The following is a 57,671-nucleotide window of genomic DNA, read 5'->3' on the forward strand; positions in this document are numbered from 1 at the left end:
GCCGACAAGCGGGGCTGTCATTACGACATCTTCTTGGGTGATTTCCATGCGAATCGAATTTGTTTGAAAATCATATTGGAACAGCGGCACCATCACAAAAGTTAAGATACCCACTAAAAAGATGACAAGAATTCCGCCACCGATTTTCGCGGCAGGTTTTGCCATGTTCATGGTAATATTCATACCAACACGATCCGGTAGCATCAGACGCTTATCATTGGGATTGTAATAAATACCATAGCGCCAATATTGGTCGTCACCGCTGTAGCGTTGTTCGCCGGTTTGCGCCATTAGTTGATCTTGTTTTTTCCGCAGTTTAAATAAAAGAGCAATCGTAGCACCGCAGCCGATAAAGAGCACTAAGAAGTAGGCTACCGAAATGACCGTCACAATTGTTGGGTTAAAAGTCAACAGACCATAAGGCAATAAAATCAAAGGAACAAACAGATAGCTCAAGATAATGGTAATCAGTGACCAGTAAAATTTTGTCAGATCATTGTATTGCTGGTTGAGCTCAGTCTTTTGCGACCAAGCCTTCACTGGAAAGCGGCGGATGTAATAATACATCGCCAGACAAAGCAGCCATAAAATTCCTGCTGTCACAATCATCACGAGGTTCATTGTGAAGCTATTTAGCTGAAGGATTGAGATGGCTGCTGCGACAATCGTCAGCAGCAGACTGCCTAGCAACCATTTGAATGACAGCATTTTGCGATTTTTTAATTGAATCGCTTGGGTATCAATCAGAATCGGTTGTGCTTGTAACAGCCAGCCCATTTTAGCTTGCAGATCGTGAAGTTTATGAATGTAATGGACTTGGTAGAGATACATCGTACCTAGAAAACCAAAGATCCCTAGCATAAAGCCAGTCAATAAAATAGAATCATAAGGCAAAAAAATCAGTGGAATTGTTGTCAAACTAAAGATTATTGTGATAATTAAAAGTCCTTTGCGGTAGTCTTTGATTAAAGCTTTCACGACAGGAGCGTTTAACTTATCCATTGGTAACGTATTTTCTAAAATAATATTGGCGTGGGGCCGGCTGGGAATGATGCCCATCAAGCCCATTAAAATAAATAATGCAATTTCAATCAGAATCATAAAAGACATGTAAATCACTCCTCAAAAAAATCTGTTAGTATTTGTTGGACACTTTTTTCTATTTGCTCGGTGTTGACGGCGTGCAAACGAATTTCTGCTAAAATCAAGGTCAGTTGGAAAAATAAATCCGGCGGCAGGGGACCAGGCTGCGGTTTTAATGGGGCGACTTTGGTTCCCAGTCTTCGGTCGGTAATTAAAAATCCCTCATCCTTCAATTGATTGTAAGCTTTAGAAATTGTCATATTGTTCACGCCAATTTCATCTGCTAGCTGACGAACAGAGGGCAGCTGCTCATCTGGTTTTAACTGGCCTTTGGCAATGCCGATAATAATTTGGTCCCGCACTTGTTTATAAATGGGAATATCTGATGTTGTGGAGATTTCAAAAAGCATTGTGTCACCTGCTTTCTTTTTTTGTATTGTTTGTATTATATATTATAATACAAAAAACTTGTTTCAACAAGTGACAGGTCAACAGGATTTTTCAAAATTTTTACTGGCAACAGAGATTTATTAAGATGACAATTGTCTTTTGAAACTGTATATTTAATGAAGAAGTTTTAGCAAATTTTTTTGAAGGTAGGAAAAAATGCATGGGAAAAATTCGTATAAATAATTTAAAATATTTTACAAAAAATGGTGTCTTGAAGGAAGAACGCGTGCTGGGACAGCAAATCGAAATTGATGTTGAACTAAGACTAGATTTGACTGCTGCGGGCAAGAGTGATGATGTGGCAGATACCGTTAGCTATGCAGAAATTAATGATTTGATTGCCAAGCGAGTAGCAAAGAGTTCGTACAACTTAATGGAAGGCTTGGCTGCGGCAATTTTAGATGATATTCAAAAGGATTTTGACAGCCGTTTAACCAGTGTACTGCTGCGAATTCGTAAATACAGCGTACCGATGCCCGGACTGTTTGACAATATTGAAATCGAAATGGAAAGAGCCTTCAAATGATAACTTATCTAGCCTTAGGCAGTAACATGGGAGAGCGTTTAGAGTTATTGAAGGCCGCCAGAGAAAAATTGGCAGCTGATCCTCAAATCGAAGTCTTGGCCTCCTCAAAATTATATGAGACTGATCCATACGGTTACACGCAACAGGAAGATTTTTTAAATGCTGTCATTAAAATCGACACGAGTTATCAACCGGCAGACTTATTAAAAAAAATTCACCAAATAGAAGCGGCCTTGGATCGCAAACGCTTGGTTCATTGGGGACCACGCACCATCGACATTGATATTTTATTGATGGGTGATTTGAACATCACCACTGAGGAATTAATTATTCCTCATAAAGAAATAACAAAGCGCTCCTTTGTCTTAATTCCTTTAAAGGATGTCTATCGTGGAGAGCTTTTCAAAAAAAGTTTAGTGGCTTGGATTGAAGCCAGTGGAAATCAGCAAGAAGTAAGATTAGCAAAAGAGGTATGGTAAATGAATCCAGAACAGATTGCTCAAATTGAAGCTGCCGTGACTCAGATTTTAACGGCAGTCGGCGAAGACCCACAACGGGCCGGCTTAGTCGAAACGCCCCAACGGGTTGCCCGCATGTATCAAGAAATTTTTAGCGGCTTAACGACAGACTTTGATGATTTTAAATTATTTGATGCCGGTAGTGCCGGTGAAATGGTGGTCGTCAAAGATATTCATTTTTATTCGATGTGTGAACACCATTTGTTGCCATTTTTCGGCAAGGTGCACATCGCCTATATTCCCTCTGAAAATAAAGTCTTGGGACTAAGCAAGTTGCCCCGACTTGTTGAATACTGTGCAAAAAGGCCTAGCGTTCAGGAAAACTTAACGCGGCAAATTGCTGAAATGATTGCCGAGCATGTTCCGGTTTCAGGCGTGGCGGTTTCAATTGAGGCTAAGCATTTATGCATGGAAATGCGGGGGGTGCGTTCTCCCGACAGTAAAACGAAAACATTCTTTTATCTCGGTGCCTTCAAAGAGGATCAGGAGTGGAAGCGCGATTTTTTAGCGGCGATTAATCATGACTAGCTTGATTGTTGCAACAAAAAATTTAGGTAAATTGCAGGAGATGCAAAAGGCCTTTGGGGAGCAAATTCAGTTAATTGGTCTCCATGAATTAGCACCAGACCTGAAGAGTCCTGTTGAAAACGGTACAAGTTATCTGGAAAATGCGCGGCTGAAAGCCAAGTATTATGCAGAAGCATTGCAGCAGCCGGTTTTAGCCGATGACGGCGGATTAGAATTAGCAGCTTTTCCGCAGCTGTTAGGAGTGCAGACTCATCAGTTTTTTCAGACTGAGACTGCCCCAGAACAAAATCAAGAAATTTTAAATTTATATCAAAAAAATCCGCAACAAAATCGCGCGTTTGTGCTCCATGCAGCTTTGGTTTATTGGGGAAAAACAGAATTTCAGGTGGAAAAAACGCTGACCGGTGAGATTGTTGCTCCCCGAGGTCAGCTGGGTTACGGATTTGATTCTATTTTATGGCTGCCCGCTTACCAGAAAACTTTGGCTGAGCTGCCGTTAGCCCAGCGTAACGCTTTAAGCCCTAGAATACAGGCGCTAAAAATAATTTTGCCGCAAATTTTAGCCAGCTTAAGCGTTCATTAAGAAAAAAGCCAAAGAAAATTTACTTTTAAAGACTAGACTGACAAAAAGGAGGCAGGCCAATGTTTGATTTTACAAAAAAACAGCAAATCATGGGAATTTTAAATGTCACTCCGGACTCTTTTTCTGATGGTGGGCACTACACTGATATCGAAGCGGCTGTCGAGCAAGCCGAAGCTTTGGCGCTAGCCGGCGCCGATGTGATTGATATCGGCGGCCAATCGACACGGCCAGGCTATCAAGAGATAACACCAGCAGAAGAATTAGCCAGAATTTTACCAGTTGTGGAAGCAGTCAAACAAAGAATTTCTGTGTCGCTATCGGTGGATACTTATTTTCCTGAAGTCGCCCAAGCGGTGATTAGCGCTGGTGTGGAAATTATCAATGATATAAAAGGTCTCGATCAACCGGGAATGGCGGAGCTGTTGGCGGCTAATCCTGAAGTTGCGGTGGTCATTATGCATTCCCGCAAACGCCGAGAAGTTTCATTGATAACCGACCTGCAGGAATTTTATCAAGAAAAAGTAGCTCAATGTCAACAACACGGCATCTCATTAGAGCGAATCGCCTTTGACCCAGGTGTCGGCTTTCATAAATCTGTCGCAGAAAACTTAGCGATTATGGCCCAGCCACAAAATTTTCGCTTTGAGAAACTGCCGCTGTTGTATGGTGTCTCCCGCAAGCGCACGATTGGCACGGTGACGGGAGAAACGAATCCCCTTGAAAGAGATTATGCTTCAGTTACAGCTTCGCTTTTTGCCCTTGAACAGGGAGTTGAAATGGTGCGGGTCCACAATGTTGCCGGCATGAAGCAGGCTTTAACCATGTGGTCGGCTTTAAAAAATTTAAACTAATCTGAAAAAGGAGTTGTGAAGATGACAATTGAGGAACTAAAATTCCTGCAGGAAAATTTTTCTGAGGAAAAAGTTTATCTCACTGATGGTTATTATCGTTTCAATCAATTAGCAGCGGAGGAATATGAAATCATGTTTGCCTTGGCGGGCAATTGCGGCACCAGTGAGTATCATCCCCGCATCCGTTTTGCGGTTGAAGCCGGACAGATTGTACCGATTTCTTTGATGGATGTTGTGACAACGCCTGTTCAACTGATTGACTATTCACCAGAAACAGCAGCAGAATTAACATTAGCCTTAGAAAAATTAAAAGATAAATTTTTTGCCGCCAAAGCTTAGCAATAACTTAATAAAGAATACAGCCAACTGAGGGATTTAAACAATCAGACAGTGACTATTCGTTAGCTCTTTTAAGTTAACGAATAATCACTGTGGAATCAGTCTGGCTTTTTTGTTAGCATATATTTGGTCTTGTGATAAAAAACACAAAGGGGTGTGTATATGGAAAAAATTTTTATTAGTCCGGCCCGTTATGTTCAGGGCAGGGGCGTTTTGAAAAGTGGTATTTCTCATATTAAAAAAATTGGCAAAAAATCGTTATTACTTTGCGATGATTTTGTCTGGCAACTTTGCGGTGAAGCATTTGCTGAGAATTTAAAAATAGAGGGACTCACCGTTTTACACCTGTCCTTTGATGGTGATTCTTCTGAAAAAACTATTCAAGCAATTTTGACAAAAGCCAGCGGTGCGGATGTGGATGTTGTTTTAGGTTTGGGAGGCGGAAAGACAATCGACAGCGCCAAAGGAATTGCTGATTGCTTATCTTTACCGGTGGTTATTTTACCAACAACAGCCTCCACTGATGCACCGACATCGGCGATTTCGGTAATGTATTCAAAAGACGGTATTTTTGAAAAATATCAGTACTATCAAAAAAGTCCAGAGCTCGTCTTAGTTGACACCGAAATCATCGTCCAAGGGCCAGTTCGTTTATTGGCCTCAGGAATTGCCGATGCTTTGGCAACTTGGGTTGAGGTGCGGGCTGTGCTGCAAAGTCGTGGCAAAAATTTATTAGGCGGCGGTGTGACTTTAGCGGCGCAGGCGATTGCTGAAAAATGCCAAGCTGTCTTGTTTGAATTTGGCAAACAAGCACTAGCGGCAAATCAAGCAAAAGTTGTGACAGAAGCCTTTGAGCAAGTCGTCGAAGCCAATACGTTATTGAGTGGTATCGGTTTTGAGAGCGGCGGTTTGGCGGCTGCCCATGCTATCCACAATGGCTTTTTGAAATTAACAGGAGAGATTCAGCAGCTGACCCACGGAGAAAAAGTGGCTTACGGAACACTGACACAACTCTTTTTAGAAAATCGTCCTAAAGTGGAGCTAGATTGTTTTATTGATTTTTATCAAGAATTAAACTTGCCGACGACCCTAGCTGAGTTACATTTAGAAACGAATTATTCACAACTGTTGGAGGTAGGGCGACAGGCGACAATTCCTCAGGAAACGATGAGCCGGATGCCTTTTAAAGTTGAAGCGGCTGATGTAGCAGATTGCCTTTTGGCAGTTGATAGTTACGTGAAAAGTTTAAAAAATGAAGGTAAGTAAGTTGCAGCTAACCAAGTAAGCTCTTAAATAGAAAGAATATTTGCAACGTCCAATTTTTTGTGGAAAGTGCAATTATTATCATATTCTGAAAAAATATGGCATATTTAACGTAGTGTAGCTTTTAAAGGATTTAGTGAAAGCAGATTTCGAGTTGAAACAGACAAGATACTTTTTATTTTGATTGAACAAATGACGAAGGTGAGCTAGTTGAGAAAAAAATGGTGGATTTTAAGCAGCGCTTTACTGATAATTGGTTTAATTGGGTTGGTCAGTTGGCGTTTGCTGGAAGCAACTCCAAGTGTCAGCGGCCAAACAGCGACGGAAACCACAACGGAAACCACAACCGCTAGTGAAGTCATCTTAGACGAACCAATCCAAGCCAATAATTTAGATGGTTCAGCCGCAACAAAGGAAAAAATTAATCAAATTTTATCGGAGGACCGCTTCGCTGGTGTCGCCTTAATTGTTCAAAATGGGCAATTGTTTAGCAACCAAGGCTATGGTTATGCGGATGCAGCAAACGCTCAGACAAATGAAGCAGCGACCGCTTTTCCTGTGGCCTCCATTCAAAAAACTTTGACGGGCATTTTAATTGCCCAACTAGTTACGGCTGGTGAGCTGTCCTATGACCAAAGCCTCGCCGATTTTTATCCGCAGGTTGAAAATAGTTCTGCCATTACGGTGCGCATGCTTTTGAACCAGACTTCGGGCATTCAAATGGACGAGATTGCTCCGGCAGAGGTTTTGACAACGCAAGCGGAGCAGTTGGATTATGTCTTAGAAAGTTTAAATTCGACAAACGATTTTGATTTTTATTATACCAATGCCAACTATACTTTATTGGCGGGAATTATTTCTCAGATTAGTGGCGTTGACTATGAAACGTATTTAACGGAAAAAATAATTCAGCCTTTAAATCTTCAAGGAACTTATTTTTGGGATACTCTGCCTGAAAATGTGGCAGTTCCCAATCCTTATTATTACGATCTTGAAACGAACACGGAATATCTTGATTACGGTCCAGAACTAGTTCGTGACCGGCCGTTATTTTCCAGCCTTTTAGGTGCCGGTAATCTATTGATGACTGCGGAAGATTTATTAAAAGTCCAAGAGGCGTTGCGGGAGCAAACACTAATTAGCAGCCAGGCTTTTTTTGAACTTTTAGAAACTGACAGCGGCTATAGTGCTGGCTACTGGCAGGGAGAGCAGTTGGAAAGCGCCGGTGTTTTAGGTGCTTATACCTCCATCATCTACACCGACTGGCAATTTCAAAATATTGTGATTTTATTGGAAAATCAAGTTGGCTTAAGCGACGTTGCGACACTGGCGGAGGATATTTATTCTTTGACAGCCATTTAATAACACAACCTGAGTATTTTGACCATTTCAATGATATTCAGATTTTAATTTTTTTGTAAGAGGAAAGCCTATGACCATTAAGCGCAAGTTATTTATCTCCCATATTATTATGATTGTCGTGCCAGTATTATTGAGTTTATTAGTGCTGACTGGTGCCTTAGTTTTTGTTTACGAATATTTTTGGGGCGGCTATCAAAATGCCTCTGATGAAAATTACCAGTTTCGGGAGCAGTATGCCCAAGTGGAAAAGCTGGTTAATTCTTGGGAGGGAGCAGACACCGACACACAGCAAATCATTGAAGATGTCGAGGATTTTTATCAAGATTATTTTTCCACCAGCATCGCTCTTTTAGTTTATCAAAACGGTGAGTTAATCGATTCAATTGGAGAGGTGCCGGATAGTAATTTACTGGCGGTCGCTTTAAATGAAGACGGTGACCACACCTATATTGTCGATCAGCTTTTTGTCGCCAGTTTTGAAACGACTCAATACGATGTGATTTTATTTAATACAAATTACACCAATGATTTGTATTATGAAAATCCAATTTGGGATAAAGATTACGACGTTGCTATGTCGAATATTTTAATTCTGATTTTAATTGCCGTATTGCTGGTGATTTATCTGATGAATCGCTTTTTAACGAAGCGCTTGACTAACAGTATCACTCAGCCGCTGGAGGAACTGGCTTTTGGCTTCCAGCAGATTAAAGCGGGGGACTTACATTATCAAATTGACTATCAAAAAGATGACGAGTTTGCTCCTATCATGACCGACTTCAATCAGATGGCCCAGCGATTGGAACTGGTTATTAATGAACGAGATCAAAATGAAAATAGTCGTCGGGAATTAGTCGCTGGCATTTCCCACGACCTGCGGACGCCGCTCACCTCGATTGAAGCCTATCTTGAAGGTTTGGAAAAAGGCGTGGCGGCCACACCGGCGATGCGGGATAAATATTTTGCAACCATCAAGCGGAAAACCAAAGATATGGAGCATATCATCAATCAGCTCTTTCTTTTTTCAAAACTGGACACTGGCGAGTTTCCTTTTAATTTTGAAGTGGTCAATGCCAGCGATTTTTTACAGGAGTATCTACAAGTGGTGCAGCCGGAATATCAAAACCGTGGCTTGCAGGTCAGTTTAACTGGACCTTTTGAAGAGCGTTTGCCAATTAAAATTGATGTAGCTCAATTACGGAGTGTCTTAACGAATTTATTGGAAAATACTCTTAAATATTCTGATAAACAGCTGACGACTAGTCATATCAGCTATCAGAGAAAAGCTGACTATTTAGAAATTCAGCTGTTAGATAATGGTCCCGGCGTTGCTGCAGATAATTTATCGCAGCTCTTTCAACTTTTTTATCGCAGTGACCAAGCCCGCAGCAATCCCAGTGATGGCAGCGGCTTAGGCTTAGCAATTGCCCGCAAGACAATCGAAGGCTTCGGCGGAGAGATTAGCGCCTTCCTGCCGGAAGAAGGCGGCTTCGGTGTCGTGATTAAAGTGCCGTTGTTTAAGGAGGACAAAAGATGAGCAAGAAAATTTTGGTAGTAGAAGATGATGCAGACATTGCTAGCATTGAAGTTGATTTTTTAGAAATCGAAGGCTATCAGGTAACCGCTTTGGCAGACGGCCTGGAAGGGTATCAAGCCGCTTTAAGCAATCAATTTCAATTAATTTTACTGGATTTAATGCTGCCGGGAATGAGCGGTTTTGAAATCTGCAAACAAATCCGCGATAAGGTGGACGTCCCGATTATTATGGTGACCGCCAAGACTGAAGAAATTGACAAGCTCAGGGGCTTAGGTTTAGGAGCAGATGATTATATTGCCAAACCTTTTTCGCCAACAGAGTTAGTTGCTCGGGTCAAAGCAAACTTGGCCCAATACGACCGAATCAAGGCCCATGTTGAAGGTCCAGCTGTCACTGAAAGTCAAGATACCATTAAAAAAGGGCCCATCACAATCAATCCTAAAACCCATCGCGTTTTTGTAAACGAACAAGAGGTTGGTTTAAAGCATCGAGAATACGAGCTGCTATTATTCTTGATGGAAAATGCCGAAATGGTCTTTAGTAAAGAAGAACTCTACGAAAAAATCTGGGGCTTTGATGCCATCGGTGATTTGCGAACGGTGGCGGTTCACATCAATCGTTTGCGGGAAAAAATTGAAAAAGATCCCAGTAATCCGCAGCACTTGCAAACTGTCTGGGGTGCCGGCTATCGCTTTGCTCCCTGAAAATTCCAGCTGGTTTCATAACGAAACTAGAAAAATTTTGCTACACCGATAAGAAAAAGTATCTACTAAAATAGCTTCAAAAATTATTTTGGCCGCTGTGCCTATGAAAAATAATTTTTGAGGCTATTTTATTTGGCTCAATATCTTGGCGAACCCTTCTCGCTGTTGATAAAAAGCATCAAAAATTTTTCGATATTTGGGAGCTAAGGCTTTTTGCTGGGCAGTATATCCGGTGGAGCCATTCTATAAGCGTATTTCTTAGAAAACTTTAATTCGCGGGAGCTTTTAGTCTTCTCTTAACTGGTCATTCCATAAGCTCATTCCGTCAAAAACATTGGTTGCACCGATAGCTCTCTTGGCTTTTTGGATATCAGGGAGGGCGGGTTCAAAGACGGCCAGTCCTCAGTAATCTTTTTGATTTCCAAAAAAGTTTATCTTTTGTTTAACACTTCATGATGTCTTGTTTATTTTCCTTTGCTAAACTGGCTTCAATAAAATGAGCGGAGGTGATCAAGTGGCAGCAATCGAATTTAAAGACGTCTCGGTTATTACAGACGATCCGTATGAGTCTTTTAGGGATTTCAATTTGTCAGTTGCCTCAGGAGCTTTTTTTGTGTTGACTGGATTAACTAGTGCCACTGAAAAAAAATTGGTCCAGCTATTGCTAGGGTTAAAAAAACCTGCAACCGGTCAGATTTTCCTTGATCATTTTGATATTAGCCAAGAAGCACAGCGCAGGCAGGCGTTTCAAAAAATCGGTGTTATGAGTCAAGATATTTTGCAAGAAAGATTGACAGTTCAAGAAAATATCGCCGCTATTGGCCGGTTTCAAAAAAATTATTCAAAGGTACGACAGGAGTATTTATTAAAAAAATTAGCTCTAGCAGAAGTCAGAAAGCAGCGAGCTGATGCTGTAACCAGCTTTCAACGACAAAAGTTAGCTTTGGCTCTTGCTTTGTTACATAATCCAGAAATTTTAATTATTGAAGAGCCTTTCGAAGGTTTAAATGACAACGAAATACAACAATTGATAGCGTTATTTTCAGCAGAAGCTGGTCAGCAGAAAACGATTTTTCTACTTGCTGAAAAGTTGGTTCCGCCTTTAGAGGCAGCCTCGGAGATTGCCGTTATCCATCAGGGCCATTTGACAGTTACCAGTAGCCAAGCAGACATCCAAAAAACCTTCAGCACACTAGCTGAATTTTATGATTTTTACACGGGAGGGGAGGTTATGCGATGAGCTTTTTGATTCCTTTTGAGCTGGATTTTAATCGTTTACGAAGCTCAAGTTGGTTCAAACGAACCTTGCTAATCATCTGTTTGACAATTATCAGCGGTTTTTTTATTGTCAGAGCTTTTTCTCCTCGACTGCAAAGTCATGGTGGTGCCTATCCTTTTTTTGTTTTGCATTGTCTGGAGCTTGTGATAATTCCTTTGATTATCTTTTTTTGCAGCAATCAATTGATTGGTAAAGCCTTGAAAAATCAGGAAATTCGCCTGTGGTTTTTACAATCCGCCTCTAAAAGTAGTATTTTTTTAGGGAAAATGCTGGCTACCTTAGGGATTATTTCATTAGTTTACGGAGTGAGCTTCATTGTAAGCTTAATAGTGACCTTAAGCTTTAGCGGCTTGACAGCTGTTTCGGTTATTAAAGTGCTGTTTGTCTATACCAGTAGTTTTTTAGGATTTTTACCAATCATTCCGTTAGCTTTTCTAGTCGTGTTACTTGTTAAACAGGCTGGCGTTGCTTTTTTGATTAACATGGTTGTGTATTATAGCTTGCTCGTTTTGGAAAAAATTGAGCTGACAGTTTTTAAGGAAAAGGAATTGCGGATTTTAGCTCCCAGTACGTTTTATTCCGGACATATTTTTACAATCGGCCAGTTTTTTTTGATTTTTGGGCTAACAATTTTGGCTTCAATCGTGGTTTATCGGCTAGCTTTAAGACGATTTAAGCAGGTTGAATTGTAAATGACGAGAAAATTTCATGATAATTAATCAGTAGTTTAACAATTGTTTATCTTTTGGCGGTTGGGTATTTAACTTTAGCTTTTATACTAACAATGTACTCAGATCAAGAGTTTTTTTACAGGAGGGCGCATATGAAATTAATTAAAAATTGGTGGTCCAATGAAGCCGTTAATTATTGGCTGAAATTTGTCGGAAAAACCATATTTTTCTTCGCAGTCGTCGTGATGCTCGTCTATTTATATCATTATAAAAATATTCAAGGCGGCACATTTATTTACAATGAATTTTAGGAGGTGGCAAGATGCTGACCAATATTGTAACAACCATTGATAGCTATGGCGTAACTGATCCACAGCGGATTGCTTATCGCGATGAAACCAGCCAGTTTACCTTTGGACAATTAAAAAAATATTCAGATCAAGTCGCTGTTTTTTTAACGAGCAAAATAAAGGCAGCCGGCCCAATCGTCGTCTATGGTGAATTGGAATTTGAAATGCTGGCCGCTTTTCTGGGGACTTCCAAAACCGGGCGGGCTTATATCCCGATTGAAAGCAATACCCCTCAAGAACGAGTGGAGCTGATTTTACAAGTTGCCAAACCAGCGGCCATTTTAGCAGTAGCGGACTGGGCGGGTCCCGCAATCAATGCAATTCCAATTATTTCACCTTTGGAATTACAAGCCATTTTTGAAAATGAGGCTGAGGTAAAAGATTTTTCAATCGTTAAGCCAGAGGACACGTATTATATTATTTTCACCTCAGGAACTACAGGTGTGCCAAAAGGCGTACAGATATCCCACAAAAATTTATTGAGCTTTGTCAATTGGGAACTGACTGACTTTGACTTGCCAGAAGGTGCTAGCTTTTTGTCACAGGCACCTTACTCCTTTGATTTATCCGTGATGGGAATTTATCCAGCTTTGACTTCAGGCGGGTCATTGGTACCGATGAAAAAAGAAACCATCAATGATTTTCGCCGGTTGTTTAGCGCATTGCCAAAACTTGATATCAATGTGTGGATTTCAACGCCGTCCTTTATGAAAATTTGTTTGATGGAGCCGACATTTGATGGCCAGCATGTTCCTAGTTTGCAGACTTTTCTATTTTGTGGAGAAGAGTTGCCGAAATCAACAGCTTTGGAATTATTGATTCGCTTTCCTCAAGCTAAAATTTTCAATACTTATGGACCGACTGAAGCAACTGTGGCTGTTTCAGGAGTTGAAATCACCAGCGAGCTTTTAGAAAATTATGATCGAGTTCCGATTGGTTATGTTAAAGAGGATACGCAAATTTTATTTATGGAAGAGGGCAGGGTGTTGGAAAATGGCTCTATTGGAGAGATTGTCATTGTCGGTCCCAGCGTCTCAAAGGGTTATTTAAATAACCCTGAAAAAACAACTGCCGCCTTTTTTGAATATGGCGGAGAGCCGGCTTATCATACCGGCGACAGTGGCTCGATGACCAAAGAGGGCCTGTTACTCTACGAAGGCCGCATCGATTTTCAAGTGAAATTTCACGGCTACCGGATTGAGCTAGAAGATATTGATCATCATCTAGATGATGTCAGCTTAGTCAAACAAGCCGCCGTCGTACCCAAATATGTGGAAAATAAAGTGGAACAATTAATCGCCTATGTCGTACCCGAGGCAAATGATTTTGAAAAAGAATTCAAATTGACCAAAGCGATTAAAGAGGAATTAGCTAGTTTAGTGATGGACTACATGGTTCCACAAAAATTTATTTACGTGGAGGAATTGCCATTGACCGCCAATGGCAAGGTCGATCGTAAAGGCTTGATTGCTGAGGCAAACCGCTGATGAGTTGGCCTCATGTGATTCCTTATGCGAATCCCATATACTTTCTTTGGTTAGCCGTTGCGCTGTTGCCAATGATTTTCATTTTACTAATCAAGGGCAAGCGCTGGGGTTGGTACCAAAGTTTAATTACTTTAATTTTTCTTTACATTAGTTTTGGCGGCAAATACTGGCAGCAGGGCCTCGCTTTAATTGGCTATGTGATTTTTCAAACCCTGCTAGTCTGGTGTTATCATCATTATCGGCAGCAAAAAAATGCCTCAGGAATTTTTTATTTGGCGGTTGCTTTGGCAATCCTGCCGCTGACCTTAGTCAAAGTAATTCCCTTTGTCGATGGCGGGGCAGCAGCGATTTTTGGCTTTTTAGGTATTTCCTATTTAACCTTTAAGTCAGTTCAAATGATTATGGAAATGCGGGATGGCACGATTAAAGAATACCATCCATTGCGATACATTCAGTTTTTACTCTTTTTCCCGACGATTTCATCTGGTCCGATTGACCGGTATCGCCGCTTTGAAAAAGATTTGTTGGAGCCACCCACCAGAGAGGTGTATGCCGGGTTATTAAACCGCGGCATCTGGAGCATTTTCTTAGGCTTTTTCTATAAATTTATTCTCGGCTATTATTTCGGTCAGGTTTGGCTACCGCTGTTAAATAAAAGCTTGATGCATCAAGGCTTCTTCTCTTGGAGCTTAATTTTATACATGTATTGTTACAGTATGTATCTGTTTTTTGACTTTGCCGGCTATAGCTTATTCGCAGTCGGTGTCAGTAACTTGATGGGCTATGACACACCGAAAAACTTTAATAAGCCCTTTATTTCTGACAACATCAAAGAGTTTTGGAATCGTTGGCACATGACCTTGTCTTTTTGGTTTAGAGATTTTATCTACATGCGCCTGATGTTCACTTTGATTAAAAAGAAGGTCTTTAAAAGTCGGATTGTCGCCTCAAATGTCGGTTACTTTGCCCTCTTTATGATAATGGGAGTCTGGCACGGTCTCACTTGGTATTATCTGCTATATGGTTTTTATCATGCTAGCTTGATTTGCCTGACGGATGCTTGGCTCAGATTTAAAAAGAAACATAAAAAACAATTGCCTTCCAATAAATTTACGAAGGCTCTAGCAATTTTCTTAACCTTTCAAGCAGTTTGTTTCAGCTTCCTGATTTTTTCAGGCGTTTTAGATCAATTATTTTTCCACCATTAAAAACTTTTAAGGAGACGATTTAAATGAACACACAAGATGCAGTTTTAGATATTTTAGAAATGATTACCGGTACCGATGAAGTTAGAGAAGATTTGAATGTGAATTTATTTGATGAAGGCTTAATGGATTCTTTAGCCACTGTCCAATTACTCGTTGAATTAGAAGGCCAACTAAGTGTGCAAGTCCCAGTTTCAGAATTTGACCGTGCTGACTGGAGTACTCCCGCTCAAATTATCGCTCAAGTTGACGCCTTAAAAGCTGCCTAATGAAAAAACAACTTCTAGCTATCTTTGGGCCGCTAATTTTAGCTGCGGTCCTTCTGGGGGGCTTTTTCTATAGCCCCTGGAAGTTTGATGTGAGCGACTCAAAGGTGATAGCGAAGGCCTCAACTTCAATGGCAAACAGTGTACTGCGGGGCACTGAGATTACCTCAGAAGCTTTGTCCTCTGGAAAATATGTACCGTTTTTCGGTTCATCAGAATTAAATCGTGTGAGTTCCACACATCCCTCTGTATTAGCCCAAAAATACAATCGGAATTATACGCCATTTTTATTAGGGGCAGCGGGTACTCAGTCATTGTCACAGTTTTCCATGATTCATTCGCTAGCCAAAGAGTTGAGTGGCAAAAAAGCTGTCTTCATTGTTTCCCCCCAATGGTTTACACCAAAGGGCGTGGACAAGGATTACTTTAAAAATTGGTTTTCAGAAGAACAGACCTATCAATGGCTGCTGTCTTTAAAAAATATTTCAGCCGATGACCAATATTATGCAAAACGTTTACAGGATTTTGAGATTGTTAAAAGTAATAGTACCTTAGTAGCGGCCTTGGAAAAAATTGCGGCAGGCAAACTGCCGAAGCAAAGTGAACTGGATTATTTCCAGCTGCAGAGCAATCTGCTTTCTAGAGAAGATCAGCTCTTCAGTGGCATCGGCCTCAACCGCAACCTGCAAAAAGATATCAATCAAGCGGCGAAAGCTTTGCCAGAGCAATATGACGAAAGTGCCATTGATCAAGTGGCAACAACAGAGGGCAAAAATGATACGAGCAACAATGATTTAGGCATAAAGAATTCTTTTTATACCTCTCGTTTGAAAAAAGATATCAAGAAGTTAGCAGGTTCGCAAAAGGATTGGGATTATCGCTACAGTCCTGAATACAGCGATTTTCAATTGGTTCTAAATGAGTTTGCTAAAAATAATGTGGATGTCTTATTCATCATTCCGCCTATCAACCAAAAATGGATGGACTATACAGGATTGTCCAACGAGATGCTCGCCGGCTTTGCTAAAAAAGTCCGGTATCAATTAACCAGTCAAGGCTTCACGAATATTGCCGATTTAAGCGGTGATGGCAATGAAGATTATTTTATGGAAGACACCATTCATTTAGGTTGGCGCGGCTGGTTGGCTGCGGATCAAGCGATTGAACCATTTTTAGACAAAAACAGCACAAGCAAATTAAACTATCAAATCAACGACGATTTTTTAAGCACAGACTGGCAAAATCAAAATCCAGATGCATTACCAGGAAATTAATTCAAGGAGGGCTTCCCGTGAAACATAAAAGACATCACCGGATTATTCTCGGCTGGTTTGTTTTATTTTTAATGTTGGGTGTTGTTTGGGGAGCCAGCCAATTTGTTAAAGAGACACCATCGAATGCGTCAGTAAATGAAACGACAGCTGCTAGTAGTACAACTACCAGCAGTACAACTAGCACAGTGGCCAGTTCCTCTTCTACGACGAGCTCAGCTACTGATGCAACAGTCTATGCCAACTTAACTAATGGCCAAACTGTAGTCGCTGGCAATGAAGGGACCGATTACGATCAAATCGTCCAAAAAAGTGGCTTTTATGGCTCCGTTTTGGTTGTGCATAATGGTCAAATAAAGTTAAGCAAAGGCTACGGCAATGCCGATAATGCCAAACAAATTCCCAATTCGCCAACCACCCTTTATAATATCGGTTCCACTCAAAAAGGGATGACCGGCACCTTGATTATGCAGGCGGCAGAGGAGGGAAAACTAGCATTAAGCGACAAGCTGTCAAAATATTATCCGCAGATTGCCGGTAGCGATCAGGTGACGCTAAAAATGATGTTGGATATGGCTTCTGGCTTGCAGCTGACGAATTCGCCTAAAAATTTGGCGAAGGATAGTGACGCCTTGCCATTTTTCACCGCCAATGCTGCCATCAAAAATACTGTCGGTAAGTTTGACTACCAGCCTATTAATTTTAATTTACTCGCCGGTATTTTAGAAAAAGTGTATCAGCAAAATTATTACACCATTTTTGATAATTATTATGGTACAAAAGCGGGCATTACGAATTATAGTTTTTACCAAAATATTGCTAATAACCCGAATGTGGCTGTCCCATATTCAAATAATGACGGTACAACGCCTTATGGCACTGTTGCCACCGAGAGTGCAAATGACTACATTAAAGAGCTTGGTACCGGTAATGTCTTTATGAGTACCGGCCAATTGTACCGCTATTATTCATTATTACTGTCGGGCCAACTAATTTCTGCGGCGGACGTTAAAACCCTGCAAACACCAGAGGAAGCCAGCGGCGCGCCTTACGCCAGCGGCCTCTACAATGAAAAAACTTATTACGCCAGTCATGGCCAAGAGCTGACCTATGAAACCTATGTCGCTTTGTCACCAGACGGTCAAACGGCTGTGATTATCGCTAGCAATCAAGACCAAGATAAAACTAAAATTGACCGGACTTTGCTGACGGATTTATACAAAGAGCTGACTGGAGTCACTTTAGATTTTTAAAAAAATAAAAATAGCGGACTTGTTGAGGAATATCCCTCAGCAAGTCCGCTGTTTTTATATATTAAGGATTGTAGAACACGGTGGTTGGATCAATGTAGCCAGACCAAAGCGCTGTGGAAACCCCCAAGTGCAAATGCACGCCAGTTGAGCGGCCAGTTGTTCCCATGCCACCAATCGTTTGTCCAGCAGAAACGGTATCGCCGGCTTTAACCGCAAAACTATTTAAATGCATGTAATAAGAATAGAGACCATCCGCATGTAAAATAATGACGACATTGCCGGCAGAACTATTATTTTCAGCTACAACGACTTGACCTTCACGGGTAGCCATCACCGGCATATTTAAATAGCCGGAAAAATCAATGCCATTGTGAAACTCACTGCTTTCGCCACCAAAAGGATTCGAACGGCTACCAAAAGGCGAGGTAATATTTAGCGAGGTGAGAGGTGCTACCCAGCCATCTGGATTATTAATAAAGAAGCCGGAATTTTGCGCTGCGGTATAGCGCATTGTTTCTTCAGCAGAAAGCTGAGCTGCTGTGCCCGTAAAGACTTCCACTAATGACATGCGTTCTGCAGCCAGCTGGTCAAAATTTTGCTGCAATTCTAATAATTGCTGATTCAAAGTGTCCATTTCCGCAACTTCTGTCGAGCCCGCTGAACCCAATTCTTCATTTTTACTGGTTAGATTCGTCAGTGTAATCGTATTGGAAACAGTTTGAAGAAAAGAGGCTGTCGTACTTTTTTCACTGGTCTTTTTGTCAATCGCTGTTTGCAACTCAGTCATCTGTTCGTTTAAGCCGGCTAATCTTTCTTCGACAGCTATTTTTTCCTCAGTCAACGTATCAATTTGTTCTTTGAGAGCGGTAATCTCGGTTTGAACTGTGACTAAACGTTCTTCAGCCTCAGATTGTTGAGCTTCTAATTGGGCATTGCTGCCTTCTTCAATTGGGCGGCCAAATAAATCATCGGTCGCAAAAACAGTTGCCGGTGCTGCCAATAGTCCTAGCAGCAAGCTGCCCAAAATTAATTTTTTCAAAATTTTTGCGCCCCCTTTAAAGTTTCTGTTACTTCTATTATATAAAAAAAATTCTGTTTTTTAAATACGATTTCAGCAAAGTTTAACATTATATCAAAAAACAGTCTTCTCTGATCAGCGAGGGGCTAAAAAGAGAAGACTGCTGAGGTTATACTCCTAAAAATGAAGAAGGATTAACATAGCCAGACCAAAATCCAGTGGAAATTCCAAAGTGTAAGTGAACGCCAGTGGAAGCACCCGTCGTGCCCATGCCGCCAATCACTTGTCCGGCACTGACTTGTGAGCCAGTGGAAGTGGCAAAGCTGCTTAAGTGCATATAGTAAGAATAGTAGCCATCGCTGTGTTTAAGAATGACAACATTGCCGCCGCCGCTTTCATAAGAGGCAAAAACTACCTCGCCAGCTTTAGCTGCCATCACCGGCATACCTGAATAGCCGGTAAAATCAATACCATTGTGCATGCTAGAACCGCCGCCGCCAAATGGGTCACTCCGCATACCAAATGGACTGGTTACATTTAATGAAGAAAGAGGAGCTGACCAGCCGCTGCTGTTAGTAGCAGGCGGAGTCGTGTTGCTTGTTGAGCCACCTGAATTTGTTTCAACAGTCGTTTGGCCATTGCTGCTTAAATTAGAAACAGCCGGTTCTTCTTCATTGGCTTTTGCTTCGGCTGCAAGAGCCGCTGCTGTTGCTTCTTCTTGCAGGCGTTTTTCTTCAAGGGCTGCCAATTCAGCTTGGCGACGAGCTTCTGCTTCCGCTTTTTCAGTTTCTAAAGCGGCTTTTTGATCTTCTTCAGTTGCCAGTTGAGCACTCAAAGCAGTAATTTCAACTTCTTGATTAAGACGAGCTTCTAATAACTCATCTTGTTTATCCTGCAGTTCACTTGTTTTTTCTGTAATTAGTACTAAATGTTCTTCTGCTTCAACTTGCAAAGCAGACAATTGTTCTTTGTCAGTTTTCTGTGCTTGAATAATCTCGTTGTTGGCACTGACTAAAGTTGTTAAAGCCATTGTTTTAGTCACAGCATCACTTAAAGATTCAGCACTTAATACAATATCAATGTAAGAAGTCGCATTTTGATTGGTCTGTGTGTCACGGGCTTGTTTTTCAATTTGTTCTGTCCGTTGAGCAATTGTTACTTCCAATTCGCTAATCTGACTATTGATTTCTGTTAACCGTTCCTCAGCTGTTGTTTTTTCTGCTAAAACAGCCGACACTTCATTTTCAATTGCAGTAACATCTGCTTGAATCGCCGCCAATTGCGCTTGGGCTGAGGCTCCTTGATTTTCTAAAGCAGCAATTTTTTCTTCTTGAGCTGCAATCCGGTCGTCAATTTCAGCTGCATTAACAGCAATCGGCGCCAAAAGGAGACTAGCTGCCAAGGTAATCGTTGATAATTTTGTCCATTTATTCATATAAGAGTTTCCCCGCATGTCTTTTTTTAATATCCTCAATCAGTTTATAAATCAAATGTGAAGATTTTGTGAATTTGTGACGTTTGTAGTAATTTTTCATGAAAGTAATGTGGCTGTAATATTACCTGATATTCTGCAATTTAATTGAGCTTTTTGAGAATAATTCTAAAGTGGCTGAGCAACCGGCTTGACCGCCAAAAAAAAGCGTGCTATTCTAAATGGAAATACGGATAATTTTGTGTCGCCGGACACTTAACAGATGTGTTCTTCACGCCTAGGCCAAGATGGTGTGAAGGAGACATCTTTTCTTTTTAGGCAAATTTAATTTCAGGAGTGTTTTATATGTTTACTTTATTATCCATGACGTTAGTCACTAGTGCTGCCGATAGTCTAAATCCGATTGCGATTGCCCAACAATTGGTTTTTCAATCCGTCAGCCGTAAAAAAAATGATATTATCGGCTTTATTTTAGGCATTGGGTTAACCAACTTTGCTGCCGGCGTTTTAGTTTACTACGGTCTCGCCGCTTTAGTTCAGCGATATTTGACGGGCATCCTTACTGCTTATCCGCAAATCATTCCAATAGGAGAAATAATTATCGGTCTTGTCCTAGTGGGCTATTTGGTTCATCGTTGGGTCCGTCGCAAAGCAGTTGTGACAAATGAAGAAACGGAAATCAAAAAACCAACCAAGACTTTGGATTTTAAAACCTTGTTTGGCTTAGGCATCATTTCCTGTGGCCTAGAGTTGACAAGTGCCTTACCTTACTTTGCCTTCTTAGCCATTCTTTTACAATATGAATTGCCTTTTATCGGAGTCGTGGCAATTTTAGCGATTTATAATGTGATTTATTCTATGCCGCTAATTGTTATTTTTGCTTGTTCCTTATACTTTAGTGACCATTTAGATCGCTTCTATAAAAAATTTACGGTCCTAATGGGATTTGTCATCAGTAAAGTCATTCCCTTTGCTTTGGCGCTACTAAGCTTTGGCTTGCTTGTTCATGGTATTTTTAGTATGATGCAAATCTAAGAATATTTTTTTCAAATGGAGGCTAAGCAAATGGCTTGGGTAGATGCAAAAGAAAAAAAAGCTGCTTATGATTTATTACTATTACAACAGGCAGGATTGTTAGAGGGCGAAACCAATTATTTAGCGAGTTTAGCTAACTCTTCAGCAATTTTGAATCAAACTTTACCAGACACCGTTTTCGCCGGTTATTACCTATATAATGGTGAGGAATTAATTTTAGGCCCTTTCCAGGGTCACGTTTCCTGCACACGAATTGCTATGGGCAAAGGAGTCTGCGGCGAAGCGGCGGCAACCAAAACAACTTTGATTGTTCCAGACGTCCGCTTGCATAAAAATTATATTGCTTGTGATTCAGCAGCCATGTCTGAAATTGTTGTGCCCATGGTCAAAGACGGTCGCTTGTTAGGTGTACTCGATATTGATAGCAGCATAACAGACAGCTACGATGAAATCGATCGCGAATTTTTAGAAAAATACGTTGCACTGCTAGTTGAAAAAATGCAGATTACTGAGCTGGTAGGGTAATTTCTGTTGGTTTTTAATTAGAAATTTGTTTCGAAAATGACTCAGAATAAATTTTTGACTTTCTTCAAAGTATATGCTATAAAATAACTAATTTTTATCAGAAACAATTAATTGAATAAGGGAATGAATGTCTCCCTTGGGTTATCCAAAACTGCTAAAGAGCTGATGACTTCTACAAATGAGTTTATTTGTAGAAGTCATCAGCTCTTTTTGTTTTAAAAGGAGATGTTGCGTATATATAAATGAAAGTTAATAACAAAAAAATTTTCTATATTTTTCAAAAAAATATAAAATTTAGAGTTATTTTAAAGTTTTTTTCTTGAAACTATATATTATGCGAATTTGTTAAATAAATTAAATTAATTTTGTTTACAATTAGATTTTAAATGTAATCATTTCTCCTGTCAATCCTATTTTGTGTAAAAAATTATGGATTTTGATAAAAAAATAATTGAAAACAATTAATATTTCAAAATGATGCATTCGGAAATATAGTTGCAAAAAAAAAATATAAAAGCGAGATTTACTAATTTCGTCCTTAAGCTGGTAAATACTGATTTATTAAGCTTTAGAGAAGGCTTTATTATTAGCCGTCAAAAAAAACGTCAGAAATGGAGCTGATTTTAATGGCAAAACGTGGGAAAACATCTATAGAAGAAAGGATGGCCGCTGGGAAGGTAGATATGTTAAAGGCAGGACTACAGAAAATAAAATTGTATATGGTTATGTATATGGAAAACGATATGATGAAGTGAAGAAGAACTTAATGATTTTAAAGATTCAAACAGAAATAAGAATGGAAATGGATAAAGAGAGTCAAAAATATGGGGAATGGTTTGTCACAGAGTATTATCGTAAATTAAAAGGACGAATCAAAGATTCCACAGATTCCAGTTACACTAGAATTATTGAAACTTACATAATACCCTTTCTGGGAGATTTTACTTTTGCGGAGATAGATGGAAATAAATTACAAAATTTCATCGATACATTAGTAGAAAAAGGCCTTAAACCAAATACTATACAACTAATTTTCAGTTTGGTGAAACAATCGATTAGGGAAGCAATCAGATATGAATACTTAACTGAAGATCCTTTGAAAAGGATTGTTTTACCTAAATTAGAACGACCACACGTAGCTGCGCTGAGCTTAAGTCAGCAAAACCAACTCGAAAACTTAGCAAAAAAAAGTTCCTACGGTGCACCAATCCTTATCTCTTTGTATTCTGGATTGAGGATTGGTGAAATTAGTGGGCTTACATGGGGGGATATTGATTTTGAGCAGAAATTAATAAAAGTAAATAAAACAGTTAGTCGAATTAAAGATAACAATGGTTCTAAGAAAACCAAACTAATTATTGGCTCTCCTAAAACGATGTATTCTAACAGAGTCGTTCCTTTAGTAGACACTTTATGTGACTACTTACTCCCATACAGAAGTGTGATCGATAGTGACCCGGTCATTTCAACTATACATGGCCTGGCCGAACCAAGGACAATAAGTTTTCGCTTTAAACAAATTATAAAAGATACTGAATTTTCTGATACTCATTTTCATGTATTACGACATACTTTTGCTACACGATGTTTAGAACAAGGGATGGATATTGCAAGTTTGAGTCGAATTCTTGGACATCAATCAATTAAGTTAACTTTAGATACTTATAGTGATTCATTAATGGAACAACGAATTAAAGAGATGAAGAAAATCAATTTTATCTATCAATAAATAATCGTGATAATTAAAAAAAACTAGAAAATTTATTTTTCTAGTTTTTTTATACCGTCAAAATAAGCCGTCACTGCTAGTGAAAGTCGTTACAGTTCAAGAAAAAAGCACGATTTTCTTGAAATATATAGTTTTAAGAAAAATATAATTGTTCAAATTTCGACCATTTGAAATTTTAAACATTGAGTGGAAGATAGTCAAGCAATTATCCGCTTTGTTTCTAATCATTTTTTTCTCAATGTTTGAAATATTTGAAAGATGGAATCAGTGCATAAAAAAATAAGAGATTGGGGTGAGTAGGTTGAAACAAATCCTTTTGTTAACAAAAAATATTTTTGTAGAGGCAGAATGGCAAAGAAGAATACAGCAATTGGGCTACGAAGTATTTTGCTCAACCCAATTACTAGAGAAAATTTTGCTAAAGAGAGACTATATGACATTTAGTTTGTTCAAAACAGTAATTTTTAGTGAAAGTGTTACAAATGAGGAGGTAGCCAATGTTATCCAGAAAGATACCTCAAGTAATGTATCTTTCTACAGGATTGATGAGCAAGCATTGCCTAGTGAAGTTAACACAGGAGATAAGACACAAGAAACGGTTATTGTACTCAATTCTCAAATGACACTAAATGAACTACGTGAAAACTTATGCAATAAGAATTCTATTAAAATTTTGACAACTGTTTTATCCAATCCAAACAGTTCAGATCAATTCGAGGGAATTCCAGTGCATCTGATTGCTACACTCGTTTCAACAATGTCAAAGAAGGAAAAGGAGTTGTTTCATCTGCTTTATGAAAAACACGGTGATTTTGTTTCCCGTGTCGAGCTAAGCGAGACAATCTGGAGACAGGAAGTTTCCAACTCTTCCTTGACGCAACTCTCGCAAATAGTTCGGCGACTGAAGGCAAAGATGAAAAAAATTGGATTGGATGAAGAGCTTATTGAGACTCATTGGAATAAAGGATACGCTCTGAGCAAAGTTTTTTGTGAAAATATTGACATTTATATGGGCGAAAAAATTTTCTAGCCATTGATGCACAAATATTTCTAAACATCGTTACTCACTAAGAAATGTTTTAGACATGCTACGTCATGTTTAAAGATAGATATCTCTGTTTTTACAAAGAGAAATCAAAGATTCACGAATGAGGGAGGGGTCGTTGGGTACTAGAAAGCTGTGAGTTTATCAGGTAAGAAATTTGTTAGTCATTCCAGATTAATGAATATCTGAAAGATAGGCAAGCAATCTCATACAGCTGCAAAAAGAAAAGGAGATTGCGGGAGGTTTCTAAAAAGGTTTGAAGGAAGGGATGTAAAAGGTTATGAAATTTAATTTACTAAAAAAAGTGTTGGTTACTGCAGGTGTTTTGGCGGTTACATTTTTAGCGGGAGGCTTGAAGGCTGATGCTGCGGGCATAGATTTTAATACTGACTTAAAAGGTTATGATGCAACTATCAGTACGGTCAACGGCAAAAATGTTATCTCCACTAAAAAAGGAACTTGGGATTTAGATGAAAATAGTCAAATTTACAGTTCTAAGGATTTGAAAATTTATCTAAATAATACAACACCTGTAACAATCGATTCCATCTACACCAAAAAAGATTTGGAATTCCGCGGTGCAGGAGAGTTAATTGCTGATACTGAAGGTCAGTTTGGCTTGAATGTCGGAAATCATTTAAAAGCTTTCAAATACACCAAAAATGGCGTTGGTAAAGTAGTTGCTACTGGTACTGAAGCAGGTATGCGTGTTGAAAATGAAGTGCAAATGGAAGGCGGCTCAATCGAAGCCTATGGCCAACAATACGGTTTATGGTGTAACAACGATATCAAACCGCATTATAGCGCAACGATTACAGCAGTTGCCTCTAATGTAGATGGCATTGGTATCTGGGCTTACCGTGATATCTATGCTTACGATGGCGCTAGCGTTTACGGTGAAGGTGGTCAAGCTGGTGGTTACAGCCAAATCGCTCACATCGACGCTCGTGATGGCAGTACAATCCATGGTGTTTCTAGAAATATCAACAGTCCGCTAAGTGCGTTACATTGCCAAAAAGAAAACCTACGCTCTTACAGAAATTCTACTGTGATTGAAGAGTATCGTTTTGCAGATTTTGATGAAGAGCTAGCAATTAAATGGTCAACAGGTGAGCCGATTAATATTTTACAATACGCTTCAATTAATCGGAATATGAAAAACATCCAAAATTATGAGTGGAGCGTATACGGAGATTTTGGTGGACAAGTAGAGGTAACTCCGACAGGACTGCTTCTGACTGATTTATTCCAATCAACATTGGAAGGGGTTCGTTCAACTAGTATTAAAAATGAGCCTACTGAAATTAAAGCTCCAAGCCGCCATATTTTGCGCTTTTCTAATGTATCTACAATTGCTTACTAAAATTTTATGAATCGGTAAAAATGTATGGGGCTCAAAGGGGCATATAAACTACGATAAGATTTCACTTTGAGTTCTATACCTTTAAAAATTAAAAATAAGGAGGTGATTGAGTGATGAAAAAAACAGAGTCGGCACTGATTCTAAAAATTTTAGCCCCAGTGCTATTACTTTTACTGATGCTTATTCCTACTAGTGCATTTGCATCAACGAATGTACCTGATGGTTTTACGAGTATCCTTGAAGCACCGAAGATAAACATTGTTGGCGAAAATAGCAACTTAGAGATTTCTGGAGACTATGCTTCTTATTTTCAGTTAACTAAAGAGACATCCTATGAAGTTCATGGATTGAACCCAGCCGATCCTTACAATACTCGAGAGTATAGACTCTCAATGGATAGGAGTAATAATCCTAGTGTCTTGTATCGTTTTGATCCAAATTATACTGATGAAGAGAAATATATCATAGTCAAAAACGCTGGTCTGTTTCAAGGTGAAAAAATAGATTTAAGGATTAATATTTTGGAGCAAAATACTACTGCTCAAGATGATGGCACATATGCTAATTTGGGCTTTAATGCTATCTCCTATGCGGATTATGCAAATTCAAATACTGCAATAGTAGGTAGTAATGGAGGCTTTCTAGCTTCTTTTTTAGCACTAGGTTATAGTTCAGGGAATGGTACTAAAAATACTACTGGTGTTAATGCTGGTCAATATACAGGTACTTTTGACGATGATGTGCGTTTCAGTGAACTGATTAGCACCGGAGATTCCATCAAGTATAACTATGAAATATACTATGCAGGTACTAATCAACTCATCACTACCTACAAAGGGTTTTGGAACTTTACTAACATCAATACTTACAAAACGCTGACTTTGCCAGTTAAAGCTGAAGACAACTTTAATGATTTATTTGTTTATAGCTTAGATTTAATCAATCCATATCCATCGACTGGAACAACTAAGAATGTGATGGGTTATAGAATTAACAGTCTAGGTGAGATAGAAATCAAGAGTAACAGTTTAAAAGTATCAGCTACTAATAATCCAGAAGGAGAAATGAGTCGTTTATTAGAGAGTCCTAAAATAGAGATTAATCAAGCAATGACCGCTACAGCCTCAGGTGGTGGCTCTCGCACAGCTGGAATGGTGATATTTTATGTCACAGACCCGATTGTTCGAATTGCACCGGCCACACCAATTGTTATTGGTGAAACCAACGACGCGACTAATACCGATCCTGATTACGGTAAACTGAAATATCGGATTGTTCAAACGGTAGTTAATAATAAAGCGGATAATCGTGATGAAAAACTTGTTATTCAAACAACGTTGCCAGATAAATATGAGTTAAGTACTGAAGATTTTCAGAATATTACGATTACTAATTATGGTACTGATGTTAATTTGAAGGATTTGTTTGACATCACGCAAGATGGTAAAACGATTACTTTCACAGCGAAAGATGACAAGATTAAAACTGATGACTTTGTTGGAAATGTGTTTGATATCTCAATAGAAGCTAGTCGAATAAATAGAACTGGTGATACAACCAATGGATTTAAAATCACTGATTTTGACGTAACTGATGATAATTATGAAGATAGCTACATGCATTATCAGTTGGGTGGTTTAACAAAGACTACTTATACCTATTCAAAAGCTGGTAAAGTTGATGAGGTATTGACAAGTGTGGCAGATGAAAGATCAATCGCTGAAGTTTTGTACCAAGCTACGCCATATGCAGATCCGATTTTAGGACTGACAATTCCTTTCAATACTGATATAGCGGCATCAATTTACTCAGATCCTGAGTCAATAATTAAAAACTTGAGATTAGACACAGGAGAATCGATTTTAGATTCTTCTGGTAATCGGATTATTGATGTTTCTTATGATTCTAGTAGTCCAAGTAATTCTGGCTTAGTTCCTGGAGTTGTGATTACCTTGATTGTATTATTAGAAACCAAAGATGGCATCCAAAATACTGTCGAGGTTCCGATAACGGTTGGCTATGATTCATTGAAAAATGTATCAGCTACCAAAACACAAAGCTTTAATCACCCGAATGATTCAACTAAATTTGATGATGTCACGAAGGTCGGTGCCGATACGATAGTGACTTACACTATCAATATTGCTAACAACGAAACTGTGAGTAGTGGTTTAATCTGGGAATCCGTTGATTTTACAGATGAAATCGATGAAGGACTAACCTTCGATGTGAGCAGTGTTCGCGTGGACGGAGCAGCAGTTACAAATGCTACTTATATTGGAAATCTCTTAACCGTGCCACTGGGAGATATTGACCCGGGGGTTTCAAAAGAAATTACTTTCACGGGAACGGTCAAAGCTTCTGCAATAGGCAATACTATTACTAATATGGGTCATGCTGCTGGAGTGGATGAGGATGGAGATACCGTTGAAAAAGATACTGACAGAGTCGATATTCCGACAGTACGAAACAATGCTTTAATAGTTCATTTCGTGGATACAAATAATCCAACTGGTACGCCATTGCGTCCGTCAATTACCATTTATGCTCCTGTAGATTCAACTGTGGACTTAACTCAAAACGAAGCAGTTCAAGATGTGATTGCGGAATTGGAAGGAGTTAACTATGAAGTGACTTCCCGGCCAAGTCCTGAAACTATCACAATTACAGGAGACGGTAACGAAGCGACCTATGAGTTTGAATCATTAGGAACAATTACCGTATCCGCTCCATCTGTAATTGACTTTAAGTCGATTACTTATAATTCTGCGATTCAAAAAGTATCAGATCCAGATTTAGGTGGTGACAAGTTGGTAGTCACAGATACCCGTTCTAAGCAAGAGACCGGCTGGACTCTACAAGCTAGCTTATCTAGAGAAATGACCAATGTGTCAGACTCAGATATTATCATGAAAAATGCTTTGATGTATCGTACCAATGACGGAACGGAAAAAACGCTAAGCTCTTCTGCGATAAACATTCGCTTCCAATCTGCCGGCGGTAACTTAGCTATTTCTGATGCGTGGGGCACAACTGAAGAATCAGAAGGATTGAAATTGGTTTACGATCCAAAACAAGTTGTGAATAGCACAGATAATACTTTAATTGTTTCTAGTGTCGGTAGTTTCTCTGGTGAGATTACTTGGACGGTTATTGCTGGTCCCGTAAATGAAGGGGGATAACATGAAAGGATGGAAAAAATGAAAAAACAAAAATGGGTTTTTCTTCTCATCCTTGGTGTTGTTGTTGGTCTCTTCTGGGGTCAGACCACTAGTTTAGCAACAAATACTGGTAACGGTCAGGTAACAGTTGAAGGTGGGATAACTTTTTATGAAGAGTCTTCCACATCTTCATCATCTAGTGATAGCAGCTCGAGTGAAAGTGTCACCACCACATCTAGCAGTCAACTGCCGATAACTGGCGGTGGCGGAAAATTACCAAATACTGGGGAAGTTGTTCGTAATATGAGCTTTCTAGGTGCCGGCCTTTTATTACTTTTTGTACTGTTCATCTGGTACAGAAGAAAAAAAGGAGGGGCGCAGGATGAAAAATAAGAAAAAATTACTTTCTGTTTTAACTGCCAGTCTTCTTTTTTCATTAATTGGCACAGCTCCATCAGTTCAGGCGGCCTCCCATAGTCTTAATGGTCAAGGCTCCGTATCAGTGACTGACTCTGGCGTCACCCCACCGGTTGATCCAGAGTTTCCAGATAAAGAAGTCGATCCTGGCGAAACGCCTTCGACAACTGGACCGCTGCGGATTGATTTTGTTTCACAACTGCGCTTTGGTTTGAACAAAATCACAGACACAAATCGAGAATACCTTTCTTTAGCACAATTATTTCATGACGATACTAATGCTAGAGGCTATTACGTCCAAATAACAGATAGGCGAGAAGATACAAATGGTTGGGAACTGCAAGTCTCTCAAGAGAATCAGTTTCACAATGACATCATTCAAGATGTCAATGAACAAGAACTAGCAGGTGCAATGCTCTCCTTTGACAAAGGTTGGGCAAACTCTGTTGGCACAAGCGGAACGCCGCAGGTAACGAGTGACACGATATTGATGAACGATATCAATAATGCGTACACGGTTGCCGTTGCTGGTGACAATCAAGGGGTCGGTACTTGGACCATTGAGTTTGGCGCTTCAGGGGATAATGAAGATAATCTGGAAAATACTTTAGCTGCTCTCGTTGACAGTGAAGGCAACGCTGTTGTCAATGAAACATTCAACAAGGCTGAATATAGTAACTCAGCAATTAAGCTGACGATTCCAAATTCTACCAAGATTCACCCAGTCAAATACACGACGTCTCTGACTTGGATGCTGATTGCTGGTCCAACAGATTAAAAAACTTAGCAACACCTTAAATTCTGACAAATTAGGGGAAACCTTATTTGTAAATAAAACCAAAAGGGAAAAATTAGGAGGAAATAAAATGAAATTCAAAAGTTTATGCGCAACAACTTTATTAACGGTCATTGCTGTCGGTACATTAGCGCCAGCAGTTGCCGGAGCAGCTTCAACACCTCACTCAGTAGTCAGTGAAGGACGTGTTACTGTTGGTACTGAAGATTTAGATCCAACAGATCCAATTATTGATCCGGAAGATCCAGACAATCCTGGAGGAATTGATCCAGATAATCCAGAAATTACTCCTGGCGAAAATCCTGGGACTTTAGGTATTACCAACGTGACCAAATTGAACTTTGGTACTATTAATGTTGGTACTACACAACAGGATTACTACGCAGCAGCAGTTGATGTAGAAGTCTTTACAGATGAAACTCTTACTACTAAACAAGCAGTTAAGCGTGGTGCAATGGTTCAATTTGGTGACAATCGTGGTTTGAACTATGGTTACGATGTATCAGTTCGGATGACTCGTCAATTCCAATTAGTAACAGCTACAGATCCTACTACTGGTGCGGCAACAGCGTGGGACACAACTAAGACATTAGCTGGTTCAACAATCACATACTCTAACGGCATCATGGAAACAAAATCTACAAATACTGCAACACCTGGTACTCTTAATGAAACACTAGCTCCTATTACTGAATCAGGTAACTCAGTTCCTGTAGTTGAAGCTGGAGCAAATGAAGGTCAAGGTAAATATGTCTTGGAATTTGGTCAAAGCGAAGACTACGATTATGCAAATGCCAATTTAGTTGTTTCACCAGGAGCTAATCCAGGAACGGATGCAAGTTCAGTTAAATTGAATGTACCATTAGATACTCTAAGTAAATTAACTGTAGGTAATTATACTGCAGATATTACTTGGACAATCACTTCAGGTCCTGCAATCTAATTTATAAATCAAAGTAGGTAAAGAGACAAGGTCTTTTACAAAATGAGTTATCTTTGATTTTGTTGAGCTAACATAGGTGACAGTTTAGTATCTGTTGCCTGTGTTAGCTTTCTATCTAGGATTGGTCTTATTCGAAGGCCTTGTTTTTTTGTTGCTATACATAATTATTTTGAAATGATTTTAAGCTTATGCAGCAATATTTTAAAAAATTAATGTTGAAGAGGTACATAATGAAAATAATATACTGGAATAATTTAAAACAAATTTCCTTATTTTTTTGCGGGGTTATAACAATCGCAGCGCTTTTCTTTTCCCACAAATGTCAGGGCAACTGCTACTTCGGAGAGTTCAGCAAGCAGTGCTGTCGGTTCATCGACTAGCTTTACCTATGAGTTAGAGATGCCTGCGAGTCAGTATATCGGTGATGCGGGTTACTATGATTTAATGTTAGAACCAGGCCAGCAAGAGACATTAATTTTACGATTGAATAATCCAGGGACTGAGCCGGTGACAGTCAATTTAGCACTAAATTCCGCTAAAACCAATAATAATGGGGTAATTGAATATAGTCGTTCAGATATTGAGAATGACACTTCTTTACAATTTGATTTTGTAGATATTGTGACAGGTCCTGAAAGTGTCGAGATTGCTCCGGGTGAAACGGAAACGGTTGAATTAAATGTCCAGATGCCTGAGACTGCTTTTCAAGGAATTATTGCGGGTGGCTTGACTATCCAAGCTGATGATTCAAGTAGTAGTGACGAAGGCGGCACTGGTTCTTATGTAAATAATAAATATGCTTATGCGATAGTTATTTTATTACGGGAAGATCAGACCGAACTGACACCAGATCTAAGTTTTAACCGAGCTTATGCGGGACAGCAAAATTTACGCAATACTGTTTTTGTCAGTTTTTCGAATATTGTGGCAGATTATCTTTCGGGTTTAACCGTAGATGCTCAAATCACCCGCAGCGGCAGTGAAGAAGTGCTATGGGAATCTCGTTCGACCGCGATGCGAATGGCACCAAACAGCTTTATGGATTATCCAATTAGTATGGGAAATGATCGGATGGAGGCTGGAACTTATACAGCCCACGTGACAGCTTACGCTCAAGGTTTGCAATGGGATTGGACAGAAGATTTTGAAATTACTGAAGAAGAAGCAAATACTTATAATGAACGAGATGTCGGTTTACAACAAAGTCGGGCGATTGATTGGAAAATCATTGCCGCAATTGTCGGCGCCTTTTTATTCATAGTTATTCTAATCTTTTTAGTGGTAAAACGGATTCAGTCGCAAAAGAAAAGTAAGGCGAAAAACAATAAAAATAAGAAAAAATCATCTAAATCTAAAGAATAGTAGCGGAGGATAAGCCAATGAATATCTTAGAATGGCTTTTGATAGCGGGGATCTCTGCAACGATTATCTTCTTTGTTTTTTTCTGCTACTTTTTTATTCGTCTTATCATTAATATAGTGAAGATGAAGAAATTGCCGAAACGTTTACCTAAGAACAAGAAAAAGCGTCGTCGAATCATTTTGGCTAAAAGAGACATCGCTCAAAAGAAACGTTCTTCAATCAAATTCCTAATCATCACACTTGTACTCTTAATAATATTTGGTGGTGGAACAGCCTATGGTAGTTATTATCAATCCACCAATTTATCTAGTGAAGATGCCGATCGAGTTGTTAGCTCCTATTACTTAGTGCGAGATTTTCAAACGCAGCTGGAAAAGGCTGCTAATCAAGCGGAAGAGGAAGATGCGCTTCAGCGGGATCTTCGCTACCTATCATCGAAAATGGCAAGCTATAGCAGCTTTACTGCCAGTAATATAAATACTGTTGATGGACAAACAGCTTTAAATCGGTATTATGCCGCTTTAGGTCAATTAGGGATGAATGCTAGTCGTGAGGTCAATGATTTCTATGGAAACACCGAACTAATGACAACTTATCAGCGGGACGTTGAAAGAGTGATGGCATTAGAGGAACAGGCATTTAGTTATTATGAAGTAGATGAAGAGGCCCTGGCGTCAGAGGTTGAAATGAGTGAACCTGAATGACAAAAAAAATAAAAACAGTATCAAAAAAACAGCAGAGTAGTTCTCAACAAAATAAACGAAAAGCAATCCCAAAGAGCCCGTCTTCTCAATCAGAGAGGGCGGGTTTCCCCCTATCAGAAAAAAAGCAACGAAAGAAAATTAAAGCAAGTAAGAGGCAAAAAAATAAAAATGAATCGGCTATTGCTAAAAAAAATACTCCTCAGAAACGAAGAAAGAAAAAAAATCGAAAAAGGCAACTGTTAAGAAAAAAACAAATAAAAAAAATAAAACAATATAGTTTATATTTGGCACTTAGTCTCTCAATAGCAGTCGTCCTTTTTTGGGGAATAGGTTCCTTCTTTTTTTCCTTTAGTAAAATTTCGGGTTTTGGTATGGTTCCGACAGTGCGTAATGGCGACGTCGTTTTATTGCAAAAACAAGCTGAAATCCAACGCTTTGATTTGATTGTATACCGGCAAGGAACTGAAACATTTATACGGCGAGTCGTCGGCTTACCAGGAGAAAGTTTAGATTATCAAGATGATACGCTTTACATTAATGATGAACCAATTATCGAGCGATTTATTGTTGATGAAATCAATAATGCTCAGAATAATGGCAGCCAATTTACAGAAGATTTTCGCCTTGTTGATATTATCGGCGAGACGGAAATTCCTGAGGATAGCTATTTTGTATTGGGGGATAATCGTGAGTACAGCTTGGATAGTCGCAACTATGGTGTTGTTGAGAAGAGCCAAATTCTTGGGAAAACATCAATTCGCTTGTTGCCATTAGATGCAATGGAAAGCATAAGATAGTGGCTACTTTGTGAACTGATTCCAAACTAACTAGAATTAGCTCGGCAAGTGGTATAGCGTATTTTTGAATAGTGTAAAGACTGATACTTTTGTAATTTTTTAATAGTATCAGTCTTTTTGAGCTTTGAATTTTTCTCAACTATTTAAATATTGGAACGTAGAATAATCTGAAAAAACATCTGTAAAAGATGATAGAAATCTGAATCATATAAAATTATTTGACTAACTAATCGTAGAGGCTATAAATTTTTTGGCTATATAGGAAAGGTTACGTAGAGGTTATGTAGATTCTAAACGAGATTAAAAATCTAGAAATATTCTTACCATAAGTCATCATTTCTCTAGCTTAGGTAATTTTTTATTTCCTTGACACCTTCACAAAGAGCGGAGTAAAATAAAAGCGAACATACGTTTGTTTTTTTGTTTGAGGTGATGTAGGATGAATTTTCGATATGAATTGGAACCAACAGGGGATTATGCCTTTATTGATATGAAATCTTTTTATGCTAGTTGCGAAATAGTTGCTAGAGGCCGCCATCCGTTAAAGGATTTGCTGATTGTGATGAGTCATGCGGATAATACCTCAGGATTAGTTTTGGCCAGTAGCCCCAAGGCCAAAGAGTTGCTGGGAATTACGAATGTGACGCGGATCTTCGAATTGCCAACGGTTGAGGAAAATCCTGCGATGGAGCGTTTGATTGTCGCACCGCCGCGGATGCGCTACTATATTGCGGAAAATTTAAAAATTCAAAATGTTGTTCGCCAATATGCCGCAGATGAGGACATCATGTGGTATTCCATTGATGAAGGCATTGTTGATCTTTCCCGCAGCCTGAATTATTTTGTTCCCGGCAATCAGTCACGAGGGGAAAAACTCGACCATGTCAGTCAAAAAATTCAAGAGGATATTATTCGTGAGACCGGCATTTTTTCAACTATTGGCATGTCCAACAGTAATCCACTGTTGGCTAAATTGGCATTGGATAATGAAGCCAAGAAGCAGCCGCAGATGCGGGCTTTGTGGAATTATCAAAATGTTGCCGAAAAGGTTTGGAAGATTGGCGACATAAGTGATTTTTGGGGCATTGGTAGTCGCATGAAGCGCAATTTGATGGAGCTGGGCATTACTAGTATAAAAGAACTAGCCCACGCCAGTCCGTATAAACTCAAAGAAAAATTTGGCATTATGGGCCTGCAGCTCTACCATCATGCTAATGGAATTGACCGCAGCAAATTACAAAATGTCTATCAGCCGAAGTCGAAAAATCTCGGCAATAGTCAAGTGTTGCCACGGGATTATTTTGGGGAAGAGATGCCGTTATTGGTGCGGGAAATGGCTGAGCAGGTGGCGATTCGTTTGCGCCGCCATCACGCTAAGGCGGGCGTTGTTTCGTTATACGTTGGCTACTCTAAAGCGGAGACAGATAAAGGCTTTAGCCGCCAAGTTAAAATCACGCCCACTGACAATACCGATGAATTAACCAAGCATTTGTTGTATCTGTTCCATAAATTTTACAATGGTGACTTGGTGCGGCATTTGGGGGTAACTTATTCTGATTTACACTATGATAGTGGTAGTCAGTTGAACTTATTTGAAGATCCGGAAGAGCAGATTAAAGATGAAAAAATCGATTTGGTGATGGATCGGATTAGAGAAAAATACGGATTTGTTTCGATTGTGCGTGCCAGCTCAACCTTGGAGCATGGCCGCAGCTTGCCCCGCAGCCACTTGGTAGGGGGACACGATGGCGGTGGTGGTGCTGGTGGTTTAGATGGATTGTAAGAAGGCCTGCAAAATTTTCTGCTGCGTCAGTTATTTTGAATGGTTTTTAAATCAAAGCGGCTAAATCGTAGATGGCAACATTCAGTTTACATAATGAAACTAATTACGATTCTATTAAAACTTATTGAATAAGATTGATGATGATTTTGAAGATATTTGCGGTTATTTTTTATTGCCAATGGATTGCTAATTTTCTATTTTGGAGGTGGTTAGAATGGGAGAAGCGTTTATGAGTTATCATCAAGATCCTTGGATTAGAGAGTATCAAGATCGAGGCATGGCAAAATGGTTGGGCTTTTATTTAAGTGAGCATACAGCTGAAATGGGCAAGGAAAAGCAAACGCGAGAGACAACTTGGCAGCATCAGCAGCAAATGACTGACTTGGAGATTTCTGACGTTTTAGAAAGCGCCTTTTTTAATCATCAGACAGTCACACTGCAATTAAGCACTTTAGATGAACAAGGCCAAGCATTCCCTGATTTAACTGGAACAATTGCAGGGATGGATGAAACCACAATTTTTTTAAGCTCCTTAGAGGGGGAGGTTCAGTTCATCCAACATGACGCAATTTATCATGCTAGCTTAATCAGCAATTTAAAGTGGAGTGATGTTTCATGACTTTGAATGTGGAGGATGCTCAGTTTGAGTACCATACAAAAAATTCCGAGCGATTAATCAAGGATTTTCTGAATTTTGTTGTTACCGATATTCCTTTTTTCGCCCTGCAGGAGGAATTGCTGTATTTGATGAATCATCGAGGGATTACGCAATTTCGCATTCCAGCCTATATGACAGTTGATAGTCAGGAACATATTTTTTATTTTAAAATCAAAGAGGTTGAGGAAAATCAAAAATTGCGGACTTATCAGTATCTAGGAATGGATATCAAAAGAAGGCCTCAGCCTTTGGCATAAGAGATAGCAGTTTATTTTTTTGAAGTATTGATTTTTTAGCGGCTCAAGTTGTGTTTATTATAGACAGATTTTGTCAAATAAACGCAAGGAGTGGTCAAGATGAAACGATATTTTTCTGGGGTAATTTGGTGGCTGACATTTGTGGGAGGCAGCTTGGCAGATTTATTAGGCGGGGTGGACCAGCTGTTGCAAAGCTTATTTTTCTTTATGATTGCCGATTATATATCAGGCATTTTTCAGGCGGGCTACCACAAAGCCCTCAACAGCAAAATTGGCTTTCAAGGCTTAGTGAAGAAAAGTTTAACTCTGTTGATGATTATGATTTCAGTTGAATTGGAGCAGCTTTTGGGTCAGACATTGCCTTTTCGTGAGATGACAATCATGTTTTACCTTGCCAATGAGGGCTTGTCATTGCTGGAAAATATCGGCAGTGTGATTCCGCTGCCGAAAAAAATCCGCCAGTATTTTAGTCAGCTGAAGAATAAAGCAGATGAATAAAAAAGACTTTAGCTAGAAGTTTAGTCAGTGATGACAAGCTTCAGGCTAAAGTCTTTTTTTGTTAAATAACGATACCAAAGGTCGCCAATTCAGCTTTTAACTGCTGAACATCTTGCCGAAAGACAATGCTTTCCATGCCAGCTTGCTGAGCGGCTTCAACATTGGGGGCTAGGTCATCGATAAAAAGACATTCTCTAGGAATTAAGCGAAAATGACTGCAAAAACAGCGATAAATTTCTTTTTCCGGCTTAATTGTTTTCCAGTCGGCGGAAATGAACAGGCCGGACATGTTTTCTAAAGCAGGAATCGTTTTAAGTATCTCGTAGATGTCTGTGGGTGCATTGGACAAAAGATAAGTTGGATAGCCCTGCTCCTGCAAAGCAGAAACGACAGTCGCCATTTCCGAAAAAGGTTTGATTTCATGGTACCAGTTAGCCAAAACCTCGGTAATAATTTCTTTTAAATCCGGACGTTTAGCAATTAGTTTTCGTTGAATCTCAGCTTTAGTCATCGTGCCCCGGTCAAAGGCAATCCACTCCGGTGCTTGAAAAATATTTTGCAAAAGGAATTTTTCAACCTCAGCATCTTGGGTATAGCTTTTAATGAATTCTGTTGGTTGAAATTTCACTAAAACATTCCCTAAATCAAAAACGACTTGTTTAATCATCGAGCTCCTCCTCAAAAATCTCTTTTGTACCATTGTAGCAAGAAAGCGCTAAAACTAAAACTCCCACTGAATTCATTTTGAAAAAGTTCGTTTAAAAATCAAAGAAAAACATTTTCTCGCTAATCCTTTGTCAAGCCCTCCAAATAAGTCATGAAGGGGCTAGTTACTTCAATGAGCTGAAAGACTTGATAAGGCCGACCAATTTTACGATAAATAGTTTCTGATTTGACTATTTGCTGGCTTTCCAAAAACTGGACATATTTTCTTACGGAAACATGGGAAAGCCCAATTTTTTCAGAGAGCTCTAAGATAGTAAAGGCGCCGTCAAATTGGCGCATAGCTGCAAAAATCAGACCTAAAGTTGCTTCCGTTAAGCCTTTTTCCAATTCAAAGGATTCATGTGTTGCTGCCACTTGCGGTTTTGTAGCTGCTGCTTGAAACAAGGCATCGACTTTTGCCTGTGGCAGTGTGTCTGTTGTTAGCAGCTGCTGTTTTTCTAAAAAGCGCAGATAGCTCTCTTGAAAACGCTCGAAGATAAAGGGCTTAATCAGATAGTCCAAAATTCCCAGATGGCTAGCTTCTTTGATGTAGTGAACTTCGGTAGCCGCACTGATTAAAATTACTTCGCCGGCAAAATTTTGCTGGCGCAATTCTCTTAACACGGTTAAGCCATTTTCCTGGCCCAAATGAATATCCAATAGCAATAAGTCGATTTCTTTTTCAGCGAGAATGTTTTCAGCGGCTGTTGCATTCAAGCTGACAATGACTTCAGCTGTTGCATCAATTTTTTCTAAATAGCTTTTATGAATAAATTGCACCATCGGATCATCTTCTAAAATTAAAATGCTGGTCATCCATCTCACCTCGATATAAAGTTGTAATTTTTAGCTGCAACCACTGCTGCTGATAATCCCACTGAATCTCTCCATGACTATCCTTCAATAAGCGGACAAAGAAGGGGGCATGCAAAGCATTTTCCAACGCTTTGACAAATGTTTCGTTCGCTACTAAAGCATATTCGCTAGTCAAAGTTTGCTGCTGATAAGTTAATTGAAGCAGCAGCTCATCTGGCATCTGCTGTTCAGAAAAGAAATGATGCAGATAGCGGTAAATGTTCAAAATTGTGTCGGTTTCAAAGGTGTGGGAATTACTAGGGATTTCCGGTGTGACTTCAATCCACAGTTGACAATTTTTTTCTGAAAAAGCCTGGCGCTCTCCTAAGAGGAAGGCTGCAAAAATTGGATTTTGCACCAAGAGGGCCAAACGATGAGTCAGCTCCCGCTCCGGTTGAATAATATCTGTTAGATAGTCATTTAATTCCTGATGAGCGCCCAAATCCGCAAGCCCATAAATCACATGCAGCTTATTCATAAATTCGTGGGATTGGCTTTGCAAAGCCAAAGCATAACGACTGGTGTTAGATAATTGGTCGGCTAAAAATAAAGTTTCCGTTGTGTTTTCTAAAAAGACAATATAACCTACTTGGCGCCCGACTATAATCGGCGCCACTGAAAAGAAGAAATCTTCCCCTTCTTGTTGATAGAACTGTTTTGTTTTTTGCTGGAAATTGAGCTTGTCCAGATGATAAATGATAATAGAAAGCGGCTGGCCGACTAAAGCTGTCTCAGTTTTTTTCTGAAGTTGATACATTTGTTGGGCTTGGTTATTCGCCAGCAAAATATTTTTTTGCATGTCGATGACCAGCACGACATTTTCCGTTTCATTCAGCATGGCATTTCGTTCTTCTAATAAACGAGAAATTTCTTTTGGTTCCAGATTATGGAGCTGATTTTTTAAGTAGTAGGCCACGATAAATGAGATTAACAGCCCCACGGCAACACTGGCGACTAAAGCCGTCGTATAATTTTGCTGAGAATTTTCAACTAAGGTCGATAAATTGGTTAAGGTAATCCCCAAAGCAACTACCCCAATTTGCTGACCATCTTCGGCAAATACGGGAACAAATCCCCGTAGGCTTTCGCCTAAGCTGCCTTCACTAGTTGATAGATGTTCATTTCCCGCTAGAGCAGGGGATTCATCGCCGCCGATAAAGGGCTGCCCAATCTGCGTTTCATCTGGATGGGTCAAGCGGATTCCCTGCATATCCATAATCACCGCAAAATCCAGTTCATAGGATTGACTGATTCGTAATGTTAATTCCTGTAATTCAGCAGAAGAGGTGTCAGCTTGCAAAGCTTCAATGACTTGCGGTTCTTTGGCCAGCATTCGCCCAGTCGCCAACAAAAGATTTTCTTCGTTTTGTTGGACTTCACGATTTTGCTGCAAAAGGGTCAGCAGATAAAAAAGTGTCAGGGTGCACAGTAAAGTTGCAATAAAGATTGTAGCTAATAAAGTCCATAAGCGAATTCCCTTTTTCATCTTGACTCCTTTCTGTCAGCTGTTGCTGGGTATTTTTTTGTTAGTTATTAGTTAAAAGTAGCTTTTTGATAGAGGTATGTTTAGCCTAATTTTTCGCAAAGATAATATCTGAACCTATTTTGTGAGTGTCGTGGCTCAGTAAACCCGTGAGACTGATAAAACGGATTTTTTGTAAGTCTGATGAAATCAAATTGCAAACTCACAATAATTGCTAGCACTTTTGATTTGAGTGTAAAAACTTTTGAAAATTTTTTTGATAAGGTTGTGTCTTAGCCGACGTAAAGGGGAAACACACTAAACAGCGCCGTCTGCATTTTTAATATTTGCAGAATGAGCAGCTCTCCGGGAAATTATACCATATCAATTAAATAAGTTTCATTTAGTTAAGTTAATTAAATAAAGTGTTTTTTTCAAGCCCTGCCGATTATGATAGGGCTATCAGAAAGAGCTTACATTTTTGAGAGTAGAGTTGAAAAGTTAATTAAATTCTAGCAATCAAAAGTGGATAATCTATCAGTTAAGTCAAACCGATTCAGCAAAAGCAAATTAGGAGGAAAGAAAATGGAAACAAAATTACAACAAACCAGTATCAGCCAAAAGCCGCTTGTTGAGAAAAAATGGTGGCAGAAAATTCAAGTCGGTTCTGTCTCACTGCCAGTCTACTGCGCTTTATCGGCAGTCATATTCGCAACGGCTTTACTGCAACAATTGCCTGTTAATATGCTTGGCGGTTTTGCCGTAATTTTAACTTTAGGGTGGTTATTGGGCACAATTGGCGGCAATATCCCAATTATTAAAAACTTTGGCGGTCCAGCAATTTTTTCTTTACTTGTTCCTTCAATTTTAGTTTTTTTTAATTTTGTAAATCAAAATGTATTAGACAGCGCCAATATTTTAATGCGGGAAGCTAATTTCTTATATTTTTACATCGCTTGTCTAGTTTGCGGCAGTATTCTAGGCATGAATCGCAAAATTTTAGTGCAGGGATTAATGCGGATGATTATCCCGATGCTAATTGGCATGATAGCGGCGATGGGTGTTGGCACTTTAGCCGGCGTTCTTTTAGGGATGGACTGGCAGCACACGTTGTTTTTCATCGTCACTCCGGTTTTAGCCGGCGGGATTGGTGAAGGAATTTTGCCGCTTTCTCTTGGGTATAGCGCAATCACGGGCATCGCTAGTGAACAGCTGGTGGCCCAATTAATTCCGGCGACAATTATTGGTAACTTTTTTGCTATCATGTGTACGGCTCTCTTAAGTCGCTTAGGAGAAAAAAGACCTGAGCTTTCTGGTCAAGGTCAGCTGCTACGCTTTAATAAAAAGAACAAAGATGATTTAAGTGACACCTTGGATGAAACAGATGATCCGATTGATATTAAAAAAATGGGGGCCGGTGTCCTGACTGCCTGTACGTTATTTATTCTCGGTGGTCTATTAGAACATTTAACTGGTTTTCCGGGACCGGTTTTGATGATTGTTGCAGCAGCTTTGTTAAAATATGTTAATATAGTACCTGTAGATACCCAAAAAGGTTCGAAGATGTTGTATAAGTTTATTTCAGGTAATTTCACCTTTCCTTTGATGGCTGGTTTGGGACTGTTGTATATTCCTTTGAAGGATGTGGTCGGCGCCTTGACTTGGCAGTATTTTATCATCGTCATCAGTGTTGTTTTCACGGTAATTGTCACTGGCTTTTTTGTTTCCCGTTTTATGAATATGAATCCTGTTGAAGCGGCAATTATTTCAGCCTGTCAAAGCGGTATGGGAGGAACTGGGGATGTTGCGATTTTAAGTACAGCTGATCGGATGAACTTAATGCCTTTTGCGCAAGTTGCTACTCGTTTAGGTGGTGCCATCACCGTTATTTCCATGACCGCAATTTTACGGATGATTTTTTAAGTGGCTAATTAAAAATTTTGAAAAAAATAACCATTTTGGAGGAAATTGAAATGACACAAACAACAAAAAAAGACGTGAAGGAAATGGCCTTAGAACAGGCTAAAAAAAATGGCGGTAAGTTAGAAGTTGTTCCTAAAGTTGCCATCAACAATAAAGAAGATTTAAGTATTGCTTATACACCGGGAGTGGCCGCTGTTTCTTCAGCGATTGCTGAAAATCGTGAGCTGGCCTACGAGCTGACAACGAAGAAAAATACCGTAGCGGTGGTTAGCGATGGTACCGCCGTTTTGGGACTAGGCGATATCGGTCCAGAAGCGGCGATGCCCGTCATGGAAGGCAAGGCAGCGTTGTTCAAACGCTTTGCCGATGTGGACTCGATTCCAATCGTTTTAGATACTAAAGATGTGGAAGAAATTATTCAGACCGTTAAATTAATTGCGCCAACCTTTGGCGGAATTAATTTAGAAGACATCAGTGCTCCCCGCTGTTTTGAAATTGAGCAGCGTTTGATTGAAGAATTGGATATTCCGGTTTTTCATGATGATCAGCATGGCACTGGAATTGTCGTCTTAGCCGCTTTATACAATGCTTTAAAGTTGGTGGATAAGAAAATTGATGAAATCAAAGTGGTAGTGAACGGCGGCGGTTCGGCGGGCTTGTCAATTACCCGCACCTTTATGGCAGCTGGCGTTAAACGTGTTGTCGTTGTAGACCGCTTCGGCATTTTAAATGAAAATGAAGATGCTGAGTACAATCCTTATCATCAAGAGATTGCGAAAGTGACTAATCGGGAACACTTGTCTGGTGATTTATCTGTGGCTTTAAAAGACGCAGATGTTTTTGTTGGGGTTTCAGCGCCGGGCGCTTTAAAAGCAGAGTGGATTTCTGAAATGGCAGCTCAGCCAATTATCTTTGCAATGGCTAATCCGACACCGGAAATTTTCCCTGATGAAGCATTAGCTGCTGGTGCTTATGTTGTCGGAACTGGCCGCAGTGATTTTCCAAATCAGATTAACAACGTGCTGGCTTTTCCAGGAATTTTCCGTGGAGCGATGGATGCCCGAGCTACTAAAATCACTATGGAGATGAAAGTTGCCGCAGCGAAGGGGATTGCTAGTTTAGTCAAACCAGAAGAGTTGACCACAACTTATATCATCCCAGATGCCTTTAATGAAAATGTCGCCAAAGTTGTCGCGAAAAGTGTTAGCGAAGCTGTTCAATAAAACCGAAATTAAAGCCGTTAAGATTATTCCACGGAATAATTTTAACGGCTTTTTTGTCTGCCTTTGTATATTTCAAATTATTTTTTATTCAAAATGATTGACAAAAAATTGTCGTGGTGTATTATTGTGTTAGTACACTAGTTTGTTAGGAGGCGAAGTTGTGGATTTTGTCGAGGACCGTCCGATTTATTTACAAATCATGGATGAAATTATTCAACAAATTATTACCGGTAAATTGCAGCCGGGGGAAAAAGTTATGGCAGTGCGGGAGATGGCCGTTGAAATGTCAACTAATCCCAATACGGTGCAACGCTCGTTACAAGAATTAGAGCGGATGGGGATTTTATTTTCTGAGCGAGGCAAAGGACGTTTTGTCACTGAAGATCAATGGGTATTAACAAATTTAAATCAACAAAAAATTACCCAAGTGATTACCGATTATTTGTCGCAAATGGAGCAATTAGGTTTTACCGCAGCACAGGCGCTGGAAAAAATGCAGAGGTTTATTGAGGAGGAAAGCAAATGAGTTTTGTTGAGGTGCAACAGGTCAGCTATCGCAAAGGTGGCAAAGAAATTTTTAAAAATTTGAATTTCAATTTAGAAAAAGGTCGGATCATCGCCTTATTGGGGGAAAACGGTTCAGGGAAAACGACGATTATGCGTTTGCTTTCCGGCTTAGCCCTTAATTGGAAGGGAAAGATTACCGTTGACAATGCGGAGCTTTCTTATAAAACCAAAAATCATGTCGCTTTTTTAGTTGATTTAAAAGATTTTTCTAAAGAATTTACCGTTAAACAGGTTTTGGACTTTTATCGCCGTTTTTATGCGGACTATTCAGAAGAGAGAGCTCAGGATTTAATAGTTTTTATGGAGCTGGATGTCAACGCTAAAATCAAAACACTATCAAAGGGACAACAGGAAAAAGTCGCCTTAGTTGCCACCTTAGCCCGCAAGGCAGCCATTTATTTATTGGATGAACCTTTGAGCGGAATTGATTTATTAACCCGTGAAAAAATTATTCAATCTTTACTGCGCTGGTTTGAAGAGGACAGCTTGCTGTTAATTACCACCCATCAAATGGCAGAAATTGAAAATATTGTCGATGAAGTGATGATTTTAAAGGATCAGGAAATTGTTTTACACCAAAGCATTGAAAAATTGCGGGAAGAGCGGGGACTTGGTTTAGAAAGTTTGTATCGGGAGGTGCTGAGCTGATGAAGTGGTTAAGTTTTTTACTCAATAAGCAAATAGCCAGCCTCTATGGGACTGGCGTCATTGCTGCTATTGTTTATTTTATTGCCAATTTGTGGGGATATTATCATTCTAATGGGCAGTTTTTAACTGCTACTTCAGCCGCTTTAATTGTGTTGATGATGTCACAATTTTTATATTATGATGGCCGGCGCTTCTTTCAATTTTTCTCTGACCGCAAAGTTCGGTTATTAGCTGCTTCTGCCGTCAAATTATATGTCATCAATGTGGCTTTCACGGTGATTAATCTTTTCCTTTTGGTTGGATTATTAGTTTTCTTAATGGGGTTTAGCCATTTAATTGTCTATCAGACTTTCTTGATTCCCAATTTGGAGATAGCGGAACCAAAAATTTGGTTGATTGTTTTTGGATTTTATTTAATGGTGTTATTTCTATTTTTATTAGTAAATTCAATCTGGCAGGGAAGTAGCAAGCTTGGTTCGTTGGTTAAACTGTTGCTTTTGGGCATCGTAATTTGGGCCTTATTAGGCTTTTTAGGCAATATAGTTTTTCCAGAGCTTTCGGCGATTGGCTTGTTACTAGTTTATCTAATATTTTTGGTTATTTCTTTGGTAGGTTCTGTCTATTTAATTGGCCACTATATTGAGGGGAAAATACGATGATTACACTTTGGCAGCAGCTTTTGCTTGAGAGAAAGAAAAGATATATTTTGACAGGAATCGTATTGGTGTTGGTTGCTGGCTTTGCGTGGTTTCAATTTCAAAAAAATGAATTTGATCCCCTCCAGTACGGTTTTGATGTCGCAACATATCCCATTTATTTATTGATGCCAGTTGTTTATTTTCTGGCTTACGAGAATGAAGAAATTTTTAAAGCGTGGAGCAAAGCTCGTTTGCGGCTTTTGCCTATCAGCAATTTGAAGTTTTTGCTTGGTAATGTTTTGCTTGGTCTGTTCGGTTTTTTAAGCTGGAGTGCAGTCACGTATCTTCTATGGTACGGGGTTGGCAGTATCAGCGGAGTTATTAGTTTGCCGAGTGTTGGAGCGATGGCTTATGTATTTATTATGGCGGTGGATCTTTTTTTAGGAGTCACGATGATGATTCAATCAATTGGCTTAGTTTCTAAAAGCATCACGGATTTTTGGCCTCGCCGCGGTAAAAAGGCTATCAGATTTTTGTTGATTGTGCTTTTATTTTCATTAATAGTTATCTTAACCAGTTTCCTTCCGGGAATGCCGAATTTATACGGAGAAACAACCGAATTTGGTTTTGATATTGGCATCTCTACTTTAAATACTAAAGATGGCTTGATTTTTATCTATGATGCAGTCCAAGTCATTTTGATGGCAATAGTATCATACTTTTGCTTGGAGAAATTTTACGAAGGGGGCCAGCAGGCATGACAAGTATTTTAAAAATCGAGAAACTCTCTAAAACAATTGGTCGAAGGAAAATTATCCAGCAGACCAGCTTTGAGGTAAAAGCTGGTCAAGTTGTGGGACTTTTAGGGCCAATAAGAGACGTAGCGTTAAACTAATTTAATTTATTTACTACTAAAAAGGCCTAAGAATGCAGGCGCTGTTTTAAAAGTTGTAAGAACCAACTTTTAAAGAGCCTTTGCGTTACAGGGCTTTTTTTGTGTTCAAAAAATGGGTTGTTTAGCTACTGTTGAAAAGTTCTCTGAAGGAGATGGGAAAAAAATCCGAATTGCATTCTGTTAGATTTTTGAAAAACTATTGCAGAGCGTGATAAACAAAAGAGTGAAAAGCTGCGTCTTTAAACGCAAAGTTACTTGAGATTTTTAAACCTATGGAGGGTTAGCGAAAGGGTTATGGATTGAAGCAGACTAAGAGTTGAGTAGCTAACATTACTATAGAAATTAGATTCTCACCTCGGGAAATCGTTTTCAATAATGATTGTTATTTTAAACTTTCAAAAAAGATGCAAATCATAAAAAAAATGAATGACATTCTGAGTTCTTAAAATTGCTGGGAAATAGTTATCATGGTAATCTTACCTAGAATTAATTTTAACAAAAAAATTAATTACTTTTGAGAAAAAAACGCATTTAGAAATTAAGTTAGTTATATTATTGAATTTTATTCAATAGTTAAATGATAATTCGGCTGATTATGAGCGAAATCGTCAAAATCAGTAGTAAAAAAGGAGGAGATGCTGGTGTTACTCAATATTTTTGCGAATATAGGCATTATTATTTTAAATATTTATTTGATTTTTCGCTTAAATAGTGAATTTGAAGCACGAGGATATTCATCATTAAAGAAAATAGTCTTTTTTATTTTACTTGAAACATTGGTGGGCGTTTTACTGATGCAATTTTCCAATGTACTGATTAATGTGCGGGTTGATTTTCGCTTTCTGTTATTTGCCTTGTCGTTAAAGTATCTCGGCTGGAAAATCTCCCTACCGACGATTTTTCTAGTTGCCTTGGCCCGTTTTTTATTCGACATGAGTAGCGCGGCTTGGGTTAATATCGGCGTGGCTTTCTTTTTGATAGTAACGATGCCATTGGTATTGAACTTTTTGATGAAGCACTTCAGTAATTTGGGCCAATTACTGTGGCTGCAGACGTATACAATTTTAGTTGTGTTAGTTCCCACTGGAATTTTACTAGACGAGCTGCCGGAAATGCTAGCGATAAATGCTATCATGCTGGCTTTGGGCTCAGGTCTGACTATTTTTCTTTACTTCGTTTATGAGGATGTGGAGAAAGTTTTCAGCCTAGTCAATATTGATGAGTTAACTCAGTTGGGAAACGTCCGCAAGTTTCAAAAGGACAGCAGTCAATTTGAAAAGCAGGGAAAACGTTGCTCGATGATTATGTTGGATATTGATCATTTCAAATACTTTAATGATACTTATGGCCATCATGTTGGAGATATTGTCTTAAAGGAAGTCTCGCAAATTTTTCTTGATTTAGCCAATCCCCATGCGAGTTTTTATCGGGTTGGCGGGGAGGAATTTGTTGTTTTAATTGCCGATAATCGTGATTTTGGTGCCTTTGAATTTGCCAATAAAATTTATCAGCAGCTAGCGCTTTTAGAAATTGATTACGGAATGACCGAAAAATTAAAAGTAACTGCGTCAATGGGGGTTGCCCATCAGGGAATCCTGGAGGAAATCAATCGGACGCTAGCGCGGGCCGATGGCGCTTTGTATACCGCGAAAAATTCGGGTCGAAATCAAATCGTTATTGCGTAGACAAAATACTTTTGCAAGTTATCTATTAATAAGTTTGTAGTGAATCAAAAGGAGTGAGACAAATGAATCCAGCAGAGACAGTTGTTGTGATCCCGTCATTGGAACCGGACGGCAAGCTAATTCAGCTTTTGAAAAATATTCGTCAACGTAATCGCCAACTGCCCATCTTAATTATTAATGATGGCAGCGGACCGGCCTATCAACCGATTTTTCAAGAGGCGGTAACGGATTATCAAGCGAACTTGATTAATTTTTCAGAAAATCAAGGGAAGGGGGCCGCTTTAAAAAAGGCGATGGCGGTTATTCAAGCCGATTATCCCGATTCAAAGCAGATGGTGACAATTGATTCAGATGGTCAACACAGCTATGAAGATATGATGAAGTGTGTTGCGTTTGCGGCGAAAAATCCGGATGCCTTGGTGTTAGGTACCCGCAGCTTTGGAAAAGAAGTCCCCTTTAGAAGTAAATTCGGCAATATTTTGACCCGCAATATTTTGCGCTTAACGACAGGCATTAATATAGAAGATACGCAGACTGGCTTACGAGTGATTCCAGTGAGTATGATGGCGGACTTTGAGCAGGTAGCGGGTAATCGTTTTGAGTATGAAACTAATATGCTGATTGAAACTAAGAAAAATCAGTGGCCGCTTTTAACTCAGCCGATTTCGACGATTTATTTAGAGGAAAATGCTTCTTCGCATTTTCGCGTGATTGCCGACTCAGTCGCCATTTACGGAATTTTTTTCAAATACCTGCTCTCCTCAGTCGCTTCATTTTTAGTCGACGTGGTTGCCTATGCCATTTTAATTCATTTATTAACGAATCTAACACTATCAGCAATTTTGTTGGCATCGATTGGCGCGCGGATTATTTCGGCGATTTTCAATTATTTTGTCAATCGAGAATTGGTATTCAATGAAGACAGCTCTTATAGTCTGGTGAATATTTTAGCTTAGTGGTTATTCAAATTGTGACCTCAGCTTTAATTGTTTACCTACTGCATCTATTATTAGGAGTCAATAGCACAGTTATTTTAAAAATTGTCGTGGACAGCCTACTCTTTTTCCTCAGCTATCAGATTCAAAAAAAATATATTTTTAGAGGGTGACCCCATGTCAAAATACAAAGTTCCTAGAAAGCTGATTTACATCCTTGCCTTTTTCTTTTCTATTATTTATTTGGTTTGGCGGGGCGTTTACACGTTGCCTTTTGGTGGTTCATTATTTGCCCTTATTTTTGGAATCTTGCTCTGGTTTAGTGAAATTATTTCCAATTTTACCGCTGTGATTTTGATTTGGAGCAAAAATAAAGCCAAGCAAATTGAAAAACCGGAGATTGCGGCTACAGAATATCCCCATGTCGATGTTTTGATTGCCACTCATAATGAAGAGGTACCGTTACTTTTAAAAACGGTCAATGCCGCAGTCAACATGCATTATCCGGATAAAAGGAAAGTCCATATTTATTTTTCTGACGATACCAATCGCCCTGAGGTCAAGGAGCTGGCGGAAAAATTTGACGTTGGCTATTTAGGTTTAGAAAATAATCAACATGCTAAATCCGGTAATCTCAACAATGCTTTGGCCCATACAACATCGCCTTTAGTCGCCACCTTCGACGCAGATATGATTCCCTATTCAGATTTTTTAATGGAGACAGTGCCTTATTTTGTTGGAAATGCCAAAGAGCGGGCCGAAGACGACCGAATCAAACCAATCGGGCTCGTTCAGACGCCGCAAAGTTTTTACAATGCTGATTTATTTCAATTTAATTTGTTTTCCGAGGCTTCGATTCCTAATGAGCAGGATTTCTTTTCTAGAGAGGTCAACATCTTAAATAATGCTCATGATGCGGCGATTTACACGGGCTCAAACACAGTGATTGCCAGAGAAGCGATTGAAGCGGTGGGGGGCTTTCCCACTGATACGATTACCGAGGATTTTGAATTGGGCGCATTGATTAATACAAAGGGCTATAAAAATATTTCTACCTTGGAACCGATGGCTAGCGGCTTGACACCGACGGATATTCCTAGCGTTTTAAAACAACGGATTCGTTGGGGCCGGGGCGTCGTCCAAAGTGTGCGCAATCTGCATATTTTAACTAATAAAAATTTGACGCTGCAGCAAAAATTGGTTTATCTAAATGGCTTCTTATACTGGTGGTCTTTTTTCCGCCGGTTGCTCTACATTCTAGCGCCGATTCTCTTTACCGTTTTCGGTGTGATGGTAGTGGACACAAATTTTTGGAATCTCTTGCTTTTTTGGCTGCCTAGCTATTATTTTTTACATTTGGCGATGCAGGATTTATCCAGCGACATCCGCACCCAACGTTGGGGAGAAGTTCAGGAAACGATTTTTGCGCCATTTCTGATTTTGCCGATTTTTTTACAAACCATCGGCATCAAGGAAACGAAATTTAAAGTGACTAATAAAAATGCTAAGCAATCAAAGCGAGATTATCTCTATGTGTTGCCTCATTTAATTTTGTGGGTGCTGACAGTAGTGGGATTGGTTAGCTTTAACTATGGCAAATACGGTTCTGAAATTTTCTACGGAGCTGTCATTACGTTTTGGCTGCTGACTCATTTGTTTAACTTAACATTTTCAGTTTTATTTTATTTAGGACGGCCGATTTATCGGAAAAATGAACGCTTCCTCGCCGAAAATCAGGTGACTGTCAGCTACCAAAATCAATCCTACGAGTTGAAGACTAAAAATATTTCTGAGGATGGTTTGTCCTTTGTCAGCACGGCACCTCTTTATTTTCCGGAAGATGCACTGCTTAATTTTTCGATAAAAAAGGGCGATTATCAAACGGAGCTGACTGGAAAGATAGTCCGAGTCTACCGAGAAGAAGAGGATTGGATTTATGGTGTTGCTTTGTCAGAGATGACAGAGGCTGTTTATCTGGTCTATCTGCAAATTATTTATGATGGATTTAATCGCAGCTTGCCGCAATTTCGTGATCCTTGGGTAACGCCCTTTGATTTGTTTTTCGCCAATCTAAAAGAACGGCTGCAACACTTTGGCAAAAAAAGACCGACTGCTAGTGCCCAGCCGACGATTCCTTTAAATCAAGTGATACAGCTGACCAACTTCGATGTGCTTTTACGGGATTTTGATTACCAGACAGTCAGTTTTGCAGCGGCTGAAAATTTGAAGGAACTGCAAAACATTCAACTGCAGATTGATGAAGTGCCCTTTGATTTAGAATTTTTAGGGCAGACAGACCATGGAGATTACCGCTATCGAGTGGCTAATCTCAGTGACATCATTCAAACAGCGTCGTTTAAAAAATTAATCCACAAGTGGGTAGAAAAGGGTGACGAAAGTGATACTAACAGTTTTGCGTATTAGTGTATTAATAGTTGCCCTTTATGGCTGGGCGGTCTTTTTTCGAGAAGACTTAAAATTCAACGCAAAAATTAGCTGGCTAGCTGGGATTGCGGCAATTATTTGGGTCTTGTATTTGGCTGCTTATCTTAGCTTGTTAGCAATTGCCGGTTATCTATTATTTACCGCTGGAATTTTGCGGGCTGCCGTTTATCTTTTTCAAGGCTGGCGCAAGAAAAGTTTGCATCTACCACCTTTAGATACTTTAAGAATTTGGTTAGTTTTTTACTTTTTATTATTTGCTTATACTTTATTGCAAAGCCATCTGGTTCACTATGATAATTTTTCCCATTGGGCAACAATCGTCAAATTTTTATATGCGGAAGGTCGCCTGCCGACAGCGGCAGACACGATTATCAGCTTTACTTCTTATCCGATGGGCAGTTCTCTGTTTGTTTATTTTGGAACACTGATTGCCGGCTTTGGTGATAATGTGATGCTACTGACGCAATTTATTTTAATCTTCAGCTGCTTTTATGCTTTTTTTGCCATTGTTAGAGATGAAAGCCGGACGTTGATTATCACCATGATGTTCAGTTTTATCGCTGTTTTTAATTATTTCAATATTGCGATTCGCATGAATAATTTATTGGTGGATTTTCTCTTGCCGTTACTAACTCTAGCCGGGATTGCCGGCATTTATAAAATGCAGCGACAGCTGGTGCAGATGACCAGCTACACGATTTTAATCGGCGGAGCCTTGAGTATCGTGAAAAATAGCGCGCTATTTTTTGTAGCGATTTTGTTGATTTATTATCTTTCTCGAGTTGTTCTACTGTGGAAATTTAGAAAAAATAAATTTCAGCTAGTTGGTGTCAGTCTGCTGACGATGTTTGCGGCAATTGCCCCTTACTTAGTGTGGAGCCGTCATGTAGCGGCGACCTTTACTGAGTCTAAACACGAGGTTAGCTTAAGTTCGTATCAAGAAATTTTTAGCGAAAAGGGCAGCCAGACCATCAGCCAAATTGGCTCGGTCTTTTTGAAAACCATCGCAAGTTTAAGTACGCCTTCTACACAGGGAATTTTATTGGCAAACCTTTTGATTCTCGGAGCTTTTTTAGTAATCCGTTTTCGTTTGCATCGTAAAAATAGTCTGCTGCGTTATTGGGGGATTATGAATGTGATTGTTGTCAGCTATTATCTTGGAATTTACGCCATGTTTCTCTTTTCAATGCCCACAGACGAAGCCCTGACCTTGGCAGGCTTTGAGCGTTATGCTTCCAGTATTGTTATTTTTGCGTTAGGCTTGGTGATGTTTGTTTTAGCCAGAGAAATTGATTATTCATTTTTCGAGCAAAATATTGCTGTTCGCAGCTTTAGAAGTTTCAAATCTTTGAAAACGAAAAAATGGTACCAGTATTTTACTTTGGGTTTCTTATTCTTTGCGACCTTAATGATTTTATCGGAAAATAATGGCATGATGTACAACAATGCCACTTTTGAAGATTCAATCCCAGCGCAATATCAAGAAGTAACCGGCAATCAAATGACGTTGAATCAGCAAAAATATCTAGTCGTTTCCACCGATCAAACGGATGTCGATAGCTATCTAGTCGGCTATGTCGGCTCTTATTATTTATTTTCCGCTAACGTTACCGGTCAGGAAAATTTTGTGCTGGATGATCAAGCCTTTATCGATTTATTAAACCAATATGATCAATTGGTAATTTTAGAAGACCACTATACCTTTGACGCCATGACCGAAAAACTTTACGGCTTCACATTAGAGCCGGGGGTTTACAATATTGAAGAAACGTTTGGACAAACGAGCGTTAGCTAAACGCAGCAAAAGATATTTAGAAATAGGGGGAAAGCAAATGGCATTGCATTTAGAAGAGGAACTCGCTGATTTTTATTTTGTGTTTCAGCCAATTTTTCAAGTGAATCAAGAAGGTCAGCCGCAGGTATTAAAATATGAACTCTTGCTCCGCAGTAAAAGCCATCCCGAATTTCCCTTCCAAGTTTTTCAAGAGATGATTGCCACGCAAGAGCATAACCGTCAGCTGATGGATTGGTATTTTAGCAAAATCAGTCAGGTTTTAGAGGAAAAAACTTTTGCCTTCGGGTTTAATCTCGACCCGCAGCAGCTACGTTATCCTGAGACTTTAGAAATGTTGGAGCAACTGGCCGACAAGTTTTCAGTGTCTAACGTGACAGTTGAAGTGACGGAGCATTATTATCAAAATGTGACGGACATGGAGCTAGAAATAAAAAAACTCGTGAAGACGGTGAAAAAAATTAAGGGCTTGGGCTTTCAAATTGCCTTTGATGATGTCAGCAGTGGCTTAAATGATTTTGAGCTCGTCTCACAATGTTTAGGTGATATTGATACAATCAAGTTATCTCTGCTCTCCTTTAAGGAATTGAGCTTTGCCGAAATTTTTTGGATCACCCAAACGTGGCAAAAAATTGCCGTCAAGCATCAGTTGCGCCTGATTGTCGAAGGCATTGACAATCGCCAGACCTTTGATTTTTTACTGGAAAACGGAATTATTTACCAACAGGGTTTTCTATTTGGTCAGCCGCTGGATTATCTAGACTTAGAGCAAGTGTAAAGATTTTATCTAAAAAAACTCCCTAGTCAATCTCAGAATAATGAGATTGATTGGGGAGTTTTACTTGGCCTAGCGGAGAATTTTTTCCATCTTTTTACCCTTGGCTAATTCATCGACTAGTTTATCCAAATAGCGGATTTCCTGCATTAGCGGTTCTTGAATGTCCTCCACCCGCACGCCGCAAATCACGCCTTTAATCAAACGTCGGTCTGGGTTGAGTTCCGGTGCTTCAGCGAAAAATTCAGTAAAGGTTGTTTCCCGTTGAATCTGCTCTTGTAATTGTTCAGTGGTGTAACCAGTCAACCACTGGAGAATTTCCTGCAGCTCAGCAACCGACCGTTCTTTTCTTTCAACTTTTTTAACATATAAAGGATAGACACTAGCAAAGCTCATCTGATAAATTTTGGGAGTAGCCATAATAACCTCCAAGTCTTTTTTTCTAGTATAAGCGATTGGCAATTCAATGGGAATTATTTTGCTACTTGTCTGAGAAAGTGCGAGGAATCTTTGAGGGAAATAGAGCAGAAAAAAATTTTGTGTCCTTTAAAGAAAAATGCTGTAAACCCTTTAAGTTATATTATAATGAAATGAGCAATTTAAATTTTTAGCGAAAAGGACTGCTCCTTTTAAGAGACTATCAGATAACAGCTTTGGATATTCTATTTAGTTTTTCAGAGATAGCTTGATTCTGTATAGAACTATTTGACTAGTTTCACAGAAAAGAAATAAATCATCAGCAAATTTTTGTAATCAAAAGCTAGTTAAAGAAGGACATTTATATTTTTCTCTGAAAATATAAAAAGGTACAGGTTACCGATAAAATTGAAATGGAGATGGGCAAATGTATGTAGGAATTGATATTGGCGGCACAAGTATTAAATATGGTTTAGTCAATGTAGCGGGTCAGGTGAGTCAAAGTGGAAAAATTAAGACAGATCACTCTCTTGAAGGACTGTTAAATGATTTGACCGCCATCATTACAGATTTTCAAAAGCAAGAGCAAGTTGAAGGCGTTGGAATTAGCGCTCCAGGAATTATTCAAAGTGATGGCTTTATGACTACCGGCGGAGCGATTCGTGAATTGTACGGTGTGAATTTAAAGGAATTGATTGGAAAAAGAGTTCAGCTGCCGATTTTCGTTGAGAATGATGCCAATGCAGCGGCAATTGCCGAGCAATGGGTAGGCAATGCCCAGGGCAAAATGAATTACCTTTGCGTTGTGATAGGCACTGGCATGGGGGGCGGCATTATTATCAATGACCAAATTTATCGGGGTGCCCATGGCATGGCTGGCGAGTTTGGTTTTATGGTCACTAAAGATGTGGTGGATGCCAATGATGTTGAGGCGGCTTCCTTGAATAAGACGGCTTCTGTTATCGGTGGCATCTGCAGTCAGTATAATAATTTGCAGCCGAATGCTGAACCGATTTTCAGCTCAGAAAAAATTATGGAGCTGGCGGAAGCAAAGGATGCCAATGCGGTCAAAGTGATGGCCGATTTTTATCATAATCTAGGTGTTGGCCTGCTAAATTTAATTTCTTGTTTTGATCCTGAAGTAGTTTTGATTGGTGGCGGTATCAGTGAGAATCAACAATTTATGGAAAATCTGAGACGTTCTTTAACTGAGCTAGAAACCAATCATCAAAGTATTAAATTTCTGATGAATAAAACCTTCGCTGAGGTCCTGCCGGCCAAATTAAAAAATAATGCTGGCTTGATTGGCGCCGTTTATCAAGTTCATAAAGTTGTCCAAGGTAAATAAAAGATTGCTGCGGCAGTCTTTTTTATTTTGGTTTAGTTTATTTATTTGTAGATAAAATTTTAATTTGATTGTATAATTACCAACAAAGGAGGTTTTTGTATGCAACAATTGACTTCAGAAATTATTGAGGCCGGCTATTTTGAAAAGGGCGGCGAGTTGGTGTGTTTATTTTGCGGTGCCAGCTATTTAAAAGAAGAAATTTTTGCTGAGGATGGTCGTTTTTTCACGAGCCATTATCAAATGCAACAGCACATTTCAAAGGTTCATGGAGGAGTCCTCAAGGCTGTTTTAAACCTGCCCCAAGAGGCCACTGGAATTTCAGCAACCCAAAAAAATATTTTAAGTTTATTTGCAGTCGACTTAACGGATGAGGAAATTGCCCAGCAATTAACGGTCAGTACCTCAACTATTCGCAATCATCGGTTCAAACTAAAGGAGAAAAAACGTCAGGCCCAATACTTTTTGGCGGTTATGGCACAATTAGAAAGGAGCAACAAAAAAATGCAGGCAGAAGAAATCAGTATTGCCAATTATGATGATCGGTTTAATATTTCTGAAAAAGAGCGGCAGAAGGTCTTGCAAAACTTTTTAGATGAAAAGGGTTGGGCGGAAACCATTCCCAGCAAAGAAAAAAGTAAGATTATTCTTTTGCAAAAACTAATTGGCGAGTTTAACGAAGAAAAAACGTATACCGAGGCCCAAGTCAATCAAATTATCCAACAGATGTTTGCGGACTTTGTCAGTGTCCGCCGTTACCTGATTCAGTACGGCTTTTTAGGTCGAACAAAAGACGGTCAGAAATATTGGCGGATTTAAACTGAAAATCGCCCAAATTCAAATAAATTTTCTGAATCTTAAGATTTATTAGTTAATCTCAAAAAAATTTGCCATGAAAAAGAACTTCTGCTTGACTTAAAGTCCACTTCAGGCCTTACACTGAGGGAAATAATACGCAAAGGTTCAATTAAATGAGGGAAGCAAGATGATTTATAAATGGCAAGTTAAAGAATCCAAGCTGATGATTCAGATGGGAGATACGTTATCTGAAATCGCAATCGAGTCAGAGATTCTTTTGGAGGTCAAGGGCTGCAGTTTGCAAACACCAATCTATTTTGAAAAAAATAAGCTGGAAAACTATTATTTCTCCGATCCAGTCTGCATGAATTTAACTGGAGCTGTTAAAGAATATTCTTCTGTAGGGGATGTTAGTTATTTTCCAAACAGTCAATGTATTGGCATTGCACTGGCAGATGAGGAGCTGACATTAGGCGTGCCCCGCATCAAAATCGGTCGCATTAAAGGCAGCCTCTTAAAGCTGCAGACTTTGGCAATCTATGAAGAAGCCATCGTCTATTGGGATGTGAAATTCATTAAGCAGTTGTGAAAGTGGCAATCAGGAAAGTGGCTTTCTTCTTAATTTTTAGATTTACCCACTTAGTTTAACTGAAGAAATTTTTCAAGATGTATCTGTTTTTTCGAGTAGCTACAAAAAATAATTGATTTTTTGTAAAATTCCCCTTGACTTAAAGTCAGCTTTAAGGAGTAGGCTTAAGCTATAGAAATTTATAAAAGAGGGATTAAATATGAAAACAATTAAACAAGCCGTCTTAAGCGGCGAACGGGCTTTATTTAAAGCACAAAATTTGAGAATTGAAGATTCAGTTTTTCTAGATGGCGAATCACCATTAAAAGAAAGCAGCAATTTGGAATTGGTCAATGATATTTTTCGTTGGAAGTATCCTCTGTGGTACAGCAACTTTTTAGAAGCGGAAAATATCACCTTAACTGAGACGGCTCGCTCTGGTATCTGGTACAGTCATCATCTTGCAATCAAACATAGTCTGATTCAAGCGCCTAAAACTTTCCGCAGAGCCTCCAATATTCATTTGGAGGATGTCCAGTTGCCAAATGCGGAGGAAACATTTTGGAATTGTCAGCAGATTACCTTAAATAATGTTCAAGCAACTGGCGACTATTTTGCTATGAATAGCCAAGATATTAAAGCGAATCAGTTTACTATTTCTGGTAACTACGCTTTTGATGGTGCTAAAAATATCGAAATCAGCAACGCCCGCATCCTCAGTAAAGATGCATTTTGGAATTGCGAAAATGTCGTGGTAAGAGATTCGGTCATCATCGGCGAATACCTCGGCTGGAATTCCAAAAATATTAAATTAATTAACTGTTTGGTGGAGAGCAATCAAGGGATGTGTTACATGGAAAATCTGGAAATGATTGACTGCAAAATTGTCAACACTGATTTAGCTTTTGAATATTCAACAGTTCAAGTTTCGACGGATTCAGTGATT

58 protein-coding genes, 1 pseudogene and 1 riboswitch (2 of these 60 running past the window's edge) are annotated in these 57,671 nt (G+C 39.3%); of the genes and pseudogenes, 51 read left to right on the forward strand and 8 right to left on the reverse strand.

What is annotated here, in order from left to right; genetic code table 11:
• Together ACYSNU_RS11505 and ACYSNU_RS11510 are read right to left on the reverse strand one after the other, a co-directional pair.
• Positions 1–1,110 carry the 5' portion of a PH domain-containing protein gene (locus ACYSNU_RS11505; RefSeq protein WP_461737350.1) on the reverse strand. Its footprint begins 267 nt before the window's first position, so the window shows 1,110 of its 1,377 coding nt (coding positions 1–1,110); its start codon is at positions 1,108–1,110; its stop codon lies beyond the left edge, outside the window.
• Between the two features lie 5 nt (positions 1,111–1,115).
• A complete protein-coding gene (locus ACYSNU_RS11510; protein WP_461737351.1) occupies positions 1,116–1,493 on the reverse strand; it encodes a GntR family transcriptional regulator in 378 nt (125 codons plus the stop codon).
• 200 nt (positions 1,494–1,693) lie between these two features.
• On the opposite strand from ACYSNU_RS11510, the gene folB reads away from it, so the two are divergent.
• The 18 genes from folB to ACYSNU_RS11600 all read left to right on the forward strand — a co-directional run bounded on the left by folB (position 1,694) and on the right by ACYSNU_RS11600 (position 17,526).
• Positions 1,694–2,059, forward strand: coding sequence for a dihydroneopterin aldolase (gene folB, locus ACYSNU_RS11515; protein WP_461737352.1), 366 nt, complete (start codon positions 1,694–1,696; stop codon positions 2,057–2,059).
• Positions 2,056–2,538, forward strand: a complete 483-nt coding sequence (folK, locus tag ACYSNU_RS11520) for a 2-amino-4-hydroxy-6-hydroxymethyldihydropteridine diphosphokinase (protein ID WP_461737353.1) — start codon at positions 2,056–2,058, stop codon at positions 2,536–2,538. Before folB ends, folK begins: the two co-directional genes overlap by 4 nt.
• A complete protein-coding gene (folE, locus tag ACYSNU_RS11525) occupies positions 2,539–3,105 on the forward strand; it encodes a GTP cyclohydrolase I FolE (protein WP_461737354.1) in 567 nt (188 codons plus the stop codon).
• The gene (locus tag ACYSNU_RS11530; RefSeq protein WP_461737355.1) at positions 3,098–3,688 is read left to right on the forward strand and encodes a non-canonical purine NTP pyrophosphatase; all 591 of its coding nucleotides are present in this window, start codon (positions 3,098–3,100) and stop codon (positions 3,686–3,688) included. Before folE ends, ACYSNU_RS11530 begins: the two co-directional genes overlap by 8 nt.
• A gap of 59 nt (positions 3,689–3,747) precedes the next feature.
• Positions 3,748–4,539, forward strand: coding sequence for a dihydropteroate synthase (folP, locus tag ACYSNU_RS11535; RefSeq protein WP_461737356.1), 792 nt, complete (start codon positions 3,748–3,750; stop codon positions 4,537–4,539).
• Between the two features lie 21 nt (positions 4,540–4,560).
• Positions 4,561–4,878 carry a hypothetical protein gene (locus tag ACYSNU_RS11540; protein WP_461737357.1) on the forward strand — a complete coding sequence of 106 codons (318 nt, stop codon included), beginning with the start codon at positions 4,561–4,563 and terminating at the stop codon, positions 4,876–4,878.
• Between the two features lie 162 nt (positions 4,879–5,040).
• Positions 5,041–6,144 (forward strand): glycerol dehydrogenase, encoded by a 1,104-nt coding sequence (locus ACYSNU_RS11545; RefSeq protein ID WP_461737358.1) that lies wholly within the window; start codon positions 5,041–5,043, stop codon positions 6,142–6,144.
• Between the two features lie 207 nt (positions 6,145–6,351).
• Positions 6,352–7,503: a serine hydrolase domain-containing protein gene (locus ACYSNU_RS11550; RefSeq protein WP_461737359.1), complete on the forward strand. Its 1,152-nt coding sequence runs from the start codon at positions 6,352–6,354 to the stop codon at positions 7,501–7,503.
• A 70-nt stretch (positions 7,504–7,573) separates the two neighbouring features.
• Positions 7,574–9,040, forward strand: a complete 1,467-nt coding sequence (locus ACYSNU_RS11555) for a sensor histidine kinase (protein ID WP_461737360.1) — start codon at positions 7,574–7,576, stop codon at positions 9,038–9,040.
• Positions 9,037–9,744: a response regulator transcription factor gene (locus ACYSNU_RS11560; protein WP_461737361.1), complete on the forward strand. Its 708-nt coding sequence runs from the start codon at positions 9,037–9,039 to the stop codon at positions 9,742–9,744. The genes ACYSNU_RS11555 and ACYSNU_RS11560 overlap by 4 nt, the downstream gene beginning before the upstream one ends.
• A gap of 514 nt (positions 9,745–10,258) precedes the next feature.
• Entirely contained in the window at positions 10,259–10,984 is a 726-nt protein-coding gene (locus ACYSNU_RS11565) for an ATP-binding cassette domain-containing protein (protein ID WP_461737362.1), read from the forward strand.
• Positions 10,981–11,715 carry a hypothetical protein gene (locus tag ACYSNU_RS11570; protein WP_461737363.1) on the forward strand — a complete coding sequence of 245 codons (735 nt, stop codon included), beginning with the start codon at positions 10,981–10,983 and terminating at the stop codon, positions 11,713–11,715. The genes ACYSNU_RS11565 and ACYSNU_RS11570 overlap by 4 nt, the downstream gene beginning before the upstream one ends.
• 140 nt (positions 11,716–11,855) lie before the next feature.
• A complete protein-coding gene (locus ACYSNU_RS11575) occupies positions 11,856–12,005 on the forward strand; it encodes a teichoic acid D-Ala incorporation-associated protein DltX (RefSeq protein WP_461737490.1) in 150 nt (49 codons plus the stop codon).
• A gap of 11 nt (positions 12,006–12,016) precedes the next feature.
• Positions 12,017–13,531 (forward strand): D-alanine--poly(phosphoribitol) ligase subunit DltA, encoded by a 1,515-nt coding sequence (gene dltA / locus ACYSNU_RS11580; RefSeq protein ID WP_461737364.1) that lies wholly within the window; start codon positions 12,017–12,019, stop codon positions 13,529–13,531.
• A complete protein-coding gene (dltB, locus tag ACYSNU_RS11585) occupies positions 13,531–14,739 on the forward strand; it encodes a D-alanyl-lipoteichoic acid biosynthesis protein DltB (protein ID WP_461737365.1) in 1,209 nt (402 codons plus the stop codon). The genes dltA and dltB overlap by 1 nt, the downstream gene beginning before the upstream one ends.
• A gap of 23 nt (positions 14,740–14,762) precedes the next feature.
• The gene (dltC, locus tag ACYSNU_RS11590) at positions 14,763–15,005 is read left to right on the forward strand and encodes a D-alanine--poly(phosphoribitol) ligase subunit DltC (RefSeq protein ID WP_461737366.1); all 243 of its coding nucleotides are present in this window, start codon (positions 14,763–14,765) and stop codon (positions 15,003–15,005) included.
• Positions 15,005–16,276: a D-alanyl-lipoteichoic acid biosynthesis protein DltD gene (gene dltD, locus ACYSNU_RS11595; RefSeq protein WP_461737367.1), complete on the forward strand. Its 1,272-nt coding sequence runs from the start codon at positions 15,005–15,007 to the stop codon at positions 16,274–16,276. The genes dltC and dltD overlap by 1 nt, the downstream gene beginning before the upstream one ends.
• Before the next feature lie 17 nt (positions 16,277–16,293).
• Positions 16,294–17,526, forward strand: coding sequence for a serine hydrolase domain-containing protein (locus ACYSNU_RS11600; protein WP_461737368.1), 1,233 nt, complete (start codon positions 16,294–16,296; stop codon positions 17,524–17,526).
• 61 nt (positions 17,527–17,587) lie between these two features.
• Here ACYSNU_RS11600 and ACYSNU_RS11605 read toward each other — a convergent pair whose 3' ends face one another.
• Entirely contained in the window at positions 17,588–18,565 is a 978-nt protein-coding gene (locus ACYSNU_RS11605) for a peptidoglycan DD-metalloendopeptidase family protein (RefSeq protein ID WP_461737369.1), read from the reverse strand.
• A 148-nt stretch (positions 18,566–18,713) separates the two neighbouring features.
• Positions 18,714–19,979 carry a murein hydrolase activator EnvC family protein gene (locus ACYSNU_RS11610; protein ID WP_461737370.1) on the reverse strand — a complete coding sequence of 422 codons (1,266 nt, stop codon included), beginning with the start codon at positions 19,977–19,979 and terminating at the stop codon, positions 18,714–18,716.
• Between the two features lie 342 nt (positions 19,980–20,321).
• Here ACYSNU_RS11610 and ACYSNU_RS11615 point away from each other — a divergent pair, with 342 nt between their 5' ends.
• The 17 genes and pseudogenes from ACYSNU_RS11615 (at position 20,322) to ACYSNU_RS11695 (ending at position 37,049) form a co-directional block, all read left to right on the forward strand.
• Complete coding sequence (locus tag ACYSNU_RS11615) at positions 20,322–21,011, forward strand: GAP family protein (RefSeq protein ID WP_461737371.1); 690 nt, start codon at positions 20,322–20,324, stop codon at positions 21,009–21,011.
• Between the two features lie 30 nt (positions 21,012–21,041).
• A complete protein-coding gene (locus tag ACYSNU_RS11620) occupies positions 21,042–21,536 on the forward strand; it encodes a GAF domain-containing protein (RefSeq protein ID WP_461737372.1) in 495 nt (164 codons plus the stop codon).
• Between the two features lie 110 nt (positions 21,537–21,646).
• Positions 21,647–21,718: riboswitch (Fluoride riboswitch) on the forward strand.
• A gap of 444 nt (positions 21,719–22,162) precedes the next feature.
• Positions 22,163–22,291 (forward strand): hypothetical protein, encoded by a 129-nt coding sequence (locus tag ACYSNU_RS11625; protein WP_461737373.1) that lies wholly within the window; start codon positions 22,163–22,165, stop codon positions 22,289–22,291.
• Between the two features lie 11 nt (positions 22,292–22,302).
• Positions 22,303–23,265 (forward strand): tyrosine-type recombinase/integrase, encoded by a 963-nt coding sequence (locus ACYSNU_RS11630; protein WP_461737374.1) that lies wholly within the window; start codon positions 22,303–22,305, stop codon positions 23,263–23,265.
• A 301-nt stretch (positions 23,266–23,566) separates the two neighbouring features.
• The gene (locus ACYSNU_RS11635) at positions 23,567–24,295 is read left to right on the forward strand and encodes a winged helix-turn-helix domain-containing protein (protein ID WP_461737375.1); all 729 of its coding nucleotides are present in this window, start codon (positions 23,567–23,569) and stop codon (positions 24,293–24,295) included.
• Between the two features lie 340 nt (positions 24,296–24,635).
• On the forward strand, positions 24,636–25,673 hold the full coding sequence (locus ACYSNU_RS11640) for a hypothetical protein (protein ID WP_461737376.1): 1,038 nt from the start codon (positions 24,636–24,638) through the stop codon (positions 25,671–25,673).
• A 113-nt stretch (positions 25,674–25,786) separates the two neighbouring features.
• Complete coding sequence (locus ACYSNU_RS11645) at positions 25,787–28,855, forward strand: isopeptide-forming domain-containing fimbrial protein (protein WP_461737377.1); 3,069 nt, start codon at positions 25,787–25,789, stop codon at positions 28,853–28,855.
• Between the two features lie 9 nt (positions 28,856–28,864).
• Positions 28,865–29,227, forward strand: a complete 363-nt coding sequence (locus tag ACYSNU_RS11650) for an LPXTG cell wall anchor domain-containing protein (protein ID WP_461737378.1) — start codon at positions 28,865–28,867, stop codon at positions 29,225–29,227.
• Complete coding sequence (locus tag ACYSNU_RS11655) at positions 29,217–30,029, forward strand: WxL domain-containing protein (RefSeq protein WP_461737379.1); 813 nt, start codon at positions 29,217–29,219, stop codon at positions 30,027–30,029. The genes ACYSNU_RS11650 and ACYSNU_RS11655 overlap by 11 nt, the downstream gene beginning before the upstream one ends.
• Before the next feature lie 88 nt (positions 30,030–30,117).
• Complete coding sequence (locus tag ACYSNU_RS11660) at positions 30,118–30,990, forward strand: WxL domain-containing protein (protein WP_461737381.1); 873 nt, start codon at positions 30,118–30,120, stop codon at positions 30,988–30,990.
• Between the two features lie 393 nt (positions 30,991–31,383).
• Positions 31,384–32,352: pseudogene (locus tag ACYSNU_RS11665) on the forward strand (DUF916 and DUF3324 domain-containing protein); the annotation flags it as partial.
• 17 nt (positions 32,353–32,369) lie between these two features.
• Positions 32,370–33,056: a hypothetical protein gene (locus ACYSNU_RS11670; protein WP_461737383.1), complete on the forward strand. Its 687-nt coding sequence runs from the start codon at positions 32,370–32,372 to the stop codon at positions 33,054–33,056.
• Positions 33,053–33,853, forward strand: a complete 801-nt coding sequence (gene lepB / locus ACYSNU_RS11675) for a signal peptidase I (protein ID WP_461737385.1) — start codon at positions 33,053–33,055, stop codon at positions 33,851–33,853. Before ACYSNU_RS11670 ends, lepB begins: the two co-directional genes overlap by 4 nt.
• A 439-nt stretch (positions 33,854–34,292) precedes the next feature.
• On the forward strand, positions 34,293–35,636 hold the full coding sequence (locus ACYSNU_RS11680; RefSeq protein ID WP_461737386.1) for a Y-family DNA polymerase: 1,344 nt from the start codon (positions 34,293–34,295) through the stop codon (positions 35,634–35,636).
• 214 nt (positions 35,637–35,850) lie between these two features.
• Positions 35,851–36,255, forward strand: coding sequence for a hypothetical protein (locus ACYSNU_RS11685; RefSeq protein WP_461737387.1), 405 nt, complete (start codon positions 35,851–35,853; stop codon positions 36,253–36,255).
• The gene (locus tag ACYSNU_RS11690; protein ID WP_461737388.1) at positions 36,252–36,551 is read left to right on the forward strand and encodes a DUF5960 family protein; all 300 of its coding nucleotides are present in this window, start codon (positions 36,252–36,254) and stop codon (positions 36,549–36,551) included. The genes ACYSNU_RS11685 and ACYSNU_RS11690 overlap by 4 nt, the downstream gene beginning before the upstream one ends.
• Positions 36,552–36,650: 99 nt before the next feature.
• Positions 36,651–37,049, forward strand: a complete 399-nt coding sequence (locus ACYSNU_RS11695) for a phage holin family protein (RefSeq protein WP_461737389.1) — start codon at positions 36,651–36,653, stop codon at positions 37,047–37,049.
• Between the two features lie 61 nt (positions 37,050–37,110).
• Here the strand turns inward: ACYSNU_RS11695 and ACYSNU_RS11700 are convergent, their stop codons facing one another.
• From ACYSNU_RS11700 to ACYSNU_RS11710, 3 genes are all read right to left on the reverse strand, one after another.
• Positions 37,111–37,716: an HAD family hydrolase gene (locus ACYSNU_RS11700; protein ID WP_461737390.1), complete on the reverse strand. Its 606-nt coding sequence runs from the start codon at positions 37,714–37,716 to the stop codon at positions 37,111–37,113.
• A 119-nt stretch (positions 37,717–37,835) separates the two neighbouring features.
• The gene (locus ACYSNU_RS11705; RefSeq protein WP_461737391.1) at positions 37,836–38,570 is read right to left on the reverse strand and encodes a response regulator; all 735 of its coding nucleotides are present in this window, start codon (positions 38,568–38,570) and stop codon (positions 37,836–37,838) included.
• On the reverse strand, positions 38,542–40,095 hold the full coding sequence (locus ACYSNU_RS11710) for a Spo0B domain-containing protein (protein WP_461737393.1): 1,554 nt from the start codon (positions 40,093–40,095) through the stop codon (positions 38,542–38,544). Before ACYSNU_RS11710 ends, ACYSNU_RS11705 begins: the two co-directional genes overlap by 29 nt.
• A 561-nt stretch (positions 40,096–40,656) precedes the next feature.
• Here ACYSNU_RS11710 and ACYSNU_RS11715 point away from each other — a divergent pair.
• The 12 genes from ACYSNU_RS11715 (at position 40,657) to ACYSNU_RS11770 (ending at position 53,600) form a co-directional block, all read left to right on the forward strand.
• On the forward strand, positions 40,657–41,994 hold the full coding sequence (locus tag ACYSNU_RS11715) for a 2-hydroxycarboxylate transporter family protein (protein WP_461737394.1): 1,338 nt from the start codon (positions 40,657–40,659) through the stop codon (positions 41,992–41,994).
• A 50-nt stretch (positions 41,995–42,044) separates the two neighbouring features.
• Positions 42,045–43,217, forward strand: coding sequence for an NAD(P)-dependent malic enzyme (locus ACYSNU_RS11720; protein ID WP_461737395.1), 1,173 nt, complete (start codon positions 42,045–42,047; stop codon positions 43,215–43,217).
• A 160-nt stretch (positions 43,218–43,377) separates the two neighbouring features.
• Positions 43,378–43,743 carry a GntR family transcriptional regulator gene (locus ACYSNU_RS11725; protein WP_461737396.1) on the forward strand — a complete coding sequence of 122 codons (366 nt, stop codon included), beginning with the start codon at positions 43,378–43,380 and terminating at the stop codon, positions 43,741–43,743.
• Positions 43,740–44,432, forward strand: a complete 693-nt coding sequence (locus tag ACYSNU_RS11730) for an ABC transporter ATP-binding protein (protein WP_461737397.1) — start codon at positions 43,740–43,742, stop codon at positions 44,430–44,432. The genes ACYSNU_RS11725 and ACYSNU_RS11730 overlap by 4 nt, the downstream gene beginning before the upstream one ends.
• Complete coding sequence (locus tag ACYSNU_RS11735) at positions 44,432–45,091, forward strand: hypothetical protein (protein WP_461737398.1); 660 nt, start codon at positions 44,432–44,434, stop codon at positions 45,089–45,091. Before ACYSNU_RS11730 ends, ACYSNU_RS11735 begins: the two co-directional genes overlap by 1 nt.
• On the forward strand, positions 45,088–45,831 hold the full coding sequence (locus ACYSNU_RS11740; protein ID WP_461737399.1) for a hypothetical protein: 744 nt from the start codon (positions 45,088–45,090) through the stop codon (positions 45,829–45,831). The genes ACYSNU_RS11735 and ACYSNU_RS11740 overlap by 4 nt, the downstream gene beginning before the upstream one ends.
• Positions 45,828–45,965, forward strand: a complete 138-nt coding sequence (locus ACYSNU_RS11745; protein WP_461737400.1) for a hypothetical protein — start codon at positions 45,828–45,830, stop codon at positions 45,963–45,965. Before ACYSNU_RS11740 ends, ACYSNU_RS11745 begins: the two co-directional genes overlap by 4 nt.
• A 641-nt stretch (positions 45,966–46,606) precedes the next feature.
• Positions 46,607–47,650 (forward strand): GGDEF domain-containing protein, encoded by a 1,044-nt coding sequence (locus tag ACYSNU_RS11750; protein ID WP_461737401.1) that lies wholly within the window; start codon positions 46,607–46,609, stop codon positions 47,648–47,650.
• A 62-nt stretch (positions 47,651–47,712) separates the two neighbouring features.
• The gene (locus tag ACYSNU_RS11755; RefSeq protein ID WP_461737402.1) at positions 47,713–48,606 is read left to right on the forward strand and encodes a glycosyltransferase; all 894 of its coding nucleotides are present in this window, start codon (positions 47,713–47,715) and stop codon (positions 48,604–48,606) included.
• Between the two features lie 156 nt (positions 48,607–48,762).
• Positions 48,763–51,009, forward strand: coding sequence for a glycosyltransferase (locus ACYSNU_RS11760; protein WP_461737403.1), 2,247 nt, complete (start codon positions 48,763–48,765; stop codon positions 51,007–51,009).
• On the forward strand, positions 50,975–52,825 hold the full coding sequence (locus tag ACYSNU_RS11765) for a lantibiotic ABC transporter permease (RefSeq protein ID WP_461737404.1): 1,851 nt from the start codon (positions 50,975–50,977) through the stop codon (positions 52,823–52,825). Before ACYSNU_RS11760 ends, ACYSNU_RS11765 begins: the two co-directional genes overlap by 35 nt.
• A 37-nt stretch (positions 52,826–52,862) precedes the next feature.
• Positions 52,863–53,600: an EAL domain-containing protein gene (locus ACYSNU_RS11770; RefSeq protein WP_461737405.1), complete on the forward strand. Its 738-nt coding sequence runs from the start codon at positions 52,863–52,865 to the stop codon at positions 53,598–53,600.
• Positions 53,601–53,669: 69 nt separating this feature from the next.
• Here ACYSNU_RS11770 and ACYSNU_RS11775 read toward each other — a convergent pair whose 3' ends face one another.
• A complete protein-coding gene (locus tag ACYSNU_RS11775) occupies positions 53,670–54,017 on the reverse strand; it encodes a DUF2200 domain-containing protein (protein ID WP_461737406.1) in 348 nt (115 codons plus the stop codon).
• Between the two features lie 424 nt (positions 54,018–54,441).
• Here ACYSNU_RS11775 and ACYSNU_RS11780 point away from each other — a divergent pair, with 424 nt between their 5' ends.
• The 4 genes from ACYSNU_RS11780 to ACYSNU_RS11795 form a co-directional block, all read left to right on the forward strand.
• Entirely contained in the window at positions 54,442–55,362 is a 921-nt protein-coding gene (locus ACYSNU_RS11780; protein WP_461737407.1) for an ROK family protein, read from the forward strand.
• A gap of 99 nt (positions 55,363–55,461) precedes the next feature.
• Entirely contained in the window at positions 55,462–56,178 is a 717-nt protein-coding gene (locus tag ACYSNU_RS11785) for a DUF2087 domain-containing protein (protein ID WP_461737408.1), read from the forward strand.
• Between the two features lie 166 nt (positions 56,179–56,344).
• Complete coding sequence (locus tag ACYSNU_RS11790) at positions 56,345–56,746, forward strand: hypothetical protein (RefSeq protein ID WP_461737409.1); 402 nt, start codon at positions 56,345–56,347, stop codon at positions 56,744–56,746.
• Positions 56,747–56,945: 199 nt separating this feature from the next.
• Positions 56,946–57,671, forward strand: partial view of a DUF3737 family protein gene (locus ACYSNU_RS11795; RefSeq protein WP_461737410.1) — the 5' portion only. It continues 132 nt past the right edge of the window; only the first 726 of its 858 coding nucleotides appear in the window; the start codon lies at positions 56,946–56,948; its stop codon lies beyond the right edge, outside the window.

It is taken from the genome of Enterococcus sp. LJL120 (assembly GCF_054871765.1).

Excerpts from the sequence above, each read along its gene's own strand:
- ACYSNU_RS11790 (WP_461737409.1), top strand. The coding sequence starts at position 56,345 with ATGATTTATAAATGGCAAGTTAAAGAATCCAAGCTGATGATTCAGATG.
- ACYSNU_RS11645 (WP_461737377.1), top strand. The coding sequence starts at position 25,787 with ATGAAAAAAACAGAGTCGGCACTGATTCTAAAAATTTTAGCCCCAGTG.
- folE (WP_461737354.1), top strand. The coding sequence starts at position 2,539 with ATGAATCCAGAACAGATTGCTCAAATTGAAGCTGCCGTGACTCAGATT.
- ACYSNU_RS11570 (WP_461737363.1), top strand. The coding sequence starts at position 10,981 with ATGAGCTTTTTGATTCCTTTTGAGCTGGATTTTAATCGTTTACGAAGC.
- ACYSNU_RS11740 (WP_461737399.1), top strand. The coding sequence starts at position 45,088 with ATGATTACACTTTGGCAGCAGCTTTTGCTTGAGAGAAAGAAAAGATAT.
- ACYSNU_RS11560 (WP_461737361.1), top strand. The coding sequence starts at position 9,037 with ATGAGCAAGAAAATTTTGGTAGTAGAAGATGATGCAGACATTGCTAGC.
- dltC (WP_461737366.1), top strand. The coding sequence starts at position 14,763 with ATGAACACACAAGATGCAGTTTTAGATATTTTAGAAATGATTACCGGT.
- ACYSNU_RS11670 (WP_461737383.1), top strand. The coding sequence starts at position 32,370 with ATGAATATCTTAGAATGGCTTTTGATAGCGGGGATCTCTGCAACGATT.
- ACYSNU_RS11715 (WP_461737394.1), top strand. The coding sequence starts at position 40,657 with ATGGAAACAAAATTACAACAAACCAGTATCAGCCAAAAGCCGCTTGTT.
- ACYSNU_RS11680 (WP_461737386.1), top strand. The coding sequence starts at position 34,293 with ATGAATTTTCGATATGAATTGGAACCAACAGGGGATTATGCCTTTATT.
- ACYSNU_RS11660 (WP_461737381.1), top strand. The coding sequence starts at position 30,118 with ATGAAATTCAAAAGTTTATGCGCAACAACTTTATTAACGGTCATTGCT.
- ACYSNU_RS11760 (WP_461737403.1), top strand. The coding sequence starts at position 48,763 with ATGTCAAAATACAAAGTTCCTAGAAAGCTGATTTACATCCTTGCCTTT.
- ACYSNU_RS11710 (WP_461737393.1), bottom strand. The coding sequence starts at position 40,095 with ATGAAAAAGGGAATTCGCTTATGGACTTTATTAGCTACAATCTTTATT.
- ACYSNU_RS11775 (WP_461737406.1), bottom strand. The coding sequence starts at position 54,017 with ATGGCTACTCCCAAAATTTATCAGATGAGCTTTGCTAGTGTCTATCCT.
- ACYSNU_RS11650 (WP_461737378.1), top strand. The coding sequence starts at position 28,865 with ATGGAAAAAATGAAAAAACAAAAATGGGTTTTTCTTCTCATCCTTGGT.
- ACYSNU_RS11720 (WP_461737395.1), top strand. The coding sequence starts at position 42,045 with ATGACACAAACAACAAAAAAAGACGTGAAGGAAATGGCCTTAGAACAG.
- ACYSNU_RS11780 (WP_461737407.1), top strand. The coding sequence starts at position 54,442 with ATGTATGTAGGAATTGATATTGGCGGCACAAGTATTAAATATGGTTTA.
- ACYSNU_RS11540 (WP_461737357.1), top strand. The coding sequence starts at position 4,561 with ATGACAATTGAGGAACTAAAATTCCTGCAGGAAAATTTTTCTGAGGAA.
- ACYSNU_RS11695 (WP_461737389.1), top strand. The coding sequence starts at position 36,651 with ATGAAACGATATTTTTCTGGGGTAATTTGGTGGCTGACATTTGTGGGA.
- ACYSNU_RS11530 (WP_461737355.1), top strand. The coding sequence starts at position 3,098 with ATGACTAGCTTGATTGTTGCAACAAAAAATTTAGGTAAATTGCAGGAG.
- ACYSNU_RS11510 (WP_461737351.1), bottom strand. The coding sequence starts at position 1,493 with ATGCTTTTTGAAATCTCCACAACATCAGATATTCCCATTTATAAACAA.
- ACYSNU_RS11745 (WP_461737400.1), top strand. The coding sequence starts at position 45,828 with ATGACAAGTATTTTAAAAATCGAGAAACTCTCTAAAACAATTGGTCGA.
- ACYSNU_RS11655 (WP_461737379.1), top strand. The coding sequence starts at position 29,217 with ATGAAAAATAAGAAAAAATTACTTTCTGTTTTAACTGCCAGTCTTCTT.
- dltB (WP_461737365.1), top strand. The coding sequence starts at position 13,531 with ATGAGTTGGCCTCATGTGATTCCTTATGCGAATCCCATATACTTTCTT.
- ACYSNU_RS11785 (WP_461737408.1), top strand. The coding sequence starts at position 55,462 with ATGCAACAATTGACTTCAGAAATTATTGAGGCCGGCTATTTTGAAAAG.
- ACYSNU_RS11620 (WP_461737372.1), top strand. The coding sequence starts at position 21,042 with ATGGCTTGGGTAGATGCAAAAGAAAAAAAAGCTGCTTATGATTTATTA.
- lepB (WP_461737385.1), top strand. The coding sequence starts at position 33,053 with ATGACAAAAAAAATAAAAACAGTATCAAAAAAACAGCAGAGTAGTTCT.
- ACYSNU_RS11730 (WP_461737397.1), top strand. The coding sequence starts at position 43,740 with ATGAGTTTTGTTGAGGTGCAACAGGTCAGCTATCGCAAAGGTGGCAAA.
- ACYSNU_RS11615 (WP_461737371.1), top strand. The coding sequence starts at position 20,322 with ATGTTTACTTTATTATCCATGACGTTAGTCACTAGTGCTGCCGATAGT.
- ACYSNU_RS11610 (WP_461737370.1), bottom strand. The coding sequence starts at position 19,979 with ATGAATAAATGGACAAAATTATCAACGATTACCTTGGCAGCTAGTCTC.
- ACYSNU_RS11625 (WP_461737373.1), top strand. The coding sequence starts at position 22,163 with ATGGCAAAACGTGGGAAAACATCTATAGAAGAAAGGATGGCCGCTGGG.
- folB (WP_461737352.1), top strand. The coding sequence starts at position 1,694 with ATGGGAAAAATTCGTATAAATAATTTAAAATATTTTACAAAAAATGGT.
- ACYSNU_RS11705 (WP_461737391.1), bottom strand. The coding sequence starts at position 38,570 with ATGACCAGCATTTTAATTTTAGAAGATGATCCGATGGTGCAATTTATT.
- ACYSNU_RS11685 (WP_461737387.1), top strand. The coding sequence starts at position 35,851 with ATGGGAGAAGCGTTTATGAGTTATCATCAAGATCCTTGGATTAGAGAG.
- dltA (WP_461737364.1), top strand. The coding sequence starts at position 12,017 with ATGCTGACCAATATTGTAACAACCATTGATAGCTATGGCGTAACTGAT.
- ACYSNU_RS11545 (WP_461737358.1), top strand. The coding sequence starts at position 5,041 with ATGGAAAAAATTTTTATTAGTCCGGCCCGTTATGTTCAGGGCAGGGGC.
- dltD (WP_461737367.1), top strand. The coding sequence starts at position 15,005 with ATGAAAAAACAACTTCTAGCTATCTTTGGGCCGCTAATTTTAGCTGCG.
- ACYSNU_RS11700 (WP_461737390.1), bottom strand. The coding sequence starts at position 37,716 with ATGATTAAACAAGTCGTTTTTGATTTAGGGAATGTTTTAGTGAAATTT.
- ACYSNU_RS11555 (WP_461737360.1), top strand. The coding sequence starts at position 7,574 with ATGACCATTAAGCGCAAGTTATTTATCTCCCATATTATTATGATTGTC.
- folK (WP_461737353.1), top strand. The coding sequence starts at position 2,056 with ATGATAACTTATCTAGCCTTAGGCAGTAACATGGGAGAGCGTTTAGAG.
- folP (WP_461737356.1), top strand. The coding sequence starts at position 3,748 with ATGTTTGATTTTACAAAAAAACAGCAAATCATGGGAATTTTAAATGTC.
- ACYSNU_RS11770 (WP_461737405.1), top strand. The coding sequence starts at position 52,863 with ATGGCATTGCATTTAGAAGAGGAACTCGCTGATTTTTATTTTGTGTTT.
- ACYSNU_RS11690 (WP_461737388.1), top strand. The coding sequence starts at position 36,252 with ATGACTTTGAATGTGGAGGATGCTCAGTTTGAGTACCATACAAAAAAT.
- ACYSNU_RS11735 (WP_461737398.1), top strand. The coding sequence starts at position 44,432 with ATGAAGTGGTTAAGTTTTTTACTCAATAAGCAAATAGCCAGCCTCTAT.
- ACYSNU_RS11755 (WP_461737402.1), top strand. The coding sequence starts at position 47,713 with ATGAATCCAGCAGAGACAGTTGTTGTGATCCCGTCATTGGAACCGGAC.
- ACYSNU_RS11630 (WP_461737374.1), top strand. The coding sequence starts at position 22,303 with ATGATTTTAAAGATTCAAACAGAAATAAGAATGGAAATGGATAAAGAG.